Consider the following 57,671-nt stretch of genomic DNA (forward strand, 5'->3'; position numbering starts at 1 on the left):
TTGGCCCCACCCCCGCCCCTACTCCGCTTCTACCGCACTCTTACGCCGCGACCGGCGTTTCATCGGCCAAGGTCGCGCGGATGCGCTGGCCGCGCAGGCTCGTGCGGTTGAGGGCCTGCAATACGTGCTGGGCAGCGCGGCGAGGAACTTCGACAAAGCTCGCGCGCGCGCGCACCTCAATCGCGCCGATGCTGCGACCGGGCACCCCCGCCTCGTTTGCAATCGCGCCGACAATATCGGCGGGGCGCACCTGATCGTTGCGGCCAAGGTTGATTTGAATGCGCGCCATCCCCTGCCCACCACGACGAGACCGCTCAGCGGCTTCGCCGCGCTTGGCCCGCGACGCGCGTTCGGTACGTTCGGCCCGCTCAGGCCGGGCAGGCTCGATGCGGGTAATGGTATCAACCTGCTCAGTCTCAGCTTCATTGAGCAGCAATTTGATCGCTGCGGCGGCCAAGGCGCGCAGATCGTGGGTGGCAGCCAGCTCATCAACCAGCGCCGTATAGCTGTCAAGACCGGGGGTGGCTATCGCCTCGCGTAACTGATCGCGGAGGGCAGCGCGGCGGCGGGCAGCTACATCGGCGAGGGTCGGCATGGCGCGCCGCTCAATGCGCGTGCGTGTCAATCGCTCGATGGTTTGCAGCATCCGGCGCTCGCGCGGCGTAATAAAGGTGATCGCTACCCCATCGCGCCCGGCCCGGCCCGTGCGGCCAATCCGGTGGACGTAACTTTCGGGGTCAGTCGGCACATCGTAATTGATAACGTGGCTCACTTCGGCGATGTCAAGGCCGCGTGCAGCGACATCGGTCGCGACCAGCACATCGAGCTGGCCCTCGCGAAACCGGCGCATCACCCGATCGCGCACCGCTTGGCTAAGATCGCCGTGGAGCGATTCGGCGGCATAGCCGCGCCCTTGCAATCGTTCGCCAATATCGTCGGCCTCTTGGCGAGTGCGGCAGAAAACGATTGCCAACTGCGGCATCTCGGCGTCGAGTACGCGGCACAGCGCATCGAGCTTATCGCGGGCCAGCACCTCGTAATAGAGCTGGCGAATACGCGGCGCCGCCAACTGCTCAGCCGCAATGCTCACCCGCACGGGCTGGCGGGTGTAGCGCAAGGTCAGATTCTGCACGGTGGGGGGCAAGGTCGCCGAGAAGAGCGCCGTCTGCCGCTCGGCGGGAACCAGTTGCAGGATCGCCTCGAGCTCCTCGGCAAAGCCCATATCGAGCATCTCGTCGGCCTCGTCGAGCACGACCATCCGGAGCTGGTCAAAGCGGAGCGAGCCGCGGCGGAGATGATCGAGCACTCGGCCCGGCGTACCGACCGCGATTTGCACCCCTTGCGCCAATCCGCGCAACTGCCGTTCGATCGGTTGGCCGCCATAAATCGGCAATACCCGCAGCGCCCGATGGCGGCCATAGCGATGGATCGCCTCGGCTACTTGTACGGCCAGCTCGCGTGTCGGCGCTAATACCAGCGCCTGTACGGCGAGATCATCAGTCACCCGTTCAATCATAGGCAGCGCAAACGCTGCCGTCTTCCCAGTGCCGGTCTGGGCCTGAGCGATCACATCGCGACCGGCAAGTAACAGTGGAATGGTCTGTGCCTGAATAGGGGTCGGTTCGTCGTAGCCCAACCCGCTCAAGGTAGCGATCAGCGCATCGCTCAGGCCCAACTCAGCAAACGTCGTCATGGTGTTCCGTTTCACAAATACAATCATGTTGCGGCATTAAATACGCCACACAAGGATGACATTATAGCATAAATCTCGTTCTTGAGAAGCCCCTTTCGGCGCAGGATAAGGCGCACATCGCAAAAAGAATATCTTCACGGCGCTCGTCTGAGTGTGGTATGCTATAAACGCTGAACGAGGAATGATTTTTCAAGCATCTGTTGGTAGATGCTTTTGCGAGCGATCCAGTGGGGGCGTGACATGACAGCACCGGCCCGAATCCTCGTTGCCGAAGACGAACCGGATGTAGGCATGCTCCTGCAGGAGATGCTGGCTGGTGAGGGGTACGATGTGCAGCTTGTCACGAACGGCGACCAATTGGTGCGGCGCGCGCAAGAGCAACCGCCGGATCTGATCATTGCTGACTTGCTCATGCCCCTGATGGATGGACTGGAAGCGATTCGCCAGTTGCGCAATGATACCCGTACCGCCCACCTGCCGATGCTCATCCTAACTGCTGTTGGCGAGTCGGCGCGCGTTGTGGAGGGGTTGGAAACCGGCGCTGACGATTACATTGTCAAGCCGTATGACCGCGAGGTGTTACTGGCGCGGGTGCGTTCGCACCTTCGCCGGGCGGCACAATTGCCGACCCGTAATCCGCTGACCGGTTTGCCCGGTAATGTCGCAATTCAGGCAGAGATCAGCCGCCAACTCGAACAGCAGAGCGCTTTTGTCTTAATGTATGTCGACCTCGACAATTTCAAAGCGTTCAACGATGTCTACGGGTTCGCCCGCGGTGATCGGGCAATCCATCTGTTAGCCAGCGTTTTGCAAGAGCAGATTGATCCCGGTGATTTTCTTGGTCACATCGGCGGCGATGACTTTGTCATCCTGCATTTCGGCACCGATCCCGAAGCGTTGTGCCAGCGCATCATCCGGGTCTTTGATGAGCGAATCCGTTCCCTCTACGATGAAGCCGACTTGCAGCGCGGGTATCTGGTCGCAACCGATCGCTACGGTGTGCCGCGCCAGTTTGGCATTATCAGCTTGTCAATCGCCGTCGTGACGACGTATCTGCGTTCGTTTGCCAATGTGGATGAGATGAGCCGGGTTGCGGCTGAACTCAAGCAGGCGGCCAAGCAGGTTTCTGGCAGCAGTTACAAGATCGACCGGCGGAGTGACGTCACACCGGCCAGCCCGCTCACCGATCGGCGCAACGGCAATTCGCCCGATGCCCTGATTGTGTGCCGGAACGAAGTGGCACGGGCCGCGATTGTCGCTACGCTGAATGTGCGCGGCTATCGGTTGCTGATCGCCGATACTGAGGTTGCGGCCCAAGGCTTGCTGGCCCACCATCCGCATCCTTGCCTCGTGGTGGCCGAAGTGATTGATGCGGCCTCCCTCGCCCTTTGGCAACAACTCAACCATAGCGTCCCGCTGATCGCACTCGTGCATGATCAAGCGGCCGCTACCGCGGCCTGTGCCGCCGGCGCCGTGGCCGTCGTATGGTTGGACAATAATCCACTTGATCTCTCCGACCAGTTGCAAGTTGCATTGACCGCGTTAGCCAGCGATCCGGAATGACGCGCTTGACACCAGTCCGGTCGCCTGTTAGCATGCACGGCGTTTGAGCGACTGGAAGCGCGTATCGTTGTATCCTCGCAGCGGCGTTGCCGGGTAACGTCGCTGCCATTGGGAGCGTTGAGCATGGATGTGTCCGAACTGCTGAGTCGCGGCGTTGCCGAAGTCATTGTCGAAAGCGAATTACGCGCTCGCTTGCAAAGCGAGACGCGGCTGCGCCTGAAACAAGGGTTCGATCCGACCAAGCCCGATATGCACATCGGGCACGCGGTGGGTCTGCGCAAATTGCGCGCCTTTCAAGAGTTGGGCCATCAGGTTGTACTGATCGTCGGCGACTGGACGGCGCAGATTGGCGATCCGAGTGGGCGTGATGAAACGCGCACCCGTTTGTCGGCTGCCGAGGTGCGCACCAACGCCGAGACCTACATGGAGCAGTTTTTCCGGGTGGTTGACCGCCAACGCACCGAGGTGCGCTGGCAGAGCGAGTGGTTTGGCCAGTTTACACTGGAAAACGCGCTCGATTTGGCCGGACGCTTCACGCTGGCCCAGATGCTGTCACACGAGACCTTCCGTAAACGCTACGAGACTGGCGCGCCGCTGACGATTCTCGAACTGATGTACCCGATGCTGCAAGCCTACGACTCGGTCGCGATTAAGGCTGATGTCGAGTTTGGCGGTACCGACCAGAAGTTTAACATTCTGGCCGGGCGCGAACTGATGGCGCAGTTGGGCATGACGCCGCAGCAAGTCTTCCTCGTGCCGCTCATTCCCGGCACTGACGGGCGCAAGATGTCGAAGACGTTTAACAATACGGTCGATATTCGCATGCCGCCGGCCGAGATGTACGGTCGTATTATGTCAATGAGTGACGAGGTCTTGCCGCTCTATTTTGAAGTGCTGACCGACGTGCCGATGGCCGAGGTTCACGAGATGAAGACGGCAATGGCAGCCGGACAGGTCAATCCCCGCGATCTCAAGATGCGGCTGGCGCGCGAGATTGTGTCCCAGTTCCACGACCCGGCGGCGGCAGCAGCAGCCGAAGCGGCGTTCATCCGTCAGTTTGTCGAGCGTGAGTTGCCGGAAGACATTCCAAACTTCGCGCTTGATGCGCCTGCCGGGATCGTCGAGGTGCTGGTCGCCGCCGGCCTTGCGCCGAGCAAGAGCGAAGCGCGCCGCTTGATCGACGGCGGCGGCGTGCGGGTCGATGGCGAGCGGGTGGATGGGTATACGCTGACCCTCAACCCCGGCGCGAACGTGGTGGTGCAGGTAGGTCGGCGCAAGTTTGTGCGTGTCGTGTAGGGTCGCACGGCAGTACGTCTTCAACGTGCGCGCGCCGTCCATACGATTAGTAGCGCCCCATCACGCACCTGCACCTGCGCCGGGGTCGCGGTGATCACGTTACTCACGCCGCGCGCCCGATCGTGCAGCAACGAGCCGTTGCGCAACGGGTACGCTAAGCCTTCGGTGGTGATGCCGTGCGCATCGCCGCCGAACGGCAGCAGCGAGACAGTATCGCCGATCGCGCCGGGGATCGCGCTCTCGTCACGCACGAGCCAAATCTGTTGCGGGTGATCGATCAGCCGCACCTGTCGCTCACGCAGCTCAGCCATCCCTAACAACGATACATTGGCCAGCGACTGATCCCACCTCCCGCCGAGCGCGCCGATTATGTCGATCCGGCTCGCTCCGAGGTTCACCGCTGCTAGCAATGCCAACTCTAGGTCAGTCTCATCCTTATCAGGACGGTGGCGCTCAATTGCCACCCCCTGCGCTTGATAAGCCGCCAAGGCCTCGGCTGCGATCGAATCGAGGTCGCCGATCAGCAGGTGCGGCGTATAGCCGTGGGCAAAGAGCGCTGTGCCCCCGCCATCAGCAGCAATTACCCGATCGGCAGCCGCCAGCAGATGCCGGTACGGCGACAGATCAAGTCCCGGCGCATTAGCAACAATCACAACATACATCGCTCTCAACCTTGCATCCCGTACGGGCACAGCGCCGCTGCGCCCTCTTAGCCAACCACCAGCGCTGCCACCCCAAACCCGCCAATAATCAACCCCGACACCACATTGATCACCTGCAACATCGGCGGTGTGACACGCCCGCGCACGAACCCCACCCCGCCGCTCAGGATCGTCCACCAGAGCGCCGAGCCAAGCGCAACCCCGGCCACCAAGGCCAAGCCGGCCCAGCCGCCGGCGCCAGCGCTCAGCCCGAGACCGGCGAAGATCACGGTAAAGATCAGGATCGTCGCCGGGTTGGTGAGGGTCAAGAAGAGGGTAGACACATACGCGCCGAGCAGTCCGCGTTTGGTCGGTTCTGGTTGGGCGACGATCGGCTGTGGTCGCGCCAGCATCGTGGTCAGACCGATCCAGAGCAACGCTACGCCACCCACGATACGCAAGATCGGACTGATGCCAAGTAGCCACAGACTGAGCGCCTGCAAGCCCAACGCTGCAATCGAACCATAGAGTGCATCGGCCGTCGCCGCACCTAACCCGCTGATAAAACCGGCGATCCGGCCATCGGTTATCGTCCGTCTAATGCACAGCAGACCGATGGGGCCGACCGGCGCCGCGATCGCCAACCCAAACAGCACTCCGCGAATGAACAGTTCGATCATCGTCTTCCCTTCTTTTTGGCGCATTATACGCGATCGCGCTTGATTCGCTCTCGGCAAAAGGATGTATACTGAAGGCATTGGTTCACCTTTGCACTAGTTCAAGAGGCTCGCTATGCCTGAACTGCGCCGCGTGGCGATCTTTACCAACGAATACCCGCCGTACATCTACGGCGGGGCCGGAGTTCATGTCGAATATCTGAGCCAAGCCCTTGCGCGAATTGTACCGGTTGAGGTGCGCTGTTTCGGCGATCAGCGGGTTGATGATCCAAATCTGACCGTGCGCGGCTATCCGCGCTGGGAAGAGTCGCGCCAGAACACCGACCCGCGTTTCGCCAGCGCGGTTGATGCAGTGGCCCGCTCGCTGGCGATGGCGAAAGACAACCTTGATGCGAGCGTGGTGCATTGCCACACATGGTATACCGATCTGGCCGGTCTTTTCGCCAGCAAACTGTGGGGCATTCCGTATGTGCTGACGATTCACTCGCTCGAACCGCTGCGCCCGTGGAAGGTTGAGCAATTGGGCAACGCCTACCACCTCAGTTCGTGGATCGAGCGCACCGCGATCGAGCAAGCCAATGCGGTAGTGGCGGTCTCACAAGAGACGCGGAATGATATTTTGCGGCTGTTTAACGTTGATCCGGCCCGCGTGCATGTCATCTACAACGGGATCGATCTGCATGAATACCGCAAAACGAGCGCGACCGATGCGCTCGAACGGTACGGGGTCGATCCGTGCCGCCCGTTCGTGCTGTTTGTGGGGCGGATTACGCGCCAGAAGGGGATCATCCATCTGGTCAACGCCATTCCGCAGATCGATCCGGTGGCGCAGGTGGTGCTCTGCGCTGGCGCTCCCGACACTAAAGAGATCGGGATCGAGATGGAGGAGCGGGTGGCGGCGGTGAGCGCGCAGCGGCCCGGCGTGATCTGGATCCGCGAGATGCTGCCACGCCAAGATGTGATCCAGTTCTATTCGCACGCCGCCGTCTTCTGCTGCCCCAGCGTGTACGAGCCGTTTGGGATTATCAATCTGGAAGCGATGGCCTGCGAAACGGCGGTGGTCGCTTCGGCGGTCGGCGGTATCAAAGAGGTGGTGGTACCCGAAGAAACCGGCTTGCTGGTTGACCCCAACCTCAAACCGGGCAGTTTCGATCCGGTCGATCCGGCAGCGTTCTCGGCTGAACTGGCGGCGGCGATCAACCGGTTGCTGGCCGATCCGGCGTTGCGCGAACGATTCGGCCAAGCCGGCCGGCGGCGGGTCGAGCAGGTCTTTAGTTGGGATGCCATCGCGCAGCAGACGGTGGCGCTGTACCGGTCGTTGTTATCGTAGAGCGGCTGTGCGGCTCCCATTTATGGCCGTTCAAACGGTTGGCCGAGAGCGGCGGGTGCGGTGGCGCGCAGCCGGTTGATCGCGCCGAGCAATGGCCGTTGCCACAGCTGCGGCAAGGTCGCTACCCGGCGCATCGCTGCCGGTGATGAGGCCAAATTGACCATGGCCAGCACGAAGATCATCAGCACAAATGGAGCAACCTGCACGATCTGGGTAGGGATGTTCGGCAATGCGCTCTGCGAGCGGGTGGCAACAATCTCAAGCGCCGCGAAGAGGTAGCATCCCAACGCCACCCGCCACGGTCGCCAGCCGCCGAAGATCACGATTGCCAGCACGATCCAGCCGGCGCCAAAGGTATGGCGGTAGCTCCAGCCTTGCTTAAGATCGAGCGAAAAGGCCGCACCGGCAATGCCCACTAAGGCGCCGCCGGCGATCAACAGCGCATAACGCCAGCGGTTTACATCCACCCCACGGGCATACACCGCTGCCGGACGCTCGCCGAGCGCGCGCACGATCAAGCCGAGCCGGGTGCTGTAGAGCAGATACGCCGTGGCCGGAATGATCAGAAAACTGGCGTAGATCACCGGATCGTGGCGAAAGAAGAGTGTCCCAATCACCGGTACATCGGCCAAAACCGGGATTGGCGTAAAGGGCACCGCCGGACCGGGCACGCGCACGAACGGCGCGCCGAGAAACGACGAGAGATCGGTGCAGAGCAGCGCCAACACAAAGCCGACCGCCGTCTGTGATTGGCCGAGGGTTAGGCTGAACAGACCGAGCACCGCGGCAATCGCGGCGCCGACCAGCGCCGCCGCCGCAAAACCCAACAGCAGATTGCCGGTGGTCAGCGCTACCGCAAAGCCAGTCATCGCCGCTAACAGCATCGTCCCATCGAGTGAAAGGTTAATGACGCCGGCCCGCTCGCTGAGCGTCTCGCCCATTGCGGCGATGACCAGCGGCGAGGCAGCGGCTAGCACTGCGGCGAGATCGATCCAGAGTTGATCCATAGCGAACCTACGATGATGTGACGGTTAACGCACCCGCGCGCGGGCAACCAACGCAAACAGCACCAGCGCACCCTGCAAGACCCCGGCAATTGCGCTATCAATCCCTAGAGTTAGCGGCAATTGAATACTGCCGACGGTAAAGGAAGCGAAGGCAACTGCGATCGGCAACAGCCAGCGCGGATCGGCCCGCGCCAACAGCGCCACCAGCAACCCCAGCAAGCCAATCCCGCTCGAAATATTGGGGATGAGGGCGTGATGCACAGCGACGACCTGCAACATCCCAGCGATGCCGGCCAAAGCGCCGCAAGCAGCCAATGTCTCGGCCATGCGGCGGAAGGCAGCCACCCCTAACCTCCCAGCCGCCGCCGGATTGAGGCCCACCGCGCGCACCTCTAACCCCCAGCGTGTTTTGGTCAACGCCCACCAGACGACCGCTAATGCCAACAGCGCAATCACTGGCGCAGCAGGCGCCAAGCGTAGCCGGTCAATCGTCGGCAGCCAGAGGTCGCGCGACAGCAGATCAGTACCCGACAACGAGGCCGAGGTCTGCCGTCGCCATGGCCCTAGCACCATGTAGAGCGCCAACCCGCTGGCGAGAAAATTCATGCCCAACCCGGCGAAGATCTCGCTGACGTTGGCATACCGGCGCAAGGCGCCGATTAGCAAGGCCCATACCGCGCCGCCGGCGGCGCCGCTCAGGCCAGCCAGCAGCCAGAGCAGGAGCGGCGACCAATCAGGCCAAAGGCGCAACGGCACCATCGCTGCAATCGCACCGGCGATCATCTGCCCCTCGACACCGAGATTGTACAGACCGCCAGCAAAGGTAATGCTCAACCCCACCGCGCACAACAACAGCGGCGCAGCCAGCATGATCATATCGCTCAGGCGCACCGGTGTGCTGAATGCGCCAAACAACACGAGGCGATACGCCTCTAACGGCGAGACGCCGGTGCTGAGCAAGGCCAGCGTGGTGAGGGCAAAAGCGGCAACCAAGGCTAGCAAGGGCCGGGTGAGATTGGTCGTCAATTTCAACCGATCTGTCCGCATTTTGTTACATCCGTGGCAATGTTATGTTTGCTTCCCGTGCAGTTATCGTGCCACATCAACCAGCGCATCAAAGCCAACCCCGCCGATCAATTCGGCCAAGCGGCTCGCCGAGAGCAGCGCGCGCGGTATCGGCGGCCCGATCCGGCCAGCAAAACAGACGATCACCTCGTCGCTGTATTCCATAATCTCATCGAGATCGGGCGAGGAAAAGATAATACAACACCCATCATCACGGCGCGCTTGCAACCGGCTCCAAATCGCCCGCGCCGAAGCGACATCAAGACCGCGAGTCGGTTGTTCGGCCAGAATGCCGCGCGCAGTGGGCGGAATGAGGGCCAGCATCGCTCGCTGCTGATTACCGCCAGAGAGGGAGGCAATCGGTGTCACCGGCGTCGCCTTGATCTGATACTCGGCAATCGCCTGCCGGGCCAGCTCTTCGGCGCGGCGGCGATCGACCAACAACCCGTTGCGTTGCAACAAGGCGAAGTGATCGGCCAACGATAACGCCCCAATCATGCCATCGTGCAACCGGTCAGCCGGCAGATATTCGACCCCGGCTTGGCGAAACGCAATCGATCCCGCAGCGGTCAAATCACGTCCATTCACCAGCACCTGTCCCTGATCAGGCGCTTGCTGACCGGCCAGCAGGCGCAGCAACGCTTGCTGGCCGCTGCCATCGAGACCGGCTAAGCCGATAATCCGCCCGGCGGCAAAGCGGTGGTTCAGATCGACCAAGTGCAAGGCGCCGCTCCGAACCGTAACATCGCGCAACTCCCAGACTGGCGGTGCATCAATGGCCGGCAAGGGGCGATAGATCGGCGGCGCAGCGCCGGACTCGCCAAACATCAACGACAGCAGATACTCTTGGGTTTGCGGCATCGGCAACTGGCCGGGAGGTACGACGTGGCCGTTACGCAAAACGGTCACGGTATGGCAGAGGTCGGCCACCTCTTCCAGCTTATGCGACACAAACAGCACGGTGCGGCCTTTAGCGGCGATCTGGCGCAATGCCGCAAACAAGGCTCGTGCCTGCGCTGCTGTAATGCCGGTGGTTGGCTCATCAAGAATCAGTACCTGCGCACCGCACAACAGCAGGCGCATAATTTCAACTTGTTGGCGCTGACCAATCGTCAACTGGTCAAGCCGCACCGCCGGATCAACTGGAAACTCCAACCGTTCGGCCAGTGCCAGCAGCGCCGTCTGCGCCGCGCGGCGTGAACGAAACACCCCCGGCGGCGCCGCACAGAGCAGATTTTCCAGCACGGTAAATGCCGGAATATCGAGCGGCTCTTGCTGCACCATGCCCACACCGGCTGCCAGCGCATCACCCGGCCCGCGCAGACGGCGGGGAGCATCGTTAAACACGATCCGCCCTTCGTCAGGCTGAATGTAGCCAGACAACAGTTTCATCAGCGTGCTTTTGCCGGCGCCATTCTCGCCCAGTACGCCGTGGATCTGCCCGGCGGCGAAGGAAACCGTCAACCGGTCATTTGCGCAAACCGGGCCAAACCGTTTGGTCAGGTTTTCAACCGCGATGTGCATGATTTTGTCAAAATAATTGGTAGAGACGGACGTCCGTCCGTCTCTACCAATTATTATTTGTTTTTACGGCGCGCTTTGGCCCTCGATGCCGGCCAGCAACTGCTGGGTATACCAAATCGTCTTATCGTCGGCGACCTGCCCTTCCGGCACGAACACGGTGCCATCCTGATAGAACAGCGGGCCGGTAAACAGGTTCAGGCTGCCGTCGGCCAGCTTGGCGATAAACTCATCGAGCTTGGCCGCATTCTCGGCGCTGAGAGCAGGGCCTTTGACAAACCCGATCATGCTGGTATCAGGATCGTTTATATTGCTCCAATTCGGCCCCGTCCACTCCCATGCCGGTTCCCACTTGCCGGCGCGGGCCAGCTCGACCAGCCGCTTGTAGTCAGGCCCCCAGTTGAAATAGGGCACACCGAGGCACACCGCCTCACCTTGCGCACAGGCGCCGGCAAAATCGTACGGAACGGCGAACACTCGCTTGCCGGCTTGAGTCGCCTTATTCGCCTCAACAATTCCCTCGGTGGTGTCGATGCCAGAGAGGATCACATCATACCCCTCGTTGATGAAATCGTTCGCCACCTTGGTGGGGTCGAGGGTCACGCCGGGGATGTTGAACCAGAAACCGATCCACGTCACCTTAAACGCCAGTTCGCTGGCCGGGCGGCCACGGTAGGTTTCCCAGCAATAGCGCGCACCGAGGTAGGTCGAGTTGACCAAGCGGCGGGTTTCGGGGTCGATCAGCGGGCCGAGGTAAGCCAGCTTGCCGGCTTCAGTGGTCAAGGCCGCCGTACAACCGGCAATCATCTTGCCATACTCCATGCGGCCCATCAGATTGCGCACGTTCGGCGGCGCTTCGCCAGTCAGCACCTTATCGCCGGAGGCATGGATAAAGAACACATCAGGATGCGCCGCCGCCGCGATATTGGTGCCATCGGCGAACTCCGCCGAGTTGGTGATGATCAACTTCGCCCCTTGCCCAATCAGTTCTTCGATCGCCTGCTCAACCTTGACATTCGGGCGATCGGCCGGATTGACCTTGTCGATGTAGATGAACTTGACGCCGGGCACTTTCTCGACCACATACTGGGCGCCTTCGTAGTGAGCCTGATTCCAGCCGCCGTCATTAATTGGCCCCACCAGCACCATGCCGAAGACAAACTCTTCGGCGGGCGCTGCCGGCGCCGTCGTTGGTTCAGCAGCAGGAGCAGCGGTCGGCTGAGCAGCCGGCTGCGTGCCGCATGCCGTCAGGATCAGGCTGATCAGCGTGAGGGCCAACACCAGCCAACGGACAGAACGGTTTCTCATCGGTCGACTCCTTGGCAGCATCTGCAAACCTTGCACCATAACAACGAAGCGGCGCAACTGATGACAGTAGTGGTCATCGCTGCGCCGAGACGGTTTTGCGCAGATTCGCACCTCTGACGGGGAGGGCTCCCTGCCGGCTACGTTGCCGATCAGGACGCTATCTGGAGCGCCCGATTACGGGGCGAGTATAGCCGAGATAGCCGTGGCTGTCAATGTGGCGCCGGCATATCATCTCTAGGCGAACCGTCAGGTCTGTGCTATACTAGCGGTACCTGTTCGCCTTCACCAAGAAAGAGCCGCTTATGAATAGCCGCTTGCTGATTCGGGCGGTCTTGCTGTACATCTTGTTAAGCCCATCAATCCCTATGCATGCGGCCGGCCCAATTTGTTTCGAGGACGTTGCGGAGTGTGTCGATACGCGCTTTGCCGAATTTTGGCGGCGCAACGACCGTCATGCAATCAGCGGGCAGAGCGGCAATGCCGCGCGCATCTTTGGCTACCCGATCGGGTCGGCGCGGATCGAGGCAGTTGATGGCGTCGCTGTCTTAGCCCAACCCTTCGAGCGTGTCATTATGCAGCAGCCGTTGGTCAACACTGATCCGGCCAACATCACGCTCCAAATGACCGGTAGGGAACGGCTCACCCAACTTAACCGCGCCCCTACTCTGCCAGCTAAACCGCCAAAGACCGTCCCGCCGGATTGCCGGCTCTTTGCTGAGACGGGTTTTACCCTCTGCGGCGAGTTTCGGAATGTTTGGGAGAGCAATGGCCTTAACCTCGACAACGAGCGCGACTATACAGATGCCGAGCGGATTGCACTGTTCGGGTTGCCAATCAGCGCCGTTAGTCGCGAACCAGCGGCTGATGGCAGCACTAACCGCTACCTTACCCAATGGTTCGAGCGCGCCCGCTTGCAGATCGACGGTGTGACCAGACAAATCATTGTGACGCCATTAGGCCGTGAGGTCATGAGCAATCGCCTCAATCTGCCGCCGTTGCCGCGCAATCTGGGGGTGATGGTCAATCCGGCAACACTCACTGCGGGGAGCACGCTCGCTGCGCGCGGCAGCGGCTACAGCCACGACCGTTGGGTCAGCGTCACCGTGTTTCGTGCTGATGGTACTAGTGTACTGGTTGCTGAACAGGTCAATCTGACGAGTGGCGGCTTCACCGAGACCTACTGTTACCTCACGCCAGCCGATGCGATTCCCGGCATTTGGGCGATTGCCTTTGACGGCATTGATAGCGGACGGCGCACAATCGGCTTTTTTCGCGTGGTGACAACCGGCGAACCAAACCGCGCCTGTCCTGAGATGATCACGCCCGTGCCGCGGGGCCGGTGATATTGATTGCATCTGCAACGGTATGCTACAATACCGGCTAGTTCGTTCTTCAGGTATTGGGGTACCGTTATGCAACTGCCACGCGCAAGCGGCATTTTGCTCCATCCCTCATCGCTCCCTGGCCCATGGGGTATCGGCGATCTGGGACCGATGGCGTACCGGTTTGTCGATTTTTTGGCGGCAGCGGGGCAAACCCTCTGGCAGGTGTTGCCGCTCGGCCCGACCGGTTACGGTGATTCGCCCTATCAGTGCTTTTCGGCTTTTGCCGGTAATCCATTGCTGATTAACATCGATGATCTGATTGACCACGGTTTACTGACCTCAGCCGAAGCACGCGCGGCGCTTGGCGGCTTGCCAAGCGAACGGGTGGATTTCGGCGCGCTTATTCCAGCCAAACAAGCGTTGCTGCGCAGCAGCTTCGAGCGGTTCAGCAGTGGGCACGGCACGTGGCTTCACCACGCATACACCGCCTTTTGCGCCGCGAATGCCGAATGGCTGGCCGATTACGCCTTGTTTATGGCAATCAAAGAGGCGCAGGGCGGCGGGAGCTGGCATGATTGGCAACCCGAACTGCGCGACCGGCAGCCGGCGACGCTGGAGTGTATGCGCCGCGAACTGGCCGGCGTGATTGAGTATCACCAGTACGTGCAGTTTCTCTTCTTCCGCCAATGGCAAGTGCTGAAAGAGTATGCCAATCAGCGCGGAGTGCTGATTATCGGCGACGCGCCGATCTTTGTCGCCGACGATAGCGCCGATGTGTGGGCCAACCGCGATCTCTTTTTCCTCGATGCCAACGGGATGCCGACCGTAGTAGCTGGCGTGCCGCCAGATTATTTCAGCGCCACCGGCCAACGTTGGGGTAATCCGCTCTACCGCTGGGAAAAGATGGCTGCAACCGGATATCGTTGGTGGGTGGCGCGGATGCGACAGGCGTTCACCCTGTACGACGTGCTGCGCCTCGACCATTTTCGTGGCTTTGAAGCCTACTGGGAAGTGCCGGCCAGCGCGCCGACGGCGGTCGAAGGCCGCTGGGCGCCGGGGCCGGGAGCAGACTTGTTCAGGACTTTACAGGCCGAATTGGGTGATCTACCGATCATTGCCGAAGACCTTGGCCTGATTACGCCGGAAGTTGACGAGTTACGGCTTGCGTTTGAACTGCCCGGCATGAAGGTCTTGCAGTTTGCGTTTGGCGACGATGCGACCAACCCATACCTGCCGCATAACTACACTGTGAATTATGTCGTCTATACCGGCACCCACGATAACGATACCAGTGTGGGTTGGTTTACGACGCTCGATGCTAACACTCGCGACGCTGTGCTGACCTACCTTGGCCGCGATGAGCAGACGGTTGATATTGCGTGGGATCTAATGCGGCTGGGGTTGATGTCGGTCGCCAACTACGCGATTACGCCGCTGCAAGATGTGTTGCGGCTCGGCTCAGAGGCGCGCATGAATACACCGGGCCGGCTAGGCGGCAATTGGGCATGGCGCTGTTCGGCAGAGGCCTTGAGCGAGGAGTTAGCCCGCCAATTGCGCCAGCTCACCCGCGCCTACAGGCGGCTTCAGCCGGCAAAGACCTGACCGTCTTCGATGCGAAAGCGGCGGGCGGCGGCGAGAAAATCGGCGCTAAAATCGCTCAGATCGGTGGCGGTGAGCAAGGTCTGCTGGCCGGGACACTGGATGAGGTCGAGTAGATGCGCGCGGCGTTGGGCATCGAGTTCGCTCAACACATCATCGAGCAGCAACACCGGCGCATCGCCGCCGCGCTGGCGCATCAACTCGGCCTCGCCTATCTTGAGCGCTAGCGCGATCGAGCGTTGCTGGCCGCGCGATCCATACCGGCCCAGATCGATCCCGGCGACGCGGAAGATCAGATCGTCGCGGTGCGGGCCACAGAGGGTCTGGCCGCGAGCGATCTCATCGGCGCGCTGAGCCGTGAACGCGCGCCGCAGCCACTCGGCCAAGCCGTCGGCATCGCGCGCCGTCCCCAGATCACAACTCGCTTCGTATTCGATCTGCACCTCGTGCTCGCCACCGCTGATCGCGCGGTAGAGCGGCCCGGCCAAGGCTCCCAATTCAACCACGGCCCGCAACCGCTCGGCTAACAGATAGCCGCCGGCAGCAGCCAATTCCTGATCCCAAAAGGCTAATTCGGCATCGACATTGCGTGGCAGCCGGCGTTGTTCGCGCCATGCGCGCAGCAAGCTGTTGCGCTGGAGCAGAATCTTTTGGTAATGGGCCAAGGTGCGCACATAGTGCGGATCAAGCTGCGAGAGGGTGATGTCAAGATAGCGCCGCCGTTCGGCGGGCGGGCCGTCAACCAGCGTCAGATCGGCAGGGGTAAACAACACCACCCGCAACTGGCCAATCAGATCAAGCGCCCGCGCCGGGCGCTTATCGATCCGAACCAGCTTCTGCGCGCCATTGACCGGTTGGCCCTCATCATCGGTGCGGCGCTGCACTAGCACCTCGAGCCGCACCGGCCCGATCCGGCGTTCCACCTCGACGGCAATACGGGCAAACGGCGGCGTCCCCGCTTCGCCAACCGCATTCCAACGCACCAATTCCCGATCGCTGCTGAGCCGGGGCGAACGCGTCGTGGCGAGATAAAAGATCGCTTCGAGCAGGCTGGTCTTGCCGGCAGCGTTGGGGCCGTACAAGAGAATCGTTGCCGGCGGCAAGGCCAAATCCTGCCGCCGGTAGTTGCGGAAATCGCGCAAAGCCAGATGATGGACGTACATACGCAGAAGCGGGCTACACCCGCGCACCGAGGCGCAAATCACGCAGAGCGGGCAGATTGGCGCAGCCGCTACAGAACATCGCGACCCGCAGCTCGCGAATAAACGCGCTCAAACCTTCGACCACCGCTTCAGCGCCGCGCTCGTTGATCGCATCGAACAGAGCCGGGCGGGCAGTGCCGGCCAGATCGGCCCCTAACGCAATCGCTTTTGCAACATCAACACCGCTGCGCACCCCGCCAGAAGCGATCAGAGTCACATCGGGCAGGGCCGCGCGCACCTCGCGCACGCACTCGGTAGTGGGCAAGCCCCAGTCGGCAAACGCACCCGCCACCCGGTGACCAGTATCGTTGGATTGGCGGAAGCGTTCCACCTCGCTCCAACTGGTGCCGCCGGCGCCGGCCACATCGATAATTCGCACGCCAACCTCGTAGAGCCGGATCGCGTCGGCTGCGCCGATCCCGTTGCCGACCTCTTTCACGATTACCGGCACCTCCAGCCGGCGGCAGACCTCTTCGATCTTGGTCAGCAACCCTTTGAAATTGACGTCGCCTTCCGGCTGCACCGCTTCTTGCAGCGGATTGAGGTGCAAAATCAGCGCATCGGCCTCGATCATTTCGACCGCACGGCGGCAATGATCGACGGTAAAGCCGTAGTTGAGTTGCACTGCGCCGACATTGGCCAGCAGCGGGATACGCGGCGCGATCCGGCGTACCTGATAGGTGCTGGCAAGGCGCGGATCCATCACCGCGGCCCGTTGCGAGCCGACCCCCATCGGCAGGCCGAGATGCTCGGCGGCTTCGGCCAGCGCAAGGTTGATCTTCTCGGCGCTGGAGGTGCCGCCAGTCATTGAGCTGATCAGCAGTGGTGCGGCGATCGGCTTGCCAAGGAAGGTGGTGCGGGTGTCAACCTCGTTGAGATCGAGTTCGGGCAGCGCGCGGTGGGGCAGGCGGTAGGCGGCGAAACCGGTGACGACACCCTTGGCAGCGACATCTTCGTTTAGCACAATCCGAATATGATCAACTTTGCGCGATTCGGTTTTGTCATCACCGGGCATAGGGAACTCCTGAGGCAAACAAGGGGGAAGGAAACCGGCAATTTCACCCCTTTAGAGCGATCATACCAACAAACAAGAGGTGAGTCAAACGGGGGAGTGGGGAATGGGGTACGGCTTGGTACGGTTTAGGCGAAGATGCTACGACGGGACATTGCGCCATTTCGGCTACAATAGCCTTAGTGTTTCGCTAGCGCGGCGTTATCATCGTGAGGGGAATATGGCGGTTACAGCCACTGTTGTCATCTGTGGGGCGGGGATTGCCGGTGTTGCATTGGCCCATCAGTTAGCGGTAACGCATGGCTGGCGCGATGTGGTGCTGGTGGAAGCCGGCGATCCGCTGGCGCTGACCAGCGATAAATCAACCGAATGTTACCGTAACTGGTGGCCGGATGCGGCAATGGTGGCGTTGATGAATCGCAGCATCGACCGGCTCGAGGAGTGGGCGCTCGCGAGCGCGAACCGCATCCGACTCAACCGGCGCGGCTACCTCTACGCAACGGCCGATGAGCGGCGAGTCGTGCAGTGGCAAGCGCAAGCCGAGCAGGCAGCGCGCCATGGAGCTGGCCCATTCCGCATCCACGATCGAGCCGATGCCGATTACCAAGCCGCGAGCGGGCACGACTGGCGCACTGCGCCGGATGGTGCTGATGTGCTGCTCGATCCTGAGCTGATCCGGCGGCATTTTCCCTGCCTCAATCCGGCGACGGTGGCCGTGTTGCATACCCGGCGCTGCGGCTGGCTGAGCGCGCAACAACTTGGGACAATGTTGCTGGAAGAGGCGCGCGCTGCCGGAGTGACGCTCGTGCGCGGGCAGGTGACGGCGGTGGCGCAGACCGGCGGACGGGTTAACAGCGTCACTATTGCCACTGCCGGCGGCACCCAGCAGATCGCCACCCCCCGCTTTGTGAACGCCGCCGGCCCGCACCTAGCCGCCGTTGGTGATCTGCTTGACATCGAGCTGCCGGTGCATAATCAACTCCACCTCAAAGCCGCCTTCGCCGACCCGTTGGGAGTCGTGCCGCGCACTGCGCCGCTGCTGATCTGGGCCGACCCAGTGCAGCTCGACTGGAGTGCGGACGAATGGGATGAGCTGCTGGCCGATCCGGCGACGGCGTGGCTAGCCGACCCGCTGTCGGCGGGAGTGCATTGCCGGCCCGAAGGAGAAGGCAACAGCCAGCAGGTGCTTGTGCTCTGGGATTATCACCCGCACGATCCGGCTCTGCGCGCGGCGCGCTTCCCCATACCGCTTGACGACAGCTTCTTCGAGATCGCGCTGCGCGGTATGGCAACGATGCTGCCCGGCTTGCGCGCCTACCGCGACCGGCTGCCGCGGGCCTACCGCGACGGCGGCTACTACACCTGCACGCCGGAAAACCGGCCCCTGATCGGGCCGCTGCTGGTCGAAGGCGCCTTCGTGATTGGGGCGCTAGCCGGCTACGGGATCATGGCCGCCGCCGCTGCTGCCGAACTCCTCGCAGCGCACATGACCGGCGCGCCGCTACCCGCTTACGCCGCCGCCTTCCACCCGGCCCGCTACGCCGAGCCGGCCTACCGGGCGCAACTGGCGCACTGGGGCGAGACCGGGCAGTTGTGAGAGATGAACTGATCGTTCAGTGGCAAGGGTGGATTCAATAGATGCTAAACACCACCGCAGCAGGAACAGCAACCCTATGGAGAAAACGGTATCAGGCCACCCCAACCTATTGCGGCGACTACGCTATACCCACGGCACCGGCTTGGTCAGTTTCTGTGACGAATAACGTGGCCAATAACGACCGTGGTAGTTGAGCAGATGCAAGATAACCAGTTCAAGATACTATAATCCGAGCACTAGTGCTTGCCATCGCGCTTCTGTTGGATATGCCGTGATTGGGCGAGCATTCGGTCGGCGGCTCGGCGCTCTGAATATGGATGAGACCTTCATACAGCATAATCTCCTCGTTTGGGGCACGAGTGATGTAACGCGGTTCCAACGCTACCGGAGGACTCGAAGATTGGTTATGCATCTCATTCACCATAGATAACCTTTCTTTCTCTTTCGTGCGCCGCTATTGTAGGCGCACCCCCACTTTGTTGTCCTTGCGATGGGGCGCAGCGCCCGAAGCAAGCTCCCGTTTCAGCGAAAGCAACCTCTGTAGGCACAGCTCCCACTATCGCGAGGGATTGCTTCGCCGCCTCCGGCGGCTCGCAATGACATAGCTCAGCTCAATGATACATCGTTCCCGGAATGAATGCGCTATTTTTCCGGCTATCATGCGCTGGCAATGCCTATTAGCCGGAAGTTTCACAGGTGATGCTGTCGCGTCATGCGAGTCAGCCTGATCGTGGGCTGTGACGCTTGCCGATCTACTTGTCTTCCCTCACGGCAGCATTGCACCGATGGTCGCGGCAATCGCGTCAGCATTGGTGCGTTCCATATTGCTTAACACGATTACCACGCTCTGCGTGTCGGGGTAGTAAGCGAGGTGGGTGACAGCCCCTGACATAAAGCCGGGGTGGTAGATGACCTTGCGCCCGTTGCGATCTTCGATCTTCCAGCCGTAGCCGAAATGGTTGCGGACGGGGGTGTACATCTGGGAGAGTTCGGCGGCGGGTAACAGTTGTCCACCGTTAAGCGCTGTGACAAACCGGTAGAGGTCTTCAACCGTTGCATACAGACCGCCGGCGCTGTAGAGATTGCTGGTGTCAATTGGAATCGCCCGTTCCGCCCCCGGCCCAAGATAGCCAACTGTGCCGTTGAGCGCCGATGCATCGCCGCTGTCGTAGCCGCTGTTGGTCATACCCGCCGGTGCGAAGATGTTGGCGCGGATGTAATCAGCGTAGGATTGGCCGCTCACCGCTTCGATTACCAACCCTAGCACGACGTAGTTGGAATTGCCGTAGCGAAAGGCGCTGCCCGGCGCGAAGTCGAGCGGCAAGTTGCGAAACCGGGCCGCGAGCTGGGTCGGCGTGACCGGCGAACGTTCGAGTTGCTCGAAGTCGCGGAAGTCGGTGTAGTTCGGAATGCCGGCAGTGTGGGTGAGGAGGTGGTGGAGCGTGATCGGCTGCCATGCCGGCGGGCAGTCGGGTAGGTAGCGGCAGACCGATTCGTTGACGTTGAGTTTGCCCGCCGCTTGCAACTGCATAATCGCCAGCGCCGTGAACGGCTTGGTGATCGAAGCGATGCGGAAGCGGGTCTGAGCCGTGTTGGGCAGATCGCGCTCGACGTTGGCCTGCCCGTAGCCACGGGCCACCAAGATGCGCCCCTGCGTCGCTACCAGCACCGAGCCGCGAAATTGGCCTTTTTCGGTCAGATCGCGGAGGGAGAGGTCGATTTGGGTGGCGATATCAACCAAGCTCGGCGTTGGCGTCGGACGCACCGGTTCCATGACCGCCACCAAGGGGGTGCTGGCCGGCAATGGCCGGTCGGGGGTGACGCTGGGCAAGATGGTCGGCTGCGGTCCCACCGGCGCCCACGCCGAGATGACCGGATCGCGCTGGCCGCAGGCGGTCAACACGATGATGGCGAGGATGGATATAGCAATCGTCAAGCAGCGCATGGACATATCAAGACGCAAAGCGAGCAAAGGCACAGAGACGTTAAACGCACAGGCGCTAAGAGCGCCAAGGGACGCAAAGGATTAGAATAACTCTCTATGCACTCTGGTGACCTCGGCGGTAAATTCCCCACCCCAACCCTCCCCTAGGGAGGGAGGGAGACAGATGCGCACTCTGCGGCCTCGGTGGTAAACCTCATCCCAAGGGCGCAAACCGGTTCTGCGCCGCCGCCATCGTCGCCAATTCCGCCGCCGTCCAATCGGAAGGCGTGATAGTTACATCGTACCGCTGATAGAGCGCAACGGCAAATGCGGTTGCCAAGGATGCGAGATTGGGCGGGTTAGTGCAGACAGTGACGAGATCGGTCACCCGTTCTGCCAGCCGTTCCACTAAGAGTCGGCGTTCAGACTCAGAAATAGCCAACAGCGCCGCCAATTGTGCCCCCGGCCAATGGGTATAGAGGCCGACTTGAAACAGCATCCCTTCCCGCCGGCGGATCTGGGCAAAACCCACCAGTTTGTGCCCGCCTACCAGCACTTCGTATGGCGATTGGCCGCCAAAACATGCCCGCGCTACCAGCGGATCGAGCGTTGCCCGGTCAGCACGCGCGGCAGCGATCTCGATCAGCGTGGTTGCGACGCCAAACTGGGCCAAGGTCGCTTGCCATACCTCGCCCAACCAGCGATACGACTCGCTGACGTCGGGATGGGCCAGCGGATGATCCGCCGGCAGCGCAATGTCTTGCATCAAGAAGCCGGGCACGAAGAGCACGGCCGTACCGCCGCTAGCTCGCCGATGCAGCGTGATGCCAGCATTCGCCAAGGCCGCCTGATCAACCTCGTTCAACTTTTGGCCCGAACCGATCACCAACGCCGGCTGGGGCGCGGCGGCATACCAGCGAACCGCCGGTTGGGGCGTGGTCGCTAAGCCGGCCAGCATCGCCGCGCCGGCAGCCAACTCGCTGGCCGGATCGCCCTGCGCCGGCGGTAGTAGTCGCCACGACGTCATTCCTTCCATTGGCATTCCCGTAACGGCGCCGCAAAGTGAGCAGCGACACCGGCAGCCAACGTCTCAAGCTGCGTTCGCGTTGCCGCCGGCAACGCCCCAAACGGACGCAAGGTCACCACGAGCGCCGAACCACGCCAATCATACCGCCACGTCCCCACGATCCGCCCCGCCACCACGATCGTCGCCTCGACATGGCCAGCGGGCCGCCAAACCTGTTTATAGCCGACTGCATCAACCAACCAGCTCCGGTCGCGGGTAGCGAGCAAGAGCGGGTCAAACCGGCCCAGCAAGCGCGGCGGTACATCACCCGGTTCCGGCAATACTGCCAAACGCGCTAATTGACTCTGCAACCACCATGCTGGCTTACCGGCGATCGCCACCTTCACCACTTCATCACCCAACAACGTCAACCAACGCTTGATCTCAACTTGCGTGCGCCCTCGCCACGCAGTCAGATCGGCGAGGGTTGCCGGGCCAAAGGCAGCCAGATAGCGGCGGATCAGCTCGGCATTCGCTTCCTCAGATGATGGCGGATCCCATGCCAAATCAGGCCGCCAGCGCAACCGGTGGGCCATGCGGGCTTCACCGCCGTTGGGGGCGACGTGGCAAGCCAAGCCGCGCCGGGTCAGAATGGCAAAAATCCCGCCCCAACCCGACAAATGGCGATCATCAATCTCAGGGGCGAGACGGCGCAGATCACTGCGCCCCATCGTCTCGTGCTCGGCCAGCCAGCGCGCAGCGCGCGCGATAAACGCCTCATACGCTGCCGGATCCCAGCCCTCACGCAGCGCCTCTTGCTCCCAATAGGTGGCGCGACCAGCCTGTGCCGCGTAGATCAGCGGCCAATCGGTCGCGGCGTACAGATGCAACGTCCCACGCTGGCCCCACAACCGCACTAGCGAACGTTCGTGGTAGAGCAGATGATCCAGTTGGGCCGCCGTAAAATCCGGCACGCGATTCCACAATGCCAACCCGGCGGCGGGCAAAATCTGCGCCTGCACACCGGCAAGATGTATAGCCGCCGCCACCGCATCGGCAAACGGCGCCAGCAAGCCGTTCTGGGCAAACCGCGCAACAGCCGCCTGTTCGAGTGTCACATCGAGCGCAGCTTTCATGGCGACCTCATCACGGCTAGGGCCGCTGCACCACGGGCAAAGACCCGCGCTAGCGGTTCGCCGTCAGATGGAATGGTTGGTGTAGGCACGATTTCAACGGCAGCGGAACCAAGCGTGTTCACAACGGCAGCAACCTCACGAGGATCGGCAAAGGCAGGTAAGACCACCAGTGCAGCGCTATCAGGATCAAGCGTGCCGCGCCAGATTTGTGGCTGTTGTTCTAGCGGCAAATCTGACGTGAGAAACCGCACGGTATCACTGAGCGCCCACTCGCGCGGCAGATAGACAGGCACGGTCTGCGAGGCATCATCAGGCGCAGCAGCCCGCCGCACAATCTGGGCCATCACCGTCTCAACCCGATCAAACTCGCCATACACTCGCGGATCATGTCCCATCAGGCCGAAATAGACCCACAGGTTCACGGCCAAGCTGCCGGCAAGCGCGGCAAGGATTAACCAGCGCCGCCACTGCGCACCGGACGCCAACCGGCTCAACCCCCACCCAGCCAGCGCACAAGCCGGCGCGAGGGTGCCGAGCGATCGCATAGCATGCGGCGCATTGAAACTCAACAATCCCGGCAGGTAGTAAAGCAGCCACAGCGCCAATAAGACCACCGCTGCCGCGCGCCGCGCGCGCCACCCCAACCCCACGCCGATTAGCAAGAGCAGTCCAACCACTGGATCAACCATCGGCGCCAGCGGCAAATGGTGGCGACCATTCGTTTCACCCTGCACATGCCACATCAAGCCGTAGCGTACAATGTTCTCAGTGAGAAAATCAAGTGGACGGTGACGGTAGAGATTATCAGCTTGAAAGATGGAGACAAAACCGACCCGCCGGTTAAAGCCGGCGCTATCGGTCAGCACGTACCACACGATCGGAGCAACCACGATAGCCCCAATGAGTGCGGTCAGCACCAGCCGTGGCCAAGCAACGCGCCAACGTTCTCGATCGCGACCTAAGCGCACCAACGCCACCACCAACAAAGCCAACGGCGCTAGCCGCCCGGTGTGGTAGGTATAGACAGCCAGCCCACCCAACACTGCCGCGCCGGCCACGTACCAGCACCAACCGCGCCGCGCCGGATCGAGACCGCGCCACAGCAATCCAGCCGCTGTCAGTACCAGCAAATGATCGAGCGTAGCAGGGAAGGCCCAGCGGCTCATACTCAACGACCACGACGCCCACGCCAGCAACGCTGCGCCCAACACTGCCGCTCGCCGTCCGATCACCGGCGCAGCAAACCAATAGAGCGCCGGCGGCGTCAGCGCGCCAGCCACTGCGCTCACCAGTCGCGCGCTCCACGCTGCCGGGCCTAATAGACCAATCACCGGCGCCATCAGGTAAAAGAGTAGCGCCGGCAGATCGGCGAACACTGGCACATAGATCGGGCGAAAGCTCGGATCTGACCAGATCTGCAAGGCGAGCAAACCATGGCGTGCTTCGTCACGCCACAATGCCGGCGGCATCTGATCAAGCGCGACCAAACGTGTCATCAAGGCGATAGCCGTTATTGCTGCCAACAGGCCGCCGATTGGCCATACAGAACGTTCTTCAGAATCAGCAATCAGGGGCCATGCCAACCCAACCCCACCGATCACGAGCGGCAACGCAATCCATGCCGGAGTGCTAGCCCGCAAGGCGAATAGGCTGGCTAAGGCTACGACCAGCCCCATCCAACCCACGATTGACCGGGCAGCCGCCCATTGGGTTACCGAACGCCAGCCAGCCGCAAGCTCTGGCCATATCACCAACGCGAGCGCCGGCAACACCGGCCACCACGGCCATGGCACGGTAGGCAACCAGTACTCAGCCGTTGCCGGAACCAGCGCCAAACCGAGCGCCGGCGCGAGCGCCAACAGCGCCCCTGCATCGCGCCAAAACACGGGCCACCGCCACACAACGCCTGCCATCCACACCAGCAGCGGCAAGGCGCTCCACGCGATGGTTTGGGCGCTCAAGGTTGGACGATCGGCCAGCGACCACTGCCTAACACCACTCAAGGCGACGCCTAACTCGCGCACATCGGGCAGAGCGATGTATGGTTCGGTAGACCAGCGCAGCACAGTCTCACCAGTAGCAGTGGCAGGCACTAACAAACGGTAGCGACGCCAATATCCGGCGACCGTCACCGTACCCACGTCGCCATCTTGATAGGCAAATGTCGCTTGGGCCGGTGCCATGCCCGGCTGGCGCGGCGCAGCCAAGCGCAGCTCAACCACGGCTGGCGTGCCGCGATAGCCATAGAGAAACAACCCCGCCTGCGGCTGCGACCAGCGAAACAGATCGGTTTCGTTTTGTTCGTTACCGTGGAAACCAACCAGTACCGGTTCGTGATCTTCACCAACGCGCCAAGCGTGCGGTGAACGAACCGGCGAGAAGCATAACAAACCGATGGCGATGAGCGTTAATGCCACCGGCAGCAACAGGGCTGGTTGAAGCGAAAAGGTTGGGCGCGCAAGTGTTCTAATCACGCCGCGTATTATAGCTTCAGATCGGGAACGGTGCAACCGTGGTGGAGAGAGATTGCGCATTAGACTACGCCAGTTTGCTTCCCACGCAACGCACCGAGCAGCCAATCGGTAATCGCCGCCAAACTACGCTGGCCAAAGAGCCGCACATAATCCGACGCCGCCACTAGTGGCCCCGGATCGGCACCGCCGTTGCGTTCACGCAGATACCAGCGGTGATCCATGATCCAGCGGTAGAGATCGGCCTCGGTGCGGCCGGGGAAGTAGCGCAGTGCATTTTGCGCCCGGATGACCTCGATCACCGGCATATAGACATTATCATACCAACTCGCTACCGCCTCCTCGCGCGACACTGGCCGGCCTAACTCTTGGCCCAGATAGTAGCGATGGGCATTGATATGGCGCACCAGATCGAGATAGCCGCCGGGTTCGCTAAACTCGATTCGCTGATCGGGACGCAGATCGGCAAGGCCAGTCCACTCCAGAAAGTCGCTATACTCCTCTTTCAAGAGCAGATCGCGCACGCTGAGATTGGTATCGAGCGGCACATCAACCACCAGTTCGGTCACAATCGCGTCAATCTCGCGCTGGCCCTGAAAGCGGGCTACCGAAATACGGTGATGGCCGTCTTTGACAAAATAGATATCACCTAGTTTATACAACTCCACCGACGGCAAGGGTGTACCTTCGTGATGGGCACGATCGATGCTCATCCAACGAAAGCGATTGGCGTTATGCCGAGGCGCAAACTGGCGGTCGAAATCGCTGTAACGGCCCTCGCTGCCGATGATCTTTTCGAGCGGAACTGTCTGATGACCAAGGTAATGCTGCCCGCGCACATTCAGCCGCGCCCGCACCTCATCGAGCGGCAACAATTCGTTGGGGCGGCGCGTAATCAGGGCCAGCAGCTCGCGCAGCATCTGATCGCGGCGAATACGGGTAAATTCATCATGGACTATCGCTTGAATGGCTGACATCGGCCACTCCTTTCGGCCTCATCATAGTGATGGTCAGCGCACACACCGCGCTCGGCAAGCGACCGGCGATGCCGGCAGCCGTTGTCGCGGGTATCGTACCATGAGTCAGACGCGCTTGCAATCTAAAAAGTTGCACAAAAAACTATCTCGAAGGATTGTGAGATAGCCACAAAGAGACGCCCAAGCTGTCTAAAACCCGTATGGAGCATAGTTGTCGACCAGGGAAGGAGCGTGCTATGTGTGTGAGGCATCACGATGCTATGCACTGCGCCTACAGCAATGACGTTAAACCTCAAGTAGCTAGCCAATGACCATCTCACACCACCAGATCCAGCACCCGATAGCCGGCGGTGTTGATGACAAGCGTATCACCCACCTGCGTCTCGGTGGCATGGCCAAAGCCATACGAGAGATGGATGTGGCCGTGGATGAGGTAGCGCGGGCGAAACCACTGCATCATCAATAGCAACGCGCGAAAGCCGCGATGGGGGTAATCGGGTCCGTTGTGAATGCCGAGCGGCGGCGCATGGGTCAGCAAGACATCAAGATACCGGCCATAGCGCAGCCGGTTGAGCAACAGGCGCGGCGCCATCCGCCACACCCGCAGCATCATCTGCGTCTCGGTGTACTGGTGATGGACATCGGGCTTGTAGCGGATCGAACCGCCCAAACCGCCGATCAACAGTCCTTGATGGCGCACCACTCGATCTTCGACACAGACCGCGCCACGGGCATAGCCGACCACTTGCCCATCGGCTTGCACCTCCGGCGAATCGTGGTTGCCCCAGACATAGAAACAGGGCTGACCAAGCATCGTCACGACAAACTCAAGGTAATAGATCGGCAGATCACCGCAGGCCAGCACTAATCGGACATCGGCGAAGCGTTGTTTGATATTGAGACTGTAGACGGCTGGGACGATTTCGTCGCTGATCGTAAGCGTGCGCATGCCGCCTATTGTACTCTATTCTGCACCCGCTGAAACAGCCGGTTCAGGCAACGGCAAATAGATGGCGAAGGTGCTGCCGCGCCCAACTTCACTCGCCACTGTCACATAGCCGCTATGCGCTTCGGCCACCCATTTCACGATCGACAATCCCAACCCGGCGCCGCCGCTATGGCGCGAACGCGAGCGATCCACCCGGTAGAAGCGGTCAAAAATATGGGCACGTTCAGCTTCGCTGATACCGACACCGGTATCAGCCACACTCAGACAGGCAAACTGCTCGTAACGTTCGAGCCCCAACACCACCAACCCTCCCGGAGGTGTGTATTGCAGTGCATTCACCCCTAGATTCAACAACGCCTGCTTAATCCGATCACGATCACCGTAGACCAAAATTTGATCCTCAGCGCCGATCCGCAACCGCACTTGGCCGGCCAACGGGCGCAGCTCGCGAAACACCTCAAGCAACAGCGTATCCAGCTCAACCGGTTCGTGGCGCAACGCGACATGCGTCTCGCTTTGGACCAGCAGCAACAGATCATTCACCATCCGGATCAAGCGCGCCGTTTCGCGGCGCATATCGTCGATCACCTCTTTGAGCAACGCCGGATCGGCGCCGGCGCCGCGATCGAGCACTTCGAGATTTCCCTGCATCGCCGTCAAGGGTGTGCGCAACTCGTGGCTGACATCAGCCACAAACCGCTGCTGGGTGGAAAAGAGCTGTTCGAGCCGCGATAACAACTCATTGATCGTCACAGTCAATTGGTGCAGCTCGTCACGCTGAGCCGGTTCGGGGATCCGGCGACCGAGATCCTCGGCCCGCACGATGCTCTGCGCGGTCGAGGTGATTTGCTCAATTGGTCGCAATGCCCGCTTCGAGAGGTACATCGCGCCAAGACCGGTCACGATCAAGGCAATCATCCCGCCGCCAAGCAAAATTTGTTGCAAGAGCGTCAACGTATCAGCCACATCATCAAGCGGGCGCGAGACTTGCAAGAAACCGAGCAATTGGCCATCACGCAAGACAACCGGGGTAATCAATGACTTGACCGGCACACCGTTGACGTCACGGACAAGCGTGATCCCGTTCGTATTGGTTGAGGTCAATTGCAGCGCTTCTGGCGGCAATGGCAGCATATACGGTTCGAGATTCGGGGTATTGCTCACCAAGGTGCCATCAAGACGAAAGAATTGCGCGCCGATATTGCGATTGGTGAACAGTTGAATGAAATCACGATCAAGGTAGAGTTGCAGTTGCCCGCTCGGTGTCCGGATGCTTTGCAAGCCAACGGCATTAAGGATCGCCCGCACCTGCTGCGTTGCTGAGGTCAAATCGCTTTGCACGCCAGCGTAGAGCGCTTGCGCGACGGCGAAATGGACACCGACGCCGATGACCAGCAACGCAACCGAGAAGAGGCTGGTGTAGAGTAGGGTCAACCGCACTCGAAACGGAACGGCAATCAAGCTTTGGCGCAAATGCTGCCATGGCAGCCGGCGCAGTGGCGCTGCCGGAGGTTGGTCAGGGGCAGAGGCAAGGGAGGGTTGCACCAGTTTGTCGTTGATATCAGTCATACGTCTACAATACGAAATTTAAGTAAGTTGGTGAGATTTTTAGGCTATCTATTGTAGGATTTCTCGTGCGATGTGCTGATCCGAGTGGCGAAGCAATCCCTCCGGCAGCGGGAGCAACCTGCTCAGGCATCCTGCCCGCTGAAACAGGAGATTGCTTCGGGCGCGCCGCGCCCGAAGCAATGACAGCCAAACCTTGTCCTTGCGCGCCGCTAGAGGCGGCGAAGCAATCTCCTCCGAACGGGAACGATGCCCTATTGCCATCAGCATACCACATTGCCCGTTGGCATGAAGGGTTGACAATTCAATGAAATCAGATCATACTACCTAAGGTTCATTTTTTTTTGAAATTTCAAATATTCCAGCTAACGCCGATGAGCATCTACGAATTTTCCGCCCACACCATTGACGGTGAACTACAACCACTCTCCACGTATCGCGGTAAGGTGTTATTGATCGTCAACGTTGCCAGCCACTGTGGGCTTACGCCGCAGTACGGCGACCTCGAATCGCTCTACCGGCGCTATCGCGAGCGCAGGTTGGTGGTTCTCGGCTTTCCGAGCAACGATTTCAACCAAGAACCGGATGATGAAGCGACGATCAAATCCTTCTGCGCCCGCAATTATGCCGTGACGTTTCCATTATTTGCCAAGATCCATGTGAATGGGCCAGACACCCATCCGCTCTTCGCTTATCTCAAAGAGCAACAGCCGGGTTTAAGTCCTGATGGTGAGATCAAGTGGAATTTCACGAAGTTTTTGGTTGACCGCAATGGTCGCGTAGTGCGCCGCTTTGCGCCGACCGATACGGTCGGTGCGGTTGAGCGCGAGGTGTTAGAGTTGCTGTGATGAAATGATGAGAGGGTTGCGGTTGTTTATATAGAGTGCGGCAGTGTAACTGCCGCACTCTATATCACCCCTACGCTTCCCCTCCCCCGTCTCTCTGCGCGCACATAAAGCGCGGCAGGTTGACTGCAGCACTCTATGATGTTGCCAGCCTTACGGTGCGAAATCACCACCGCCGAAGTCGTCAAATCCGGCGCCAGCCGTGTTGTGGAACCAGACGCCGATCTGGCCGCCAGTGCCTACATAGCGGTTGCCGGCAGCGGGTCGGGTGTCGGCGACACCGATCTGCTCGCAGCGCACGAAGACGTCGACCGTGCCGTCGGCCCGCGCCCGCGCGCCGAGGACGTCGCCGGCGGCAAGGGTGGCGGCATAGGTAGCAACGGTCACGAAGCCTTGGCCGGGCACAAATGCCTCAACTACCACCTGCTGGTTCACCGCATCGTAACTTACCAGCAGCGCGCCGTTCCGTCCGCCGCTCCCGCGTACCTTCAACGCCAGCGTGTGGTGCTGGCCATTCGGGTTGATCGCGGTCAACCGCATGAAGGCTTCTTGCTCCGGCCCAAACACCGTTGGTCGCCACAGCGCCAACCCGCCCTTCTCGACCGTCACTGCATTGCCGTCGATCCGGTACCGGTCAAGCTGGGTCGCGCCGCTCCAGTTCGATCCCAAGCGACCGTTGGCCCGGTTGAACGTATCAAGGGTAGATAGAGCCGGAAAGGGACTCACCTTCACGATCAAGCTCTGCACCGGTTCAGTATTACCGGCGCCATCGCGAGCAAAGAACTCGACCGTATAATTGCCCGCGCCGCTGAGAGTGAAGGGAGCGGTGTAGGGCAGGAAGGCGCCGCCATCCACGCGGTAGGCAATTTCCACTACCCCCGACCGATCATCGCTTGCGCTGAGTGTCACCGTCGCGCTGCCGGCGTAGCAGTCAGCCGGGCAGAGCGGGTTGACCGGGCCGCTGACGCTGACCAGCGTGACCGGCGGTACGCCATCAAGGTTGAGACCAACCACCACCGGATCGTGATCCGAGGTGCGGTAGAAGTCGGGTGCGTACAGGCTGCTGATCTGGCCCGCCGACTTGAAGTTGGTGTTGTAATCGAGCACCGTTGGCTCGTCGGCGTTGATGTGCCATTCGGCTACTCCCGTGATCTGCGCGCCGAGACTGGCGTTGACCAGTGCGTAGTCGAGGTAGCCCCATTGGCCGTTGAAGACATACGAGTAGGCGTTCGGGCCGCCGAACCGCTCGATTAGGTTCTCGTAGCCTTGCGCCTCTAGCGCCCGGATGGGATCTTCTTTGGCGTAGCTGTTGAGGTCGCCGATGATCAGCACATCCGGGTCGTTCACGCCGGTCGGGTCGGTCGCCAGCCACGCCGCCAGTGTATTGGCCGCGTTGGTGCGCACGATGTTGCAGTTGCCCTGCCCATCGCCGGCATCGGGGGCATCGCAGGCGCTACCCTTGCTCTTGAAGTGGTTGATCGTCACCACAAACCGCCCGCCGCTGGCGTTTTCGGCAAACGCTTGCGCCAGCGCCGCCCGGTTGCGCGGTGCGCTATCGCCGCCGGTGATAAACGCCGGCGTGTTGAGCGCTGCAGTCTGACCAACCGGCGTGACTAGCGCCGGCTGGTAGATAATGCCGACCTTGATTGCATCGTTGCCCAACGCATCCGCCTGACCGGTTGCCGCATCCACATCGATAAACGCATACCTCCCCGGCGCAGTAGCCGCGTTGAGCCGGTTGACCAGATCAGCGATGGCGCTATTCGGGCCGTAGCCGTCATTCTCCATCTCGATCACACCCAGCACGGTCGGGTTCAGCGCCACGATCGCCGCGACTGTCTTGGCGGTTTGGCGGGCAAACTCGGTCGCATTCTCGGCCCCGCGGCAATCGGTCGCGCCGCCGGTCAGGCCGTTGGTGCAGCCGCTGAAGGTATTGAAGTAGTTGAGCAGATTCATCCCAACCACGGTGATGCTGCCACCAACGTTCGGCGGGGCAGTGGGGCGCGGATTCTCGGTCACGAAGGCCGGCACGCCGCCCCCCGGCCACAGATCGCTCAGATCGCCTACCGGGCGCACCCGGTAGGCATTGCCGCTGGCCGCATTCCCCGCCCACGTGTAGGTCATCACCCCGATCAACCCGGTCACGCTATCGCCGCCGCGCAGCGTATTGCTCGCGCTGAGCGGATTGCCGCCGCGGCCAAACAGGATTGGGTCGGGGTTCTGATTCTGCAAGTTATCATCCACGATAATCCGGTTCAAGCCGTTGGCCGTCTGTAACGCATTTGCCAACGGCCCCGGCGGATAGAGACTGGTCGGCTGGTAGAGGCGATCTTCCGCTGACATCACCACTTGCCCAAACCGGCCAAGCTGGAAGTGCTCGGTAACGACCAGCTTCATCGGGAAGCGCACCAGCATGCCCTCGTAGCGTTCGAGGTAATCGGCGCTGGGGAAGGGCATTGTCACATCAACCGGATCAGCCGTACTGCTGCCAACGATTGTGATCTGCGCGGCGCTAATTTGGGTCTGGCCCTGAAACTCGCTGACCGTCCCTCGCACCCGCACTAGATCGCTCAGACTCACGTTATTGTTGTTACCGTTGAAGACAAAGATACCCTCTGACGTTAGCGGGTCGGCGTCCCAATCGGTAGCCTCTTCTTGCACATAAAACCCGCGCAGATTGGGTGACGGCCCTTCAAAATCACCCACCACCACACCTTCGATCAGCACCTCTTCAGTTGCGCAAGGCGTAATCTCGGTAGTGCCCTGAGTCTGGCTGATCAGGCTCACATTCGGCACATCGGGACAATTGCCCGTCATCGGCGGTGGTGGCGGCGCGCTGCATAGGTTCGCCGGACTGCTGGTATTGCGCGGATTGGGCGGCCCGGCGCTGAAATCGCTCGCGTTGTTATCGGTCTCGATACAGCCATTACCGTTGCGCAGCGCAGCCGTGGTATTACTCAGGGTTGGCGCCGGTGCACCTTCAAAGAAGTTCGCATTGCCGTAACCGACCAGATCGATAATCAGCGCCAACTGCGTCGGCGTACACGGCGTCGAACCGCCGTTGCAGGCAAGACCGCTGGTGCTATTGACCAACGCGAACTTGCCGGCGCTAGCGCTCGCGTTGATCGCGCCGGTTGCATTAGGCGCTGGCAACGGCGCACCGGTCGCGCCGCCGGCCAATTGCACTAGATAATACTGGCCGGGAGCAAGCGAACCGCTCAAGAGCACTACCGGGTTGCTGCCGAAATTACCGGTGCCGGTCGCACTGGCATACTGGATCGACAACCCGCTCAGCGAAACCGTCGTTGTCCCGCGATTGAAAATCTCGACAAAATCGTTCGTGTACGGCGCGCCACTATTCCCGCCACCGCCATACACTTGGCTAATCACCAGATCGGCGCTCACCGCGCGCGCCACCGGCCACCCGGCCCCCAACGGCGCAACGACAAACGCCACGACGAGTACCAACACTACCCAACGGCGAATCCCGCCAAACGCAGAACGCATACCTTCCACCTCGTTGCTTCAGCGCGCTGTTCCGCCGGCAACCGCACCGGCGCGCAGTTGCCGGCGGAACCACACAGTTCGGAAGATGCCAATCCAACGGCGACACGGCCATGCGGCGGGCAGGCGAGGATACGAGCGAGGTACACCACGTCGCAATGGTTGAACAATCAGATGTCTCTAATGATAGACGCAAAGCGTGAAAGCGGTGTTAAGGCAATGTTGGCTCAAACGAGAAATCTGATGACAGTTTTGTCACTATCGTGCTGAATAAACTGTAAAGCCGCACCACTGTGCGGCGCTACTGGTTATCACCGCCCATACGGTATTTGATGTCGTAATGGATGATAAAATCCAACTCCGCATCGGTGAAGCCGTAATGCGTCGCTAACGCGCGGTCAATCCGGTCGAGGATCGGTTTCGCCTGCGCCACATCCACATTGATCTCGCTCGTCTGAATGATCGTCCCGCGCCGCAGCCGGGTGGTGCGGTGCGCGGCGTACACTGCCAGCAAGGCTTGTTCGAGTTCTTGATATATATTTATGTCAATTTGATGAAAATCAAATACCGGCAGTTCCCACACTTCGCGCGCGACCACATCCATACAATTTGAATTGATAATCCAATACCAATAAAAGAGTTGGCTATTCAATAACCCCACGACCACCGGACGAAGGTGGGCAGGCACCACAATCAGTTTGTAGTGTGACGATAGTTTTTCCAGTAATGCTTTGCGCCAGTATCGCCCGCCGGAATGATAATAGACCGCTACGCCGTCTGCCACCACGAAATCTTTCAGTTTGCGCTGGTGCGCATGCATTTTTGCCAGTATCTTGATCTCGATCGGCGCGCCAATCTTGGGCAACGGATTCGCATGGCCTGCTATGCCGTCCCACCGGCAGTACGCCAGCTTTTCAAACAAGAAGGGCCGGTCGCTGTGTACGCCGCTCAACCAACGGTAGTAAGACGTGGTGTAGACGGTTGGTTCAGTTTCAGCGTGCTGGAGCAGGGTAATCGTGAGGTTCATATCAACCCCGGCAAAGAGTTTGCCGGGCCGCACCGCGTAGTTGCTGTGCCATTGGGTGTAGGCGCGGTAGAGGCGCTGTAACGAGTGCATGCTATCTGTCGATATAGCGGCGATGGGTACGATCATGCCAAAGCGGCCTCGTTTCGCTAACAACCTCAATGCGCGTTCGATGACCAACGCATAGAGATTGCCGCCATCTTCGGTGATGTACCCCGCCACCCGATACTCATGCCGCACCTTGCTATAGGCGACATAGGGCGGATTGCCCACAATCACTTCAAACCCGCCACCGGCGAGGATGTCGTAAAACGCGGTAAACCAGTGCAGCGGCTGGGTGTTGTAGCCGCCGGCGGGCAATCGCCAGAGCTGGCCGCTCTGAGCCAAGTCGCGGTCGAGTTGCGCATTGAGCTGGTCAAGCCGTTCGCGCAGGCGCCGGCGCGTCACGCTCCCATCCGCCGGATCGAGGTTAAAGCGAAGCTGCGCGGCGCGATACGCCGCCAACTCGCACTGCACGGCCTGTAGCTCGTCCAGCAGCTCAGGCGCAGCCGAGCCAATCTCCTCCGGCTGCGCATACCCGACCAGCGCATTGCCGGCTCGCAGGTTGAAATCGATATCCGGCAACGGTTCAATGTGACTTACATCGTCGAGGTCAGCCACCATGCGGAGAAACAGCCGCAACTTGCTGATCTCAACCGCTTCGGCCATCAGATCAACACCGTAGAGGTTGCGCACAACGATGCTCTTGGTAATGAAGTAGTCCCGGTTCGCGTGCCCATCTGCTTCCGCCACCACCGTGCGCAACGGCAAGCCCGCTGTCTGCTTCAACTCCACCAGTTCGTCCATCCGGTCGAGCACGGCGGCATAGATCGGCTTGAGCACCCGCAGCGCCGCTAACAGAAACGCGCCGGAACCGGCGGTCGGATCGAGCACGCTGAGCGGCAACCGGCCCTGTGCCGGATCGCCGGCCAAGGCGGTGTAGAGTGCGTACACTTTGGGCGCATCGAGCAGCCGGATGAGGTCGAGCAGCAACGCTTCAAGATCGAGATTCGCCGTCACCGCGTCGTTGATCGTCGTGATCTGGCCCGCCGCCGCCGCGGCCTCAATCGCCGCCACCCGTGCGCGCCGCTGCGCCTGCTCGCGCGCAGTTTCGTTTGGCAACGGCTCAGCCTGTTTCAGCGCCGGGTAGAGGTAGGTTGTGATCGTCTGCGCCAATCGGAGCGGCGCGAGCGATAGGCCAGCTTTGTCGAACAGCGCTGGGATGATGGTCGCGCGGCAGATGTAGCCGGTGATGTCATCGCGGGTATAGTAGGCTCCCATCTGCTTTTGATTAATGTACTGTTCAAAGATATACCCCAACACATCGGGGTCGATCTCGCGGTCACTTGTGCCGGGTCGCTCGCTCAGATGCCACCGCCAACCGCTGAAAAACGCAAACAACCGCTCAAACGCACTGTCAGGAATATCCAGCGCAGCGCCATACTGCTCCTCTAACGGATGCGGTGCAAACAAGCCGCCATTGAGATAAGGGATTGTACCCAGCATCCGCTGAACTTCCGGGGTGCGCTGGGCCAGCGGGCGAGCAAAGCCCTCGAAAAAAAGTGCGTGCAATACGTCGCGATAATAGCGATCCGGCCCCAGATGCTCCTTACTCCACGCCAGACGCTCCCGGAGATACTCGCGGTTCTGGTTCAAACAGCCTTTCGCTTGCAGAAAAGCGATAAACAGCAAGCGATTCAGCATCACCGAGGCATACCAGCGTCGGTCGCTTTCGGCGGGAATGCCGCGCACAATGGCCTGAAAGGCGTCGTGGTGCTGCTTGCATTCAGCGTAGAAGCGTTTAATAATCTGCTCAACCTGCGGGTGGTGCGTGACCCGCGCTGAGGGAGTGATGGTGATGCGCATGATGTTAGAGTTTGCCAAATGCAGTATTCGCCTGCAACCGTAGAGCCGCATCGCCGTGCGGCTCCTGATCAATTATTGTCATCAAAGACCACACCAGCAACCGCACCCCAACCAATCAAACCGCCCCATCCCCGCACTCGCGCAATATTACCCTCAAAACGGATCCGCCACAATTGTTGCCAGCGCCGCCGCTGGCGTTTGCACGGCAATCACCCCGCCCAGACAACGATGATGCTCGTCATCGAGACTGACCAACGTTGTGCCGTAGCGCTGCGCAACCGCCGCGTAGACTGCATCAGTGCCACGCAGAAAGCGATCGGCTGCCAACTCGGCGGCGGCTTGCGCCAATGCCGTATCGAGCGGAACATACGTGGTATGAGGCAGATCGCGCAATAGGTCGGCGTAGACCCTACCCTGCATTGGATCGTGGAAGAAGCGACTAAATGCGCTGGCCACTTCCGGCAGCACCAACAAGGGTTCGACCAAAGGGATCGCTTTCATCCGGATCACTTCTAGTAATTCATCGCACACGATCGCCGCCGGGTCTTTTGCGTTGATCCGGCGCATCAAGACACTGGCATCAAGTGTGAACATGGTCAGAACCCTCGATCATCTGTTGGCGGCTGCGGCGATCAGAAAGCAATTGCTCGGACGGATCAGGGCTAGAGGGCGCCAGCGTTTCCATTTCACGCCAAAACGACGCCAGTTTCGTCCACGGATCGGCGCCGGCGCCGGTTTTTGCAGGTGTGGCAGGCAGTGTGGCCGCCAACCGCCGGGCCAGATCCGCAATGAGCTGGGCCTGTTCGGCGGGAGTGAGCTGTTCGGCCAGTTGCTGTACTTCGGCGAGAGTCACAGGCATCGGTGTGATCCTTTCAGCGAGATGCCAGTATTGTAGCGCACGGCGGTGTAGTTGACCGCAGAGGGAAGAAGGCGACTCTAGCGCTTACCTTCATCCCACTTGTGTTGTTTGTATCTTTTCGCGGCTATTCCCTTTGCGTCTTTTTGTGGCTATTCCATCCCACAAATCGCCCCGGCCACCGCCACTTGACCCAACGCCAATCCGCCATCGTTCGGCGGGGCAAGGCGCGGGATCAGCACAGTGAAGCCATCGGCTTGCAACGCATTGGTCAGCGTCTCTAGCAGCAAGACATTTTGAAACACGCCGCCGCTGAGAGCGACGATTGTAAGACCGCGCTCGTCGCGTAGCCGCCGGCACGCCGTCAAGAGCGCCTGCGCCACGCCGTGATGCACCCGGCCCGCGATCGCTGCCGGTGCAACCCCGGCCCGCAGATCATCGACCAGCGCCGCCAGCAACGCCAATCCGTCGAGCATGAACGGCTCGCCGGCAGTGACTGGCTCACGCAGCGGCATGGGATAGGGCGGCTGCTGCGGATCGGCAATCTGCTCGAAGAGAATGGCCAGCTCGCCTTCGTAACGGGCAATCTGGCCCATCCCGGCCAGTGCGGCGGCGGCATCGAACAGCCGGCCAAGGCTTGAGGTGCGTGGACTATTGAGGTTCCGTTCAATCATCCGGGCCAGCACCTGCCATGCCGCCTGATCGAGCTGTTGGGTAAACGGCAATGCCAGCCGCCAGAAATCAGGGCCGTAGAGCTGAGCTAGCGCCGCCGCTGCCACCCGCCACGGCTGGCGCACCGCTTGCTCGCCGCCGGGCAAGACCAGCCACCCTAGATGCCCCACTCGTTCGTAGGCGGTGCAGGTCGCTATTAGCATCTCACCCCCCCACACCGTACCGTCCGGCCCGTAGCCGCTGCCATCGGCGGCAACCCCGATCACCGGCCCGGCGTGGCCGTATTCGGCCAGTACCGCCGCGATATGGGCATGATGGTGCTGTACACCGATTTTGCGCTCGATCGGCATTGCCAGCGCCGCTTGGGTGGCGAGATAACCGGGGTGCAGATCGTAAGCCACCACCTCCGGCGTGATATCAAACAATCGTTGAAAATGGGCAATCCCCTCGTGGAATGAGCGCAGAGTAGGCAGATTCTCAAGATCACCGATGTGATGGCTAAGAAAGACCTCGCGCCCGCGGGCGAGTGCGAAAGTGTTCTTGAGATGGCCACCACAGGCGAGGAGCGGGCGGGGCAGTTCGCGAGCGAGCGTGATCGGCGCCGGCGCATACCCGCGCGAGCGGCGAATGAGCAGTGGCCCGCCGGCGGCCACCCGTGCCACGCTATCGTCACAGCGCATGTGAATGGGCCGGTTGTGCGTTAAGAAAGCATCGGCAATCGGCCCTAACCGTTGCGCCGCATCATCATCCTCATATGCAATCGGCTCATCGCTCAGATTGCCGCTGGTCAGCACGATGGCCGCCACCCGCGCCGGCCCGACCGCTGCCGCGTATTCAGCCAGCAGCAGATGATGCAACGGCGTGTACGGTAACATCACCCCCAGCGTCTGCATTCCCGGCGCAACCGATGGTGCCACCGGCGTGCTAGGCCGGCGCGGCATCAGCACGATCGGGTGGGCTGGACTAGTCAGCAACGCGCGCGCTGCTGGTTCGATGATGCACAATTGCTCAGCCGTTGCTTCATCACGGGCCATCAAGGCCAATGGCCGCGCCTCGCGCTGCTTGCGCTGACGCAACCGGCTCACCGCCGCTTCGTCATCGGCGGCACAGGCTAAATGGTAGCCGCCCAACCCCTTGATTGCCACGATCTGGCCCTGCGCCAAAGCCGCCGCCACTGCTCCCAGCGGATCCGAGGAAGACGACTCCGCAGCGCCAACCTCGCCAACCGTGAATTGCTCAACCGATACCCCAGTTGCTCCCCTCTCCCCGCCGGCGGGGAGAAGGGTTGGGGGTGAGGGCTGTTCCTCTCCAAGCACATGAGGGTGTTCCTTTGTCCCTATCTCCCCACTCCCCACCCCCCGCGCAAACCGCACCTGCGGCCCGCACGCCGGGCACGCGGTCGGCTGGGCGTGAAACCGGCGATCGCGCGGATCGTTGTATTCGGCCCGGCACCGTGCGCAGAGCGGAAAGCGGCGCATCGTGGTATTGGCGCGGTCGTAGGGCACATCGAGCACGATCGTAAAGCGGGGGCCACAGTTGGTGCAGTTAGTAAAGGCATAACGATAGCGCCGGTCGGCGGGATCGGTGATCTCGCGCAGGCAATCAGCACAGGTAGCAGTATCAGGCGCGATCAACGTGCGACGTTGGGTCTGTGCTTGGCTGGCCGCGATCACAAACGTGCGCTCACCCAATAATGATAACGACTCGATGCTCACTTGCTCGATGCGAGCCAGCGGCGGCGCTTCGTGTTGCAATGCCGTCACAAACTCGTGCAGCGCACATTCCTCACCCTCGATCTCAATTGTCACGCCGGCGCTATCGTTGCGCACAAACCCGGCCAGCCGCCAGCGTTCAGCCAAGCTAAACACAAAGGGCCGGAAGCCGACCCCCTGCACAATCCCGCGCACATTGACCCGCCAGCGTCGCTGCTGGGGGTTGGTTATCGTTTGTTCTGTCATTGTTATGTTTAGTTAAAACACAATCACACAACTACTAGACGTCTTTCCACCTCGCCGGCTGCCGTTGCGATCCCAACATTTTAATGCAACGTCACTTGCGCTATCACTGTAGCACGCATCCCCATTTTGCACAAGATGATCCCGAACACTTGCACCGCTATCATAACCAAAGGTTATGAAGTTATCACTTGACGTTAATGATTCGTGACCGCTATAATTCGTACCAACAATCACGTTTTACGTATCACTACCGGCCAAGCCGCCACACTTCAGGCTTTTGCTCGTCGCAGTGTGTTTGTGAATTTGAATTTGGTTTCGCTACTGTCACCCTTGCATGAGGAACGCAATGAGCAGCAATGGCGCCGCCACGTATGCCGACCGTCCGCTGAACGCCGCCGCGTTACTCGACCGGCTCAACGAACCGCAGACGGCTGCCGCGTTACACCGTTTGCTTGACCACGCTGAACTGCTGGCCTTTTCCGCCGGCGCAGTTGATAGCCTGTTGCAACGCGGTGAAGTGATCGCTGATAATGTAGCAGCCAGCGTGCAAGAACTGCGCGCGGCGCTGCCGGCGGAGAGCGGTGAATTGGCCGGCCAATTGGTGCGGCTGGCGCGCACGCTGCCGCAGTTGACCGATACGGTTGAGCAACTGGCCACGCTCACCGGCCAACCGGCCTTTCAACGCTTGCTTGTCACCCTCAGCAAACCGCAAACCCTCGCGGCGCTTGACCGGTTGCTCGGCCAGAGCGAGTTGCTCGCCTTCCTCGTCAGCGCGCTTGATCACCTGTTGGCGCGCGGCGATGAGCTGACCGAGAATGTCCGTAGTTCAGTCGAAGAGCTGCGCGCGGTGATGGCTACCAGCGCAATTACGCCCGACAAGCTGATCGATGCGCTGCTCGCCTTCTTGCCCTACTTCCCGCGCCTCGTGGCAGTGGCGCCCAACTTTATCCGCGTGATCGAGAAGATCGAACCGTTTATCGCTTCCGAAGAGTTCGATGCTCTGCTTGACTCCGGCGTTTTTCATCCCGATACCGTCCAACTGGTCGGCGAAGCCGGCGATGCCTTCGTTGCCAGCCGCGCGGCGCTGCGCCAGTTGCCCAAGCCGGTTGGTCTGTTTGGCCTGCTCCGCGCCTTGCGCGATCCCGATGTGCAGCGCGCCGCCGGCCTGATTGTCGAATTTGGCCGCCGGTTCGGTAGTTCGTTGAAGTAAAGGGACGTTAAGACGCAAAGGGTTTGTTGAGTAAGAGTATTGCGATTCTTAAGCCAAAACCCAAAACATCTCTGCGATCTTCGCGCCTTTGCGTTAACCGTCTTTGCTCACTCTGCGCCTGTACGTTCAAACCCTATGCATGAGTTATCGATTGCGTACAACATCGTCAATATCGCCAGTGCTGCCGCTGCTGAAGCCGGCGCCGAAGAGATCAGCGCCGTCCATTTGCGGATTGGCGCGCTGGCCGGCGTAGTCGCCGATGCGCTCCGGTTTAGTTTTGCGATTGCCGCTGAAGGTACACCGCTAGCTAACGCCGAATTGATTATTGAAGAGGTGCCGGTGACGGTCTTTTGCCCCACCTGCAACACCGAAGTAACCTTACCAAACCCGCGCTTGTTCCGTTGCCCGCAGTGCGGCCAGCCTTCCGGCCAGATCGTTCACGGGCGCGAATTGGAATTGGTAGCATTGGAGACGCCATGAGTTACGAAGCTAAACGGTTAATCGAGATTCGACAAGGTGTATTGAGCAAGAACGATCAACTCGCCGCCGAGCTGCGCAGCCGCTTTCACGCGGCGGGTGTATTTGTGGTCAATCTGCTCTCGAGCCCCGGCGCCGGCAAGACCAGCCTGCTCGAGGCAACGATGCGCGCGCTGCTGGCCGAGTATCGGGTAGCGGCGTTGGTCGGCGACCTTGCCACCGACAACGACGCCCGCCGGCTAGCGCGCAGCGGCGGTTTGGTGCGCCAGATCCAGACCGGCGATATGTGCCATCTTGAGGCCGATATTGTGGCCCGCCATCTCGAAGGTTGGGATTTGAACGAGATTGATCTCCTGTTTATCGAGAATGTCGGTAATCTGGTCTGCCCATCAGGCTACGACCTCGGCGAAGCGGCGCGGGTCGTGTTGTTGTCAACCACTGAGGGTGAAGATAAACCGCTGAAGTATCCATCAACCTTTGCGACCGCTGATGCGGTGCTGTTGACCAAGATGGATCTGGCCGAGCCGGTGGGGTTTGATCGCGCCCAAGCCGAAGAAAACATCCGCGCGGTCAACCCGCTCGCACCGATCATTGCCACCTCGGCCCGCCGTGAAGACGGTCTCGCTGAGTGGCTGGCATGGCTGCGCGAGCGCATCAAGACGCAAATGGGACATCGGCGTAACAGTGGTTGATATCGGGAACAAAAGTGCAGCACTGCTCTTGGGTTGCGTTTTGACCAAGGTTTGTTGTATGTGAGGGAGACCATAAGGAGGCGATTCGATGGCAACATTGCTCTGGCTGCAGGGTGGCGCCTGTAGCGGCAACACGATGTCGTTCCTAAACGCCGAGGAACCCAGCGCCTGCGATCTCGTGACCGATTTCGGCATCGAGATCCTCTGGCACCCTTCGTTAGGCATGGAGTTGGGCGAAAACGCGAAGCGGATTTTCCACGATTGCGCCAATGGCGCTCGCCCGCTCGATATCTTTGTCTTTGAAGGGTCGGTGATACAGGCGCCTAACGGCACTGGCCGCTACAACATGTTCGCTGATCGCCCAATGCAAGAGTGGGTGCGCGAGTTGGCTGCGCAGGCCAGCATTGTGGTCGCAATCGGCGATTGCGCCTGCTGGGGCGGCATCCCGGCTATGGCTCCAAACCCCAGCCAGTCCACCGGTCTCCAGTTCCACAAGCGCGAACTCGGCGGCTTCCTCGGCCCGAACTGGCGTTCGAAGGCCGGCTTGCCGGTGATCAATATTCCTGGCTGCCCTGCCCACCCCGACTGGGTGACGCAGATTCTGGTTGCCGTCGCCAGTGGTCGCGCTGGTGACATCGCGCTCGATGACTTGCAGCGTCCGCAGACCTTCTTCACCAGCTTCACCCAAACCGGCTGCACCCGCGTGCAGTTCTTTGAGTACAAGCAATCGACGCTCGAATTTGGGCAGGGCACCCGCACCGGCTGCCTCTTCTACGAGTTTGGCTGCCGCGGCCCGATGACCCGCTCGCCCTGCAATCGCATCCTCTGGAATCGGCAGTCATCGAAGACCCGCGCCGGTATGCCCTGCACCGGCTGCACCGAGCCAGAGTTCCCCTTCTTCGATCTAGCCCCCGGCACGGTCTTCAAGACCCAAAAGATCAGCGGCGCGATTCCGAAGGAAGTGCCAACCGGCACCGATCCGGTCAGCTATATGGCACTGGCGGCGGCGGCGCGGGTGGCAGCACCGAAGTGGGCAAAAGAGGATATGTTTGTTGTATAAGCTAGGGAGAAGCTGGGAATGGTCAATATTATCGAGAATCCGGCAACGATCACCGGGCGCGATCTCCGCATCAGCCCGCTTGGCCGCGTCGAGGGAGACCTCGACTTGCGGGTCACAATCCGCGATGGGGTTGTGACCAGCGCATGGACTGAGGCCTCGATGTTTCGCGGCTTTGAGATCATTCTGAAGGGGAAGGATCCGCAGGCCGGCTTGATCGTTACGCCGCGTATTTGCGGCATCTGCGGCGGCAGCCACTTGACCAAAGCGGTCTATGCGCTCGATACGGCATGGCAAACTGAATTACCGTCCAATGCGACCCTGATTCGCAATATTGCGCAAGCTTGCGAGACGCTGCAAAGCATTCCGCGCTGGTTCTACGCCCTGTTTGCGATCGACCTGACCAACAAGAAGTACGCCCACCTGCCCGAATACGATGAGGCGGTGCGCCGGTTCGCCCCCTTTGTCGGCACGAGCTATGAGCACGGCGTGACTCTCTCGAATAAGCCGGTCGAGATTTACGCCATCTTCGGCGGCCAGTGGCCCCACTCCAGCTTCATGATCCCCGGCGGCGTGATGTGCGCGCCGACGCTGTCTGATGTCACCCGCGCCATTGCCATCCTCGAATACTGGAAGGATGAGTGGCTGGAGAAGAAGTGGCTCGGTTGCTCAGTCGATCGCTGGCTGCAGAACAAGAGCTGGGCCGATGTGATGGAGTGGATGCACGAGAACGAGCGCCACTACAACTCTGACTGCGGCTTCTTCATCCGTTTTGCGATGGCCGCTGGTCTTGACAAGTATGGCGCCGGTTGGAATAACTACATTGCCACCGGTACCTATTTCCACCCCGAAATCTACGCCCGCCCGACGATCGAGGGGCGTAACGCGGCGCTGATCGCGCGCTCCGGCGTGTATGTCAACGGCCAGTTCTACGATTTCGATCAGGCCAACGTGCGCGAAGACGTGACCCACTCGTTCTACGAGGGCAGCCATGCCCTGCACCCATTTGAAGGGCGCACCGAGCCGATCGATCCCGATGTTGGCCGCCGGCAGGGTAAGTATACGTGGGCCAAAGCGCCGCGCTACCTCATCCCCGGCGTCGGCAGTCACCCGGTCGAGGCCGGCCCGTTGGCCCGGCAGGTCATTGCAGGTCGCCCTGGCGCCGTCGATTGGCAAGACTACGACCCGCTCTTCCTCGATGCAGTGACGACGGTCGGGCCGAGTGTGCTGGTGCGGGTGATGGCCCGGATGCACGAAGCGCCCAAGTATTACAAGCTGGTGCGCAAGTGGCTTGACCAGATCAATCTGCACGAGAAGTTTTATATCAAACCGAAGGAGCTGCCCGAAGGGCGTGGGTTCGGTTCGACCGAAGCCGCTCGCGGCAGCCTCTCGGACTGGATCGTGCTTAAGGATGGCAAGATCGAGAACTATCAGGTGGTGACGCCGACGGCGTGGAACATCGGGCCGCGTGATGGCCGCGATGTCAACGGGCCAATGGAGCAAGCCTTCCTCGGCGCGCCGATTGCCGATCCCAACGATCCGGTCGAACTCGGCCATGTGGCGCGGAGCTATGACTCGTGCCTCGTCTGTACAGTGCATGCCTACGACGAAAAGACCGGCAAAGAGTTGGCGCGGTTCCGCATTGGTGAAGGCGCGTAGCAGGGGCAAGCGCGCAAGGACGTCTGCGCCGGTGGTTGGGGCAATCGCCGGCGCAGACGAACCCGCGTTGCTCAGGCTGGAGTGATAGACCTACTGATTATGGAGTGCGACAGTTAGACTGCCGCACTCCAAAAAGACAAATCTCTCGTCTTTATTGCTAGATCATTATGTCATGCTAGAACAACTCCTGATCATCGGTTGTGGCAACCTATTACGTGGCGACGATGCGGTCGGGCCGGTGTTAGTGCGGCGCTTGCTCGAACTTGGCCTGCCGCCCGGTGTTGGCGTAGCCGATGCTGGCACCAGCGGGATGGATGTCGCCTTCCGTATGCGCGGGATCGATACCGTGATTTTAGTTGACGCCGCCTGCACCGGCGCCGAACCCGGCACCATTTATGCGGTGCCGGGTTCGGTTGTTGAGCAGTTGCCGCCGCTGACCGGCATTAACCTGCACGCGTTTCGCTGGGATCACGCGCTGGCGTTTGGCCGCTGGTTGCTCAAAGATGCGTACCCGCGTTCAGTGCAGGTGTATTTGATCGAGGGAACCGACTTCACCATCGGCGCGCCGCTGAGCCCAGCGGTTGCCGCACGGATGGAGGATTTGGCCCAACACCTGAGCCGCAACCCGTGGCAGCCGTATCTTGGTCATCGCATCGTTGATGAAGACAGAGACAATGGAGAGCTGGCTGCTTGAATTGACGGCGCAAGGCTATTTGCATCTGCCGGCGGCGCTGGCGCAACGCTACTTTCCCACTGATTTGCTGGTGGCGTTGCCGCGAGCTGGCGAGATTTGGCTGGCCCCGTTGCGCGGGCCGGCAGCCGGCGGATTATTGCTGAAACAACGCAATGCCCGCGGCGACCGGAGTGTCTTGATTTGGGAAGCCTTGCCGCCGGCAACGCCGCCCGGCCCGCGCCGTGCCGTGTGGGATGAAGAGCACGGCGTGTTGCGCATAGCCCTGTCGCCAGAACCGGAGCATACATTATGAGTCATCTTATTGTGCGTCCGCAACCGTTAGGCATTTTTTCCCTTCCTGCTGGATATTTAGTCTTACCGCCGAGTAATGATCTCGCCGCTGGCCCGGCACTCGCCGCGCTGCTCCGTGGCGAAATTCCGGCTGAATGGCCGCCGGAATGGCAATTCTACGCTCATGCGCTGGCTGGCGAGGTCACCGCGGCGCTAGCGGCATTGCCGCCAAGCACTGATCTCGTGACTCGCTACAACCGCTATGTGTTAGCTGGCTCCCACGCTGATGACTTGACGCTCTATACCCTGCTCGATGGCGAACTGGCGTGCTTGCAAGGGGTGGCGGCGTTTACGATGGGCCATCGTCGCGAACCGCCGCCGCTCGCCAGCGCGACTGGTGAAGTGCGTGCGCTGGTGCTGGTTGCCCACGCCGCAGCGGCGATCGAGCAGGGTGACATTCCTACCGCTGACCGGCACTTTGCCGAGGCGATAGCGGCTGCTGCTCCCGTCTCGCCGGCGCTGGCCGGCCAGATCGCGCTCAACCGGGCTGAGCTTGCGATGCAGCACGGCGGCGAGCTGGCGCTGATCACACGCTGGTTGCAGCAAGCGATCGACTACATCCCGCCTGAAAGCCTCTCGGAAGTGCGCGCCCGCGCGGCGGCGCAATTGGGCCAACTGCTGCAAGAGCATGCCAAGGGCCAGCGCGGGCCGTTGCAAGCTGCCGTGCGCTGCTACCAAGAGGCGCTGCGCTTCTACCGGCGCGAGACCCATCCGCTAGAGTTTGCTTTCATCCAGAACAATCTGGCGCTGGCCTACCTCGCTATGCCGATGACCGAAGCCGGCGACCGGTTGCGCGGCGCGATTGCGGTGCAGGCGCTGCGTGCGGCGCTCAGCGTCTACGATCCCGACCAGCATCCGCATGAGTGGACGAGCGCCCGCCTCAATTTGGCGAACGCGCTGCAATACGTTCACTCGGCCCGTCCAGCCGAGCATCTGCTCGAAGCGGTGGCGATTTACGAAGACCTGTTACAGCGGCGCGACTCGGCTGCCGATCCGGCTGGCTATGCCCGCATTTTGGCCAATCTGGGCAATGCCCTCGCCCATCTCGGCATCTTCGCCGAAGCCCGCGAGCGGTTGCTGCAAGCCGAGCACCTCTTTGCCCAGATCGGCGATGAGCCGGCGATAATGACGGTGCGCGAGTTATTGGCAAACATCGATCAGCACGAGACCGTCGGAAAGTAGAGCCGGACGGCTGCCCGGCTCCGGCAGGCGCAAAGAGGGCAAAGACGCGAGGATGATAAACGCAAAGGCGCAAAGAACGCAAAGGTTTGTTATGGTTTTGCCACAAACCCTCCTTAATTGACCAACCTCCAAATCAAAACCTCTGCGCCTCTGAGTTTAAGAATCTCTGCGTCTCTGCTCCCTTTTCGTCTCTCGGTTGAGAAGAGTATGGAAGCATTCCAACGCCAACAATTTGATCTGCTGCTGATGATGGCAACCGAACGGTTCGTCGAACGGATCGTCGAGCGCTGCGCCGGCCCCGAAGCAGCGTTAGCTCGCTTGCGCGCCGATCCGCAAGGCGAGGGCATTTGGCTTGATCGGTTTGTCACGGCGATCTTCCAAGATTTTTTGCTCGATAATCCGGCAGGGGCGTGTTTTGTCCTGCAAGCGTTGAGCGGGCGCTCGCTGCCTTCACCGCCGGCAGGCAAGATTGAAGCGATGCTGCAAACGATGGCGCGCCAAGCGTTCGCCGAGCTGTTGCTGCTGCGCAGCGAAGAGGCGCTGGAGCAGATGATTGGATACGGTTGATAATACGATGACCAGATATCGAGACGCCTATGACCCAATCACTCACCGTTGCCAATGAACTCGAACAAGCCGCTGCGCGGGTTGATGCGGCGGTGGCCGCCGTCGCCAAGCTCGAACCGGCGGCGCAGACTGCCGCTACCGAGTTGAAGCAGGCGATCGAGGCTTTTCATAAACTGGCCCTAACCACGATCGTTCGCCGGCTCAAGCAAGACCCGCGCGGCAAAGAGCTGTTGCTCGAACTGGTCGAAGACCCCGCTGTCTACGCGCTGCTAGTGATGCACGGCATTGTGCGGGCCGACCCGCTCACCCGCGCCCGCCGCGTGCTCGACGGCGCGCGCCCGTATATGCAGTCGCACGGCGGCGATGCCGAGTTGGTTGATGTGTGCGACGGCGTGGCTTACGTGCGCTTGCATGGCTCGTGCAACGGCTGTTCGCTCTCGGCCTTTACCTTGCGCAAACACGTCGAAGAGGCGCTGTTGCGCGAGGTGCCGGAAATTACTCGCCTTGAAGTGGTGAACGATCAAGCGACGCCGGCCATTCTCCGCGCCGAAGCGCAGGAAGTACCGGCCATCGAGAAGGGATGGGTGCGCGGCCCCGCCGTCGCCAAGGTGCCACCCGGCCAGATGGTGAGCTTCGCCAGCGAACGCGGCAGCGTGTTGATCGTCAATCTGGCCAACCGGCTGAGCGCCTACCGCAACGCTTGCGCCCATCAAGGCCGCCCGCTCGATGGCGGGATGCTTGATCCTGACGCTGGCACGCTGACCTGTCCGTGGCACGGCTTCTGTTTCGATGTCCAGAGCGGCGAGTGCCTGACTGCGCCGCAAGCGCAGCTTGAGCCGTTTCCGCTCCGAGTCGTTGATGGCATCATTTGGGTGCGACCGCAATGATGGCAAGCAAGATAGTCCGCTGGCTAGGTGCGCCAGCGCCGGGTGGTTTGGCGCTGCCGGCGGCCAACCCGACGCCGGCCCATCTCTATGCGCCGCGCGGCGTCTATCTCGACGACGAGCGGCTGATTGTGGTTGATTCGGGCAACCATCGCGTCTTAATCTGGCACGAGTTTCCAACGCACGATTACCAACCGGCTGATGTCGTGCTCGGCCAGCCCGATTTCTTCCACGAAGGGCCGCACGCATCCGGTCACGGCCCCGCCAATGGCTTCCATCTGCCCACCGGTGTAACGGTTGCCGAAGGAAGAATCTACCTTGCCGATGCGTGGCATCATCGGGTATTATGTTGGCATCGCATCCCAGATCGATCCGGCACGCCGCCCGATAGCGTGATCGGGCAAGAGTCGTTGCTTGATATCGAGCCGAACCGCGGCGGTGCGGTTGGCCCGCAGATGCTCTACTGGCCGTATGGTGTGGCGTGGATCAACGGCTGGTTGTATATTGCTGATACCGGCAATCGGCGGGTGCTGGGTTGGTATGGGTTGCCGGAACGCGGCCAACCACCCGACCTCATTCTCGGCCAGCCCGATCCGTGCAGCAACGCCGAAAATCGCGGCGGCCCGCCGGCAGCCAACAGTTTTCGTTGGCCGCACGCCATCGCCGGCGATGGCGCAACGTTGTATGTCGCTGATGCCGGCAACCATCGCGTCTTGGGGTGGACGCCGCCGCCAACGGCTGATCGGCCCGCCGATCTTGTGTTGGGTCAAGCAAGTATGCAGAGCGCGTTTGAACAACCGCACGTACCGCAGGGAGCGCACCGGCTCCGCTTTCCGTATGCGGTAGCCTGCGCCGGCGACCGGTTGTTCGTGGCCGATACCGCCAACAATCGCGTGCTGCGGTGGCAACCCATCCCGCGTGCTGGCGCCGGCCTGCCGGCGCAAGCGGTCTACGGCCAATACAATTTTGCCGATAGCGGCGAAAACCGCTGGCAAGCCATCGGCCCCGATACGCTCTGCTGGCCCTATGGTCTCTGCGCGCATCGCCAGTGGTTGGCGATCGCCGACTCAGGCAATAATCGGGTCTTGATTTGGGAGGTGTAAGGAACGCAAATCGCAAAGGACGCTACAGGTGCCAACGCTCACGATTAACATCTCACATAACAAACTTTTGCGCCCTTCGCGTGCTCTGCGCCTTTGCGTTAATAACCTTTGCACCTTTGCCCACTCTGCGCCTTCACAGGTTGAAAGGAATTGCGTATGTGTCTCGGCATTCCTGGTCGCATCATCGAAATCTACGACAACGGCCTCACCCGGATGGGCAAGGTCGATTTCAACGGCATCGTCAAAGAAGTATGTCTCGCCTACCTGCCTGATTTGCAAGTTGGTGATTACACGATCGTGCATGTGGGTTTTGCGATAACTCGCCTCGATGAGGAATCGGCGCGCGAAACGCTTGCTCTCTTCCAGTCGCTCGGCGTGCTTGAAGAGGAACTTAATCCCGATGAGTCGCACGAACCCGTATAAGGGAGAGACGCAAAGGGGGGAAAGGCGCAGAGATAGATACACGCCAAGATGCAAAGGCGCTAAGATGTTATAAGGTGAGTCTGTCACTACGCTTGTACCACTATACAAAAAACTTAGCGTTCTTCGTGCCTTTGCGTTAACAACCTTTGCGTCTCTGCCCCTTTGCGGCTACGCATTGAATTGAATGGAGAGCATGCGATGAAATATCTTGACGAGTTTCGCGATCCTGAATTGGCTCGCCGCCTGTTCGATCAGATTCGGCGTATCACGACCCGGCATTGGGCGATTATGGAGGTCTGCGGCGGTCAGACCCACTCAATCATTCGTAACGGCATCGACCAGTTGCTGCCGCCGGAAATCGAGCTGATCCACGGCCCCGGCTGTCCGGTCTGCGTCACGCCATTAGAGATTATCGACAAGGCGCTCGCCATTGCGGCCCAACCCGGCGTGATCTTCTGCTCGTTTGGCGATATGCTGCGCGTGCCCGGCAGCCGCAAAGACCTTTTCCGCATCAAAAGCGAAGGCGGCGATGTGCGGATTGTCTACTCGCCGCTCGATGCGGTCAAGCTGGCCCAGCAAAACCCTGACCGCCAAGTCGTCTTCTTCGCCATCGGCTTTGAGACCACTGCTCCCGCCAATGCGATGGCGGTCTATCAGGCGGCCCGCCTCGGCCTCAAGAATTTCTCGATGCTGGTTTCGCATGTGTTGGTGCCGCCAGCCATCAGCACGATTATGGAATCGCCGACCAACCGCGTTCAAGGCTTTCTCGCCGCTGGCCACGTCTGTAGCGTGATGGGTACCGAAGAGTACCGTCCGCTGGTCGAGAAGTACCGCGTACCGATCGTCGTCACCGGCTTCGAGCCGCTCGACGTGCTCGAAGGGATTCGCCGCGTGATCCTCCAGCTCGAGCAGGGCCGCGCCGAACTCGACAACGCCTACGAACGAGCGGTTCGCCCTGAAGGCAATGTCGCCGCCAAACAGATGCTAGCCGATGTCTTCACCGTCACCGACCGGGCATGGCGCGGGATCGGCGTCATTCCGCGCAGCGGCTGGCAGCTGAGCGAACGCTACGCCGAATTCGATGCCGAGCACCGCTTCGACGTGAGCGACATCCAGACCGCCGAGTCGACCCTCTGCCGCAGCGGCGAGGTGTTGCAAGGTTTGCTCAAGCCTAACCAATGTCCGGCGTTCGGCAAAGAATGCACCCCGCGCACCCCGCTCGGTGCGACCATGGTATCGAGTGAAGGTGCCTGCGCAGCCTATTATCAGTATGGCCGGTTTGTACCGACAAACACGATCGGCGTGGCATCGTCACACTAAGGCGCAGAGCAAGCAAAGATTCAGTGGAGCCGGACAGCCGTCCGGCTCTGCGAAGACGCAGAGTGTGGATACACGCAGAGACGCAAAGACGTTAAGGATTTGGATGGATTCGGTACAAGTGCGTTGGCGCCATTGCCCTTTGTACGAAAAGATGAATACGATGTCGTGTCCACAAACCATCGCCCTAACAACACCATCCAACCCAAAACCTCTGCGCCCTTTGCGTTTATCATCCTCTGCGCCTTTATGGTTAAGGATTGCACCCTATGACCGCACCACTCGACTTTAGCACCTGGGTCTGCCCGGCGCCATTGCGCGACTATCCGGCCATTGTGATGGGTCACGGCGCCGGCGGCAAGCTCTCGGCTGAACTGATTAACCACCTCTTCCTGCCCGCTTTCGGCGGCCCGCGCGGCCCGCTTGCCGACGCCGTCCGCATCGAGATCGGCGGCGCACGCTTAGCCATCTCGACCGACAGCTTCGTTGTGCGCCCGCTCTTTTTCCCCGGCGGCAACATCGGCGAACTGGCCGTCAACGGCACCATCAACGATATTGCTATGATGGGAGCGCAGCCGCTGGCGTTGACCGCTAGTTTCATTCTCGAAGAGGGCATGCCGCTCGATCAACTCGGCGTGATTGCCGAGAGCATGGGTCGCGCTGCCCAGCAGGCCGGCGTTACCCTCATCGCTGGTGACACCAAGGTGGTCGATCGCGGCCACGGCGACGGCGTGTTCATTACCACCACCGGCTTCGGTCTCATCCCGGCATGCGTGAATATTGGTCCGGAGCAAGCCCGCCCCGGCGATGCGATCATCGTCAGCGGGCCAATTGGCTTGCACGGTGTTGCCATTCTCAGCGTGCGCGAAGGGATCGAATTCGGCGCGCCAGTAGTCTCTGACACCGCTGCGCTGCACGGCCTCGTCAGCACCATGCTCGCCAGCGACGCCCGCCTCCACACCCTGCGCGACCCCACCCGTGGCGGCGTCGCCGCCGCGCTCAACGAGATCGCCACCGATGCCCAGATCGGCATCGAGATCGTCGAACGCGATGTTCCGGTGCCGCCCGCCGTCCAAGCCGCCTGCGAACTGCTCGGCATGGATCCGCTCCACATCGCTAACGAGGGCAAACTCGTCGCCTTCGTCGCGCGCGACGACGCCGAACGGCTGCTGGACGCTATGCGCGCTCATCCATTGGGCCGCGACGCGGCCCTGATCGGCTACGCCACCGCCGACCACCCCGGCGTGGTCGTGGCCCGCACCGGTATCGGCGGTATGCGCGTGGTTGATACCCTCGTCGGCGAACAACTGCCGCGTATCTGTTAAACGTAAAGAGGCTAAACGCAACAGCGCGAAGGACGCAAAGGTTTTTATGGGGAAGCCAATCAGCGTGCTTGACCCAACATTCATACCTATCTCTGCGCCCTTCGCGACCTTTACGTCTTTGCGTTTACCATCCTCTGCGTCTTTGCCCCCGCTGCGCCTTTTTTTGCTATAATGCAGCAAGATGCTTCGCTTTTGCACCATGAAAGGAGGTGAGCGTATGGCCGACCCCAGCCTTGATGGCCTTCGTTGTGGCCCGGTTGCCAGTTTGATCCGTCTTCGCATGCTCACCTCAAGAGGTATTGAATCGTATGAGCGACACCAAAACCGACAAGACTCAGATTGAACGCTACGATCCTGCCGCGATCGAGGCCAAGTGGCAGGCCAAGTGGGCCGCCGACCAGCTCTATCGCACCCCGTCGATTGATCCCGCCAAACCGAAATATTACGTGCTCGATTTTTACCCCTACCCCAGCGGTGACGGCCTCAGCGTCGGGCACTGCCGCAACTATGTGCCCACCGATGTTTTCGCTCGCTATTACCGCATGCGCGGCTACAACGTGCTACACCCGATGGGGTGGGACGCCTTTGGCCTGCCGACTGAAAACGCGGCGATTAAGACTAAAACCAATCCCGCCGTGCTCACCCGCCGCTATAGCGCCAATTACAAGCGCCAGATGAATATGCTCGGTCTGAGCTACGACTGGGATCGCGAGATTACCTCCTCTGAACCCGATTATTATCACTGGACGCAGTGGATCTTCTTGCGCCTGTACCAGTCGTGGTACGATCGGCGAGTCGACAAGGCCCGCCCGATCAGCGAGCTGGAAGCGGAATTGGCTGAGTATGGCACCAGCCGGCTCGATCTGGCTTTGACCGATCCGCAGGTGACAGCAGAGGAGTGGCGCGCGGCGACGCCGCTGCAACGCCAAGAGATTTTGCGCCGCTTCCGCTTGGCCTATCGTGGCGAAGCGGTGGTGAATTGGGATCCGGTTGATAAAACGGTGCTCGCCAACGAAGAGGTGCTGCCCGATGGCACCGCGTGGCGTAGCGGGGCCAAGGTTGAGCGCAAGGTGCTGAAGCAGTGGTTCTTCCGCATCACCGCCTACGCCGACCGGCTCGACCGCGATCTGGATACGGTCGATTGGCCAGAGCGCATCGTCACTATGCAGCGCAACTGGATCGGGCGCTCGCACGGCGCCGAGGTGATCTTCCACACCGAGGCCGGCGATCCGATTATCGTCTTCACCACGCGCCCCGACACGTTGTGGGGGGCGACCTTCATGGTACTCTCGCCTGAGCACCCGCTGGTGGCGAAGGTGACGACCGCAGGGCAGCGCGCGCAGGTCGAGGCGTATGTCGAGCAGGCGCGCCAGCGCCCGACCACGACTGCCGTAGCCGAAGAGAAGGAGAAAACTGGCGTCTGGACTGGTGGCTATGCGATTAATCCGGTCAACGGCGCACGGATTCCGATCTGGATCGCTGATTACGTCTTGATGGGGTACGGTACCGGCGCGATTATGGCCGTGCCGGCCCACGACGAGCGTGACTTCGCCTTTGCGCTGAAGTACGATCTGCCGATCATTCCGGTCATCAGCCGGCCCGATAACGCCGCTTGCTCGCTGCTGCGCGCCGAGACGATTGCTGCCGATACTGCCGATGCCTTGCGCGCCGCCGGCTTTACCGTCACCACCCAAGATGACGGCAATCTGCTGGTGGAACTGTCTGGCGATCGCGCGCGTGAGTACGCCGCCATCGTGCAGTCGCGCCTGTGCAACGGCTGGACGGAAGTGGCCGGGTCGGGTTGGCTGTTCATCTTCCCCGATGCAGTGTTCGATCTTGACTCGACCGCTGCCGATGAGCAGATCACCACGCGCTTGCGCGCCGCGACCGGCAACGTCGAGATTCCGTCGGCGATGGCCTATCTGCACTCGATTCCCGCCTATCGTGATCTGATCTACCACGATGATCTCGGCACGCCGATCCACTCTGGCCCGATCAACGGCGCTCCCGCCGATCAAGCCATCGAGCAGACCATCGCCTACCTTGAACAGCAGGGTATTGGCAAGGGCCGCACTAACTACAAGATGCGCGACTGGCTGATCAGCCGCCAACGCTATTGGGGTACGCCGATCCCGATCATCCACCGCGAAGACGGGTTGGAAATCGCGCTCAACGATGATGAGTTGCCGCTCACCCTGCCCAATGTCGAGAGCTATGAACCGACGGCGACCGGCGAGTCGCCGCTGGCCCTGATCGATGACTGGGTGAATGTGACCCTGCCCGACGGTAGCCGGGGTCGGCGTGAGACCGATACTATGGGAACGTTCGCCTGCTCGTCGTGGTACTTCCTGCGCTTCGCCGACAATCACAACGACAAGGCGCTGGCCAGTCCTGAAGCGCTTGACTACTGGTTGCCGGTTGATATGTACGTCGGCGGGGCCGAGCACGCCGTCATGCACCTGCTCTACGCCCGCTTCTGGACAAAGGTGCTCTACGATCTGGGAGTAGTCAAGTTCTTTGAACCGTTCACCCGTCTGCGCAATCAGGGCCTCATTCTAGCTCCGCCGCGCGAGGTCGATGGCCAGATCATCATCGAGAAGATGTCGAAGTCGAAGGGCAATGTTATCACTCCCGACGAGGTGGTGGCCGAGCACGGCGCTGACGCGCTGCGTGGCTACGAGGCCTTCATCTCCGACTTCGAGCTGTCGGTGCCGTGGAATACCGATGGCGTACCCGGCGTCAAGCGCTGGCTCGACCGGGTGTGGCGGATTGTGCTCTACCCCACCGTTGAACGCGGCCAGAGCAACGCCACCATGAACGAGCGCCAATTGCGGCGCGTCGCCCATCAGACCATCCAGCGCGTTGAGAACGATATCTTGAACTTTAAGTTCAACACCATGGTCGCCGCGCTGATGGAGTTTACTAATGCGCTGTACCGCGCGCGCGACGCTAGTTTGGCTGGCACCCCAGCGTGGAATGAGGCGATCGAAATCCTGCTCTTGCTAATGGCACCGATCACGCCGCACATTGCTGAAGAGCTTTGGATGCGGCTCGGCAAGCCCTATAGCATCCACCAGCAACGCTGGCCGGTCGCCGACCCCGCCGTTGCCGCTGAGGAAGAGGTCGAAATTGTCTTCCAAGTCAACGGCAAAGTGCGCGGCAAGTTGACTGTGCCGGTCGAGATTGACGAAGCGCAGTTGCGCGAATTGGCCCTGAAGAACGAACGAGTCCAGCAATTTATCAACGGCAAACCAATCCGGAATGTCGTTGTGGTTCCCGGACGGTTAGTGAACGTCGTGGTCGGGTAATTCATCAGTATGGAGTGCGGCAGTTTCACTGCCGCCACGGTCACGCCAGCAGCGACGCACGGTATGGAGTGCGGCAGTCTAACTGCCGCACTCCACAGAAGATACACCCCCAATATCTTGGGTGACATTCGCGTCTCACCTGTACCGCAATTTGGTTAGTGATCACTATCGCTACACACTATGCGCATCCCGTCGATTCTAACCCACCGTTTTATCCGCGCCTACCTCGTCATCGCGCTTGGCACCGTGCTCTTCGCCCTTCGCCGCGTCTTTTTACCGACCTTCTTTGAATTGCAAGGGGTCACGTTCGACATCGCCGTGCCATCGGCGCTCAACAGTTGCTACAACCGTCCGGCACTCAATACGTGCAGCGATGCGGTAATTGTGGTGCTCACCGTGTTTGGGGTGGTGGCAGCGGTCGGCTGGGGTAATCTGGCCATGACCGTCTTCGCACTGATTCTGGCGATCCCGCCGCTCGCCCTCTACTTCGCGCTTAGCCCAATCTGGCCGCCACTAATCGCGCTAGCTTTCATCCCGATTGCGCTCGAGTTAGGGTTGTGGTTCCTTTTCCCTCGCCAACCCGATCAACCGCCGGAGCAAAGCTAATCATCATTACGAATAATCCCAATTGCCTGCACCGTATTACCCAACGCGCCACCGATCACCTCATCGGGCACCACTTCGAGGAATTCGTCCGGTTCGCGAATATCATCACCGATCACGGTCACGATAATTACCGGACTGTTATCATCAGGTGGAATCACTAGCTCACCCGGCGTTGTTGCGAGATAATCCTCGCCGGGTGTCGCCGAGATTGGTAACACCCGATAGCGTACACGCAGAGTCCGTTCGCGTTGCATATTGCTCAGACTCAGATTAAATTCGAGTTGGGTCGTCGTCCCTGCCGGCCCTTCTTGCACCTCAGCCGGGCTAATGATCACGCGCGTGACATCATCATCAATAATCGTCAAGACTCGCTCGCTCTGACCGGGGAACAGGATACCACCACTGATCCCTGTCAGCCGGAAGATGATGGTCTCATCCTCTTCATCAATCGTATCGCTATTAACTTCTATCGTCACCGTGCGTACAGTGCCGGCAGGCGAACCGGCTGAGAAGATCAGTGTACCGGTCGTACCTCCCGGCACGCGGTAGTCGCGATCAGGCGTTGCCGGATTGGTTGTACCCGGCACAACTTCATACGTCACGACTACCTCATTATAGGCAGCTTCGCGCAACTCAACGACTACATCGCGGGTCGTGACGGTCGGCGGATTTCCCTCAATCACTGGTTGAATGACTTGCACTGACACTACCGCGACCGGCGTGGGCGTCAAGGTTGGCGTTTCCGTTGGTAGCGGTGTCAAGGTTGGCGTTTCCGTCGTTTGCAGGCGCACCGTTGCCGTTGGCGAGGGTATTACCGTTACTGATGGCGACGGTTGCAGCGTTGCCGTTGCGGCCAGTGTTGTCGGCGTCGGGCTAGGCTGAGCTGCTGGCGCGGCGGGCGTCACTGTTGGTATCGTCGCCGGTGTTGCCGTTGCGAGTGTCGCCGGACTAGGCAGCACACCAATACCGCTTGCCGTTGGTGTGGGTGTCGGAGTAAGCGGCGGCAAACCTCCGCCAGCCGGAGGCGGTGTTGCAGTAGACACCAGCGCCGGCGTCGCAGTTGGTGACGCCGGATCGATCCGTACCGGCGGTGGCGGCACCTCAACAATTGCCGCCGGTGAAAACCGGGTCGCTTGGCTCGTTGGCGTCTGTGTGCGGCGCGCAATCTCGGTCGCAGCTAGATTGGGCAAATCGCTGGCTGGCGGCGC

Annotated in this window: 45 protein-coding genes (1 of these 45 running past the window's edge); 23 read left to right on the top strand and 22 right to left on the bottom strand. The window is 60.7% G+C overall.

The window, feature by feature from the left end; genetic code table 11:
• Positions 1–40: 40 nt before the first annotated feature.
• Entirely contained in the window at positions 41–1,693 is a 1,653-nt protein-coding gene (locus U9R61_RS17980; protein ID WP_322490192.1) for a DEAD/DEAH box helicase, read from the bottom strand.
• A gap of 240 nt (positions 1,694–1,933) precedes the next feature.
• Between U9R61_RS17980 and U9R61_RS17985 the strand changes: the two genes are divergently transcribed.
• The gene (locus U9R61_RS17985; RefSeq protein ID WP_322490193.1) at positions 1,934–3,256 is read left to right on the top strand and encodes a response regulator; all 1,323 of its coding nucleotides are present in this window, start codon (positions 1,934–1,936) and stop codon (positions 3,254–3,256) included.
• Positions 3,257–3,364: 108 nt separating this feature from the next.
• Complete coding sequence (gene tyrS / locus U9R61_RS17990; protein ID WP_416208870.1) at positions 3,365–4,552, top strand: tyrosine--tRNA ligase; 1,188 nt, start codon at positions 3,365–3,367, stop codon at positions 4,550–4,552.
• A gap of 20 nt (positions 4,553–4,572) precedes the next feature.
• On the opposite strand, the gene U9R61_RS17995 is transcribed toward tyrS, so the two are convergent.
• Positions 4,573–5,214 carry a thiamine diphosphokinase gene (locus tag U9R61_RS17995; protein WP_322490195.1) on the bottom strand — a complete coding sequence of 214 codons (642 nt, stop codon included), beginning with the start codon at positions 5,212–5,214 and terminating at the stop codon, positions 4,573–4,575.
• A gap of 47 nt (positions 5,215–5,261) precedes the next feature.
• Positions 5,262–5,873: a LysE/ArgO family amino acid transporter gene (locus tag U9R61_RS18000; protein WP_322490196.1), complete on the bottom strand. Its 612-nt coding sequence runs from the start codon at positions 5,871–5,873 to the stop codon at positions 5,262–5,264.
• Between the two features lie 112 nt (positions 5,874–5,985).
• Here U9R61_RS18000 and glgA point away from each other — a divergent pair, with 112 nt between their 5' ends.
• The gene (gene glgA, locus U9R61_RS18005; protein ID WP_322490197.1) at positions 5,986–7,200 is read left to right on the top strand and encodes a glycogen synthase; all 1,215 of its coding nucleotides are present in this window, start codon (positions 5,986–5,988) and stop codon (positions 7,198–7,200) included.
• 20 nt (positions 7,201–7,220) lie between these two features.
• Here glgA and U9R61_RS18010 read toward each other — a convergent pair whose 3' ends face one another.
• From U9R61_RS18010 to U9R61_RS18025, 4 genes are all read right to left on the bottom strand, one after another.
• Positions 7,221–8,207 (bottom strand): ABC transporter permease, encoded by a 987-nt coding sequence (locus tag U9R61_RS18010; protein WP_322490198.1) that lies wholly within the window; start codon positions 8,205–8,207, stop codon positions 7,221–7,223.
• Between the two features lie 24 nt (positions 8,208–8,231).
• A complete protein-coding gene (locus tag U9R61_RS18015) occupies positions 8,232–9,254 on the bottom strand; it encodes an ABC transporter permease (protein WP_322490199.1) in 1,023 nt (340 codons plus the stop codon).
• Positions 9,255–9,296: 42 nt separating this feature from the next.
• Positions 9,297–10,796, bottom strand: a complete 1,500-nt coding sequence (locus U9R61_RS18020) for an ABC transporter ATP-binding protein (protein ID WP_322490200.1) — start codon at positions 10,794–10,796, stop codon at positions 9,297–9,299.
• A 63-nt stretch (positions 10,797–10,859) separates the two neighbouring features.
• Complete coding sequence (locus tag U9R61_RS18025; protein ID WP_322490201.1) at positions 10,860–12,101, bottom strand: BMP family lipoprotein; 1,242 nt, start codon at positions 12,099–12,101, stop codon at positions 10,860–10,862.
• Between the two features lie 302 nt (positions 12,102–12,403).
• Between U9R61_RS18025 and U9R61_RS18030 the strand changes: the two genes are divergently transcribed.
• Positions 12,404–13,444 carry a hypothetical protein gene (locus U9R61_RS18030; protein ID WP_322490202.1) on the top strand — a complete coding sequence of 347 codons (1,041 nt, stop codon included), beginning with the start codon at positions 12,404–12,406 and terminating at the stop codon, positions 13,442–13,444.
• Positions 13,445–13,513: 69 nt separating this feature from the next.
• Entirely contained in the window at positions 13,514–15,028 is a 1,515-nt protein-coding gene (gene malQ, locus U9R61_RS18035) for a 4-alpha-glucanotransferase (RefSeq protein ID WP_322490203.1), read from the top strand.
• Here the strand turns inward: malQ and recF are convergent.
• Complete coding sequence (gene recF, locus U9R61_RS18040) at positions 15,010–16,188, bottom strand: DNA replication/repair protein RecF (RefSeq protein WP_322490204.1); 1,179 nt, start codon at positions 16,186–16,188, stop codon at positions 15,010–15,012. The two genes, malQ and recF, sit on opposite strands and share 19 nt — an antisense overlap.
• 13 nt (positions 16,189–16,201) lie before the next feature.
• Positions 16,202–17,242: a type 2 isopentenyl-diphosphate Delta-isomerase gene (gene fni / locus U9R61_RS18045; RefSeq protein WP_322490205.1), complete on the bottom strand. Its 1,041-nt coding sequence runs from the start codon at positions 17,240–17,242 to the stop codon at positions 16,202–16,204.
• Positions 17,243–17,459: 217 nt separating this feature from the next.
• Between fni and U9R61_RS18050 the strand changes: the two genes are divergently transcribed.
• Complete coding sequence (locus U9R61_RS18050) at positions 17,460–18,836, top strand: FAD-dependent oxidoreductase (protein WP_322490206.1); 1,377 nt, start codon at positions 17,460–17,462, stop codon at positions 18,834–18,836.
• Positions 18,837–19,602: 766 nt separating this feature from the next.
• Here U9R61_RS18050 and U9R61_RS18055 read toward each other — a convergent pair.
• From U9R61_RS18055 to U9R61_RS18085, 7 genes are all read right to left on the bottom strand, one after another.
• Positions 19,603–20,787: a serine hydrolase domain-containing protein gene (locus U9R61_RS18055; protein ID WP_322490207.1), complete on the bottom strand. Its 1,185-nt coding sequence runs from the start codon at positions 20,785–20,787 to the stop codon at positions 19,603–19,605.
• Between the two features lie 187 nt (positions 20,788–20,974).
• Positions 20,975–21,796 carry a lipoate--protein ligase family protein gene (locus U9R61_RS18060; RefSeq protein WP_322490208.1) on the bottom strand — a complete coding sequence of 274 codons (822 nt, stop codon included), beginning with the start codon at positions 21,794–21,796 and terminating at the stop codon, positions 20,975–20,977.
• Positions 21,784–22,902: a winged helix DNA-binding domain-containing protein gene (locus U9R61_RS18065; RefSeq protein ID WP_322490209.1), complete on the bottom strand. Its 1,119-nt coding sequence runs from the start codon at positions 22,900–22,902 to the stop codon at positions 21,784–21,786. Before U9R61_RS18065 ends, U9R61_RS18060 begins: the two co-directional genes overlap by 13 nt.
• A complete protein-coding gene (locus U9R61_RS18070; RefSeq protein WP_322490210.1) occupies positions 22,899–25,376 on the bottom strand; it encodes an ArnT family glycosyltransferase in 2,478 nt (825 codons plus the stop codon). The genes U9R61_RS18065 and U9R61_RS18070 overlap by 4 nt, the downstream gene beginning before the upstream one ends.
• A gap of 59 nt (positions 25,377–25,435) precedes the next feature.
• On the bottom strand, positions 25,436–26,350 hold the full coding sequence (locus U9R61_RS18075; protein WP_322490211.1) for a DUF4032 domain-containing protein: 915 nt from the start codon (positions 26,348–26,350) through the stop codon (positions 25,436–25,438).
• Positions 26,351–26,666: 316 nt separating this feature from the next.
• A complete protein-coding gene (locus U9R61_RS18080) occupies positions 26,667–27,299 on the bottom strand; it encodes a metallophosphoesterase (protein ID WP_322490212.1) in 633 nt (210 codons plus the stop codon).
• Positions 27,300–27,314: 15 nt separating this feature from the next.
• On the bottom strand, positions 27,315–28,868 hold the full coding sequence (locus U9R61_RS18085; RefSeq protein WP_322490213.1) for an ATP-binding protein: 1,554 nt from the start codon (positions 28,866–28,868) through the stop codon (positions 27,315–27,317).
• Between the two features lie 371 nt (positions 28,869–29,239).
• Here U9R61_RS18085 and U9R61_RS18090 point away from each other — a divergent pair, with 371 nt between their 5' ends.
• A complete protein-coding gene (locus tag U9R61_RS18090; RefSeq protein ID WP_322490214.1) occupies positions 29,240–29,713 on the top strand; it encodes a glutathione peroxidase in 474 nt (157 codons plus the stop codon).
• 150 nt (positions 29,714–29,863) lie between these two features.
• Here the strand turns inward: U9R61_RS18090 and U9R61_RS18095 are convergent, their stop codons facing one another.
• The 5 genes from U9R61_RS18095 to hypF all read right to left on the bottom strand — a co-directional run bounded on the left by U9R61_RS18095 (position 29,864) and on the right by hypF (position 39,629).
• A complete protein-coding gene (locus tag U9R61_RS18095) occupies positions 29,864–33,217 on the bottom strand; it encodes an ExeM/NucH family extracellular endonuclease (protein WP_322490215.1) in 3,354 nt (1,117 codons plus the stop codon).
• A gap of 298 nt (positions 33,218–33,515) precedes the next feature.
• Positions 33,516–36,143 carry an Eco57I restriction-modification methylase domain-containing protein gene (locus U9R61_RS18100; protein ID WP_322490216.1) on the bottom strand — a complete coding sequence of 876 codons (2,628 nt, stop codon included), beginning with the start codon at positions 36,141–36,143 and terminating at the stop codon, positions 33,516–33,518.
• Between the two features lie 153 nt (positions 36,144–36,296).
• The gene (locus U9R61_RS18105; RefSeq protein ID WP_322490217.1) at positions 36,297–36,737 is read right to left on the bottom strand and encodes a type II toxin-antitoxin system VapC family toxin; all 441 of its coding nucleotides are present in this window, start codon (positions 36,735–36,737) and stop codon (positions 36,297–36,299) included.
• On the bottom strand, positions 36,724–37,002 hold the full coding sequence (locus U9R61_RS18110; RefSeq protein WP_322490218.1) for a hypothetical protein: 279 nt from the start codon (positions 37,000–37,002) through the stop codon (positions 36,724–36,726). The genes U9R61_RS18105 and U9R61_RS18110 overlap by 14 nt, the downstream gene beginning before the upstream one ends.
• Positions 37,003–37,151: 149 nt before the next feature.
• Positions 37,152–39,629, bottom strand: a complete 2,478-nt coding sequence (gene hypF, locus U9R61_RS18115; RefSeq protein ID WP_322490219.1) for a carbamoyltransferase HypF — start codon at positions 39,627–39,629, stop codon at positions 37,152–37,154.
• Positions 39,630–39,975: 346 nt separating this feature from the next.
• Here hypF and U9R61_RS18120 point away from each other — a divergent pair, with 346 nt between their 5' ends.
• The 16 genes from U9R61_RS18120 to U9R61_RS18195 all read left to right on the top strand — a co-directional run bounded on the left by U9R61_RS18120 (position 39,976) and on the right by U9R61_RS18195 (position 56,463).
• Entirely contained in the window at positions 39,976–40,839 is an 864-nt protein-coding gene (locus U9R61_RS18120) for a DUF1641 domain-containing protein (protein WP_322490220.1), read from the top strand.
• Positions 40,840–40,974: 135 nt separating this feature from the next.
• On the top strand, positions 40,975–41,319 hold the full coding sequence (hypA, locus tag U9R61_RS18125) for a hydrogenase maturation nickel metallochaperone HypA (RefSeq protein ID WP_322490221.1): 345 nt from the start codon (positions 40,975–40,977) through the stop codon (positions 41,317–41,319).
• On the top strand, positions 41,316–42,008 hold the full coding sequence (gene hypB / locus U9R61_RS18130) for a hydrogenase nickel incorporation protein HypB (protein WP_322490222.1): 693 nt from the start codon (positions 41,316–41,318) through the stop codon (positions 42,006–42,008). Before hypA ends, hypB begins: the two co-directional genes overlap by 4 nt.
• An 88-nt stretch (positions 42,009–42,096) precedes the next feature.
• Entirely contained in the window at positions 42,097–43,068 is a 972-nt protein-coding gene (locus U9R61_RS18135; protein WP_322490223.1) for a hydrogenase, read from the top strand.
• Between the two features lie 18 nt (positions 43,069–43,086).
• Complete coding sequence (locus U9R61_RS18140) at positions 43,087–44,724, top strand: nickel-dependent hydrogenase large subunit (RefSeq protein ID WP_322490224.1); 1,638 nt, start codon at positions 43,087–43,089, stop codon at positions 44,722–44,724.
• Between the two features lie 172 nt (positions 44,725–44,896).
• Positions 44,897–45,418 (top strand): hydrogenase maturation protease, encoded by a 522-nt coding sequence (locus U9R61_RS18145; protein WP_322490225.1) that lies wholly within the window; start codon positions 44,897–44,899, stop codon positions 45,416–45,418.
• Positions 45,399–45,710 carry a hydrogenase maturation protease gene (locus U9R61_RS18150; protein WP_322490226.1) on the top strand — a complete coding sequence of 104 codons (312 nt, stop codon included), beginning with the start codon at positions 45,399–45,401 and terminating at the stop codon, positions 45,708–45,710. The genes U9R61_RS18145 and U9R61_RS18150 overlap by 20 nt, the downstream gene beginning before the upstream one ends.
• Entirely contained in the window at positions 45,707–46,930 is a 1,224-nt protein-coding gene (locus tag U9R61_RS18155) for a hypothetical protein (RefSeq protein WP_322490227.1), read from the top strand. Before U9R61_RS18150 ends, U9R61_RS18155 begins: the two co-directional genes overlap by 4 nt.
• A gap of 207 nt (positions 46,931–47,137) precedes the next feature.
• Complete coding sequence (locus tag U9R61_RS18160; RefSeq protein WP_322490228.1) at positions 47,138–47,497, top strand: hypothetical protein; 360 nt, start codon at positions 47,138–47,140, stop codon at positions 47,495–47,497.
• A 29-nt stretch (positions 47,498–47,526) separates the two neighbouring features.
• Complete coding sequence (locus U9R61_RS18165) at positions 47,527–48,384, top strand: NifU family protein (RefSeq protein WP_322490229.1); 858 nt, start codon at positions 47,527–47,529, stop codon at positions 48,382–48,384.
• Positions 48,381–49,484, top strand: coding sequence for an NHL repeat-containing protein (locus U9R61_RS18170; protein WP_322490230.1), 1,104 nt, complete (start codon positions 48,381–48,383; stop codon positions 49,482–49,484). Before U9R61_RS18165 ends, U9R61_RS18170 begins: the two co-directional genes overlap by 4 nt.
• A 156-nt stretch (positions 49,485–49,640) precedes the next feature.
• Positions 49,641–49,907: a HypC/HybG/HupF family hydrogenase formation chaperone gene (locus U9R61_RS18175; protein ID WP_066783077.1), complete on the top strand. Its 267-nt coding sequence runs from the start codon at positions 49,641–49,643 to the stop codon at positions 49,905–49,907.
• Between the two features lie 198 nt (positions 49,908–50,105).
• Positions 50,106–51,227, top strand: a complete 1,122-nt coding sequence (hypD, locus tag U9R61_RS18180) for a hydrogenase formation protein HypD (RefSeq protein ID WP_322490231.1) — start codon at positions 50,106–50,108, stop codon at positions 51,225–51,227.
• Between the two features lie 266 nt (positions 51,228–51,493).
• Positions 51,494–52,549 carry a hydrogenase expression/formation protein HypE gene (hypE, locus tag U9R61_RS18185; protein ID WP_322490232.1) on the top strand — a complete coding sequence of 352 codons (1,056 nt, stop codon included), beginning with the start codon at positions 51,494–51,496 and terminating at the stop codon, positions 52,547–52,549.
• A 308-nt stretch (positions 52,550–52,857) separates the two neighbouring features.
• The gene (locus U9R61_RS18190) at positions 52,858–55,857 is read left to right on the top strand and encodes a leucine--tRNA ligase (RefSeq protein WP_322490233.1); all 3,000 of its coding nucleotides are present in this window, start codon (positions 52,858–52,860) and stop codon (positions 55,855–55,857) included.
• 180 nt (positions 55,858–56,037) lie between these two features.
• Positions 56,038–56,463: a hypothetical protein gene (locus U9R61_RS18195; protein WP_322490234.1), complete on the top strand. Its 426-nt coding sequence runs from the start codon at positions 56,038–56,040 to the stop codon at positions 56,461–56,463.
• Here the strand turns inward: U9R61_RS18195 and U9R61_RS18200 are convergent.
• Positions 56,460–57,671 carry the 3' portion of a Calx-beta domain-containing protein gene (locus U9R61_RS18200; RefSeq protein WP_322490235.1) on the bottom strand. The gene runs 210 nt beyond the window's last position, so only the last 1,212 of its 1,422 coding nucleotides appear in the window; its start codon lies off the right edge, out of view; the stop codon is at positions 56,460–56,462. The genes U9R61_RS18195 and U9R61_RS18200 overlap by 4 nt on opposite strands.

Source organism: Chloroflexus sp., assembly GCF_034431535.1.
Classification (GTDB): Bacteria; Chloroflexota; Chloroflexia; order Chloroflexales; family Chloroflexaceae; genus Chloroflexus.

What these genes read in the sequence shown, in the direction of transcription:
- U9R61_RS17980 (WP_322490192.1), bottom strand. Translation starts at nt 1,693, where the DNA reads ATGACGACGTTTGCTGAGTTGGGCCTGAGCGATGCGCTGATCGCTACC.
- U9R61_RS17985 (WP_322490193.1), top strand. Translation starts at nt 1,934, where the DNA reads ATGACAGCACCGGCCCGAATCCTCGTTGCCGAAGACGAACCGGATGTA.
- U9R61_RS17995 (WP_322490195.1), bottom strand. Translation starts at nt 5,214, where the DNA reads ATGTATGTTGTGATTGTTGCTAATGCGCCGGGACTTGATCTGTCGCCG.
- U9R61_RS18000 (WP_322490196.1), bottom strand. Translation starts at nt 5,873, where the DNA reads ATGATCGAACTGTTCATTCGCGGAGTGCTGTTTGGGTTGGCGATCGCG.
- glgA (WP_322490197.1), top strand. Translation starts at nt 5,986, where the DNA reads ATGCCTGAACTGCGCCGCGTGGCGATCTTTACCAACGAATACCCGCCG.
- U9R61_RS18010 (WP_322490198.1), bottom strand. Translation starts at nt 8,207, where the DNA reads ATGGATCAACTCTGGATCGATCTCGCCGCAGTGCTAGCCGCTGCCTCG.
- U9R61_RS18015 (WP_322490199.1), bottom strand. Translation starts at nt 9,254, where the DNA reads ATGCGGACAGATCGGTTGAAATTGACGACCAATCTCACCCGGCCCTTG.
- U9R61_RS18020 (WP_322490200.1), bottom strand. Translation starts at nt 10,796, where the DNA reads ATGCACATCGCGGTTGAAAACCTGACCAAACGGTTTGGCCCGGTTTGC.
- U9R61_RS18025 (WP_322490201.1), bottom strand. Translation starts at nt 12,101, where the DNA reads ATGAGAAACCGTTCTGTCCGTTGGCTGGTGTTGGCCCTCACGCTGATC.
- U9R61_RS18030 (WP_322490202.1), top strand. Translation starts at nt 12,404, where the DNA reads ATGAATAGCCGCTTGCTGATTCGGGCGGTCTTGCTGTACATCTTGTTA.
- malQ (WP_322490203.1), top strand. Translation starts at nt 13,514, where the DNA reads ATGCAACTGCCACGCGCAAGCGGCATTTTGCTCCATCCCTCATCGCTC.
- recF (WP_322490204.1), bottom strand. Translation starts at nt 16,188, where the DNA reads ATGTACGTCCATCATCTGGCTTTGCGCGATTTCCGCAACTACCGGCGG.
- fni (WP_322490205.1), bottom strand. Translation starts at nt 17,242, where the DNA reads ATGCCCGGTGATGACAAAACCGAATCGCGCAAAGTTGATCATATTCGG.
- U9R61_RS18050 (WP_322490206.1), top strand. Translation starts at nt 17,460, where the DNA reads ATGGCGGTTACAGCCACTGTTGTCATCTGTGGGGCGGGGATTGCCGGT.
- U9R61_RS18055 (WP_322490207.1), bottom strand. Translation starts at nt 20,787, where the DNA reads ATGTCCATGCGCTGCTTGACGATTGCTATATCCATCCTCGCCATCATC.
- U9R61_RS18060 (WP_322490208.1), bottom strand. Translation starts at nt 21,796, where the DNA reads ATGGAAGGAATGACGTCGTGGCGACTACTACCGCCGGCGCAGGGCGAT.
- U9R61_RS18065 (WP_322490209.1), bottom strand. Translation starts at nt 22,902, where the DNA reads ATGAAAGCTGCGCTCGATGTGACACTCGAACAGGCGGCTGTTGCGCGG.
- U9R61_RS18075 (WP_322490211.1), bottom strand. Translation starts at nt 26,350, where the DNA reads ATGTCAGCCATTCAAGCGATAGTCCATGATGAATTTACCCGTATTCGC.
- U9R61_RS18080 (WP_322490212.1), bottom strand. Translation starts at nt 27,299, where the DNA reads ATGCGCACGCTTACGATCAGCGACGAAATCGTCCCAGCCGTCTACAGT.
- U9R61_RS18085 (WP_322490213.1), bottom strand. Translation starts at nt 28,868, where the DNA reads ATGACTGATATCAACGACAAACTGGTGCAACCCTCCCTTGCCTCTGCC.
- U9R61_RS18090 (WP_322490214.1), top strand. Translation starts at nt 29,240, where the DNA reads ATGAGCATCTACGAATTTTCCGCCCACACCATTGACGGTGAACTACAA.
- U9R61_RS18095 (WP_322490215.1), bottom strand. Translation starts at nt 33,217, where the DNA reads ATGCGTTCTGCGTTTGGCGGGATTCGCCGTTGGGTAGTGTTGGTACTC.
- U9R61_RS18100 (WP_322490216.1), bottom strand. Translation starts at nt 36,143, where the DNA reads ATGCGCATCACCATCACTCCCTCAGCGCGGGTCACGCACCACCCGCAG.
- U9R61_RS18105 (WP_322490217.1), bottom strand. Translation starts at nt 36,737, where the DNA reads ATGTTCACACTTGATGCCAGTGTCTTGATGCGCCGGATCAACGCAAAA.
- U9R61_RS18110 (WP_322490218.1), bottom strand. Translation starts at nt 37,002, where the DNA reads ATGCCTGTGACTCTCGCCGAAGTACAGCAACTGGCCGAACAGCTCACT.
- hypF (WP_322490219.1), bottom strand. Translation starts at nt 39,629, where the DNA reads ATGACAGAACAAACGATAACCAACCCCCAGCAGCGACGCTGGCGGGTC.
- U9R61_RS18120 (WP_322490220.1), top strand. Translation starts at nt 39,976, where the DNA reads ATGAGCAGCAATGGCGCCGCCACGTATGCCGACCGTCCGCTGAACGCC.
- hypA (WP_322490221.1), top strand. Translation starts at nt 40,975, where the DNA reads ATGCATGAGTTATCGATTGCGTACAACATCGTCAATATCGCCAGTGCT.
- hypB (WP_322490222.1), top strand. Translation starts at nt 41,316, where the DNA reads ATGAGTTACGAAGCTAAACGGTTAATCGAGATTCGACAAGGTGTATTG.
- U9R61_RS18135 (WP_322490223.1), top strand. Translation starts at nt 42,097, where the DNA reads ATGGCAACATTGCTCTGGCTGCAGGGTGGCGCCTGTAGCGGCAACACG.
- U9R61_RS18140 (WP_322490224.1), top strand. Translation starts at nt 43,087, where the DNA reads ATGGTCAATATTATCGAGAATCCGGCAACGATCACCGGGCGCGATCTC.
- U9R61_RS18145 (WP_322490225.1), top strand. Translation starts at nt 44,897, where the DNA reads ATGCTAGAACAACTCCTGATCATCGGTTGTGGCAACCTATTACGTGGC.
- U9R61_RS18150 (WP_322490226.1), top strand. Translation starts at nt 45,399, where the DNA reads ATGGAGAGCTGGCTGCTTGAATTGACGGCGCAAGGCTATTTGCATCTG.
- U9R61_RS18155 (WP_322490227.1), top strand. Translation starts at nt 45,707, where the DNA reads ATGAGTCATCTTATTGTGCGTCCGCAACCGTTAGGCATTTTTTCCCTT.
- U9R61_RS18160 (WP_322490228.1), top strand. Translation starts at nt 47,138, where the DNA reads ATGGAAGCATTCCAACGCCAACAATTTGATCTGCTGCTGATGATGGCA.
- U9R61_RS18165 (WP_322490229.1), top strand. Translation starts at nt 47,527, where the DNA reads ATGACCCAATCACTCACCGTTGCCAATGAACTCGAACAAGCCGCTGCG.
- U9R61_RS18170 (WP_322490230.1), top strand. Translation starts at nt 48,381, where the DNA reads ATGATGGCAAGCAAGATAGTCCGCTGGCTAGGTGCGCCAGCGCCGGGT.
- U9R61_RS18175 (WP_066783077.1), top strand. Translation starts at nt 49,641, where the DNA reads ATGTGTCTCGGCATTCCTGGTCGCATCATCGAAATCTACGACAACGGC.
- hypD (WP_322490231.1), top strand. Translation starts at nt 50,106, where the DNA reads ATGAAATATCTTGACGAGTTTCGCGATCCTGAATTGGCTCGCCGCCTG.
- hypE (WP_322490232.1), top strand. Translation starts at nt 51,494, where the DNA reads ATGACCGCACCACTCGACTTTAGCACCTGGGTCTGCCCGGCGCCATTG.
- U9R61_RS18190 (WP_322490233.1), top strand. Translation starts at nt 52,858, where the DNA reads ATGAGCGACACCAAAACCGACAAGACTCAGATTGAACGCTACGATCCT.
- U9R61_RS18195 (WP_322490234.1), top strand. Translation starts at nt 56,038, where the DNA reads ATGCGCATCCCGTCGATTCTAACCCACCGTTTTATCCGCGCCTACCTC.